The sequence below is a fragment of the Pseudomonas sp. PA-7-1E genome (assembly GCF_021605325.1).
Lineage (GTDB): Bacteria > Pseudomonadota > Gammaproteobacteria > Pseudomonadales > Pseudomonadaceae > Aquipseudomonas > Aquipseudomonas fluorescens_BV.
The window spans coordinates 1-57,158 of the sequence record NZ_WKFA01000029.1 but is presented as its reverse complement, the minus strand read 5'-3'; the positions used below and the strand labels follow the sequence as shown (position 1 = coordinate 57,158).

Here is a 57,158-nt window from a genome sequence, read left to right as displayed (position 1 = left end):
TCGGCAACGAAGGCCGGTGACGTGTGCTTGGGCTCGCCGATGGACAGTGCGATCGGGCGTTTGTCCGGGTTCGGCGTCACGCTGCCGAGCAGGGCGCGCAGCTTCTCGAAGGGGTAGGGCTGCAACTGGTTAAGGGCGTTGTTCATATAAGCCTCTATCACGGTGAGCGCGGATCTGTGGGAGCTGGCCTGCCTGCGATCTGCGGTCGATCGGACGGGCCGAGGTGTCTGCATCGCAGGCAAGCCGGCTCCCACATGACTCGTGTTCACAAAGTTAAGAATTCAAATAGTCAGTCTGGTCAGCTCGACACCGGGTTCCTGGGTCACGCTCAACTGCTCCACGATTGCCGCCTGTAAACGCAGGCACAGCTCCGGGTCGGACAGTGGCTGGTTGTCGGCATCGGTGATAAAGAACACGTCTTCCACCCGCTCGCCCAGGGTCGCAATCTTGGCATTTTGCAATGACAGGTCGAACTCCAGGAAAATCCCGCCGATACGCGCCAGCAGGCCTGGGCGATCCGGTGCGCTGAGCTCCAGCACCGTCACCGGGCGCTGTGCGTCGTTGGAAATGGTCACCTGAGGCGCAAAGGCAAAATGCTTGAGCTGGCGCGGCACCCGGCGCTGGATGATGGTGGGGTAGTCGTCGGGGTTGCGCAGGGCTTCGGTGAGGCCCTCGCGGATCTTTTTCACGCGCGCCGGGTTGTCGCCAATCGAGTCGCCGTCGGCGTCGAGCACGATGTAGGTGTCGAGGGTGAACTGGCTGCTGGAGGTGATGACCCGGGCGTCATGGATGTTCAGGTTGAGCTGGTCCATGGCCGCCACGGTCACGGCGAAGAAGTCGTGCTGGTCGGGCGCGTAGATGAAGATCTGCGTGCCGCCTTCGAATTCGCGCTGGGTGGTTTCCTTGATCAAGACCAACGGGCCGCCATCGGCGGGTTGCTGCAGGATTGCGTCACTGTGCCAGGCCACGTCGCCGGCGGTGTGGCGCAGGAAGTAATCATCACCCAGTTGCGACCAGAGTTGCTCGACGTCGTCCGGGTCGTTACCGCCGCGCACCAGGATATCCAGGGCTGCGCTTTGGGTGCGGCGGATCTGCTCTTCGCGGTCCACCGGGTTCTCCAGGCCACGGCGCAGGGCGCGCTTGGTTTCGGTGTACAGCTGGCGCAACAGGCTGGCACGCCAGGAGTTCCACAGCGTGGGGTTAGTGGCGTTGATATCGGAGACGGTCAGCACATAGAGGTAGTCGAGACGGGTCTCATCGCCGACGATGCCGGCAAAGTCGTGAATCACCTGTGGGTCGGACAAGTCCTTGCGCTGGGCCGTGGTCGACATCACCAGGTGGTTCTGCACCAGCCAGACAATCAGGCGGCTGTCCCACAACGGCAACTGGTGGCGCTGGCAGAAGGCTTCGGCATCGACCGCGCCGATCTCCGAGTGGTCGCCATGCCGGCCCTTGCCGATGTCGTGGTACAAGCCGGCCAGGTAAATCAACTCGGGCTTGGGCAGCTTGGCCATCAGCTTACTGGCCAGCGGGAATTTCTCTGACACCTGCGTGTACTGCAACTTACGCAGGTGCTTGATCAGGTTCAGGGTGTGGGCATCGACGGTATAGATATGGAACAGGTCGTGCTGCATCTGCCCGACGATAAAGCCGAACTCCGGCAGGTAGCGCCCCAGAATGCCGTAGCGGTTCATGCGCCGCAGGTTGCGATGGATGCCGATGCGGCACTTGAACAGCTCGATAAACAGGCTGGTATTGCGAATGTCGTTGCGAAAATCGTCGTCGATCAGGTGACGGTTTTCCCGCAGCAAGCGGATGGTATCGGCGCGCACGCCTTTGATCTCCGGCTGCTGGGCCATCAACACGAAGATTTCCAGCATGGCGAACGGGGTGCGGCGGAACACGTTGTCGTTGCGTGCTTCGATATAGCCGTCGTGCAACTGGAAACGCGCATTGATCGGCTGCGGTGGCGCTTCGTCTTCGGGGGCCAGGATCACTTCTTCGAAGTGCTGGATGATCAAGTCGCTGAGCTGGGCAATGCTCATGACTACCCGGTAGTACTGCTGCATGAAGCTTTCGATGCTGGTCTTCGCATCTTCGCCTTCAAAGCCCAGAAGGGTAGCGATAGAGCGCTGGTGATCGAAGAGCAGGCGGTCTTCGGAACGACCGGCCAGCATGTGCAGGGCGTAGCGCACCTTCCACAGGAATTCCTGGGACGAGGCCAGCAGGGAATTTTCGCTCTCCACCAGAAAGCCTTCGCCGGCCAGGGCGCGCAGGTTCAGCGTGCCGTATTGACGGCGCGCCACCCACAAGATTGTCTGGATATCCCGCAGCCCACCGGGTGAGCCTTTGACGTTGGGTTCCAGGTTGTATTCGGTGTCGTTGTACTTGTGGTGCCGGGCTTTTTGCTCGGCGCGCTTGGCCAGGAAAAAGTCTTTGCTTGGCCACATGTGTGCGGTACTGGTGACTTCGAGCATGCGCTGGCGCAGGCGCTCGGGGCCGCAGATGGTGCGGCTTTCCATCAGGTTGGTGACCACCGTCAGGTCGGCACGGGCTTCTTCGGCGCATTCGTCCACCGAGCGTACGCTCTGGCCGACTTCCAGGCCGATGTCCCACAGCAACGTCAGAAAGCGCTCGATGGAATCGCGAAAGGTCTCATGATCGGCCTGGTCCAGCAGGATCAGCAGGTCGATGTCGGAGTAGGGATGCAGTTCGCCGCGACCGTAGCCGCCGACCGCCACCAGGGCGATATCGGCGTCGAAACTCCAATTGAACTGCTCCCAGGCCTTTTGCAGGATGTTATCGACGAACCAGGCGCGGTCTTCGATCAGGCGGCGAATATCCCGGCCGCTGCGAAAGCGCGCATCGAGCACCTCGCGGGCTTGGCGGATGGCCTTCTTGAAGGCGGCGATGGGGCTTGCCTTCAGTGCCAGCTCGGCCTGGAATTGGCCGCGGTCGAAGAGTTCGGGATCCACCTGGGGCATCGTTCGGCTTTCCTTTCTATCTATCAGTCAGTCACAACACGTTGCGGGAAAACCTGGGCGACCTTCAGGCCGAAACGCGTGGGATGGTGTCGTCAGCGCGCAGGGTGAAGATCTCGTAGCCGGTGTCGGTGACCAGCAGGGTGTGTTCCCACTGGGCCGAGAGCTTGCGGTCCTTGGTGATGGCGGTCCAGCCGTCGCCCAGCACCTTGGTGTCGGCCTTGCCCTGGTTGATCATCGGTTCGATGGTGAAGGTCATGCCGGCCTTGAGTTCCATACCGGTACCGGCACGGCCGTAGTGCAGAATCTGCGGCTCTTCGTGGAACACCTTGCCGATACCGTGGCCGCAGAACTCGCGCACCACCGAGAAGCCGTTCTTTTCCGCGTGCTTCTGGATCACTTCACCGATGTCGCCCAGGCGGCAGCCGGGCTTGACGATCTCGATGGCCTTGTACATGCATTCCTGGGTGACCTGGGACAGACGCTCGGCCCATACCGGCACATTACCGACGTGGAACATGCGGCTGGTGTCGCCGTGGTAACCATCCTTGATCACCGTGACGTCGATGTTCAGGGTGTCGCCGTCTTTCAGTGGCTTGTCACCGGGAATGCCGTGGCAGACCACGTGGTTGATCGAGGTGCAGATCGACTTGGGGAAGCCTTTGTAATTCAGCGGGGCAGGGATGGCTTTTTGCACGTCGACTATATAGTCGTGGCAAATGCGGTCCAGCGTTTCGGTGGTGACGCCGGGCTTGACGTGTTCGGCGATCATTTCCAGCACGTCGGCAGCCAGTTTGCCGGCAACGCGCATGCCTGCGATGTCTTCGGCGGTTTTCAAGGTAACGGTCATACAGGCTCTCTCTAGCGCGACGCGCTGAAATCAATACGGTTCACGGGGAGCGCGACAAAGGGGTACAGCATTCGCGCAAGTCCCAAAAAACGCGATTCTAACAGACGATGCTGGCAAATCATGCGCGTCTGGTGATCGCTTCTCTCTATGAGGTAGAGGCATGTTGGCTGTATTCAAGGGGTTACGCAAAGACGACGACCGGCAAGTGTGATTGCGGGTTTCGTTTTTGCCGATGCTGTGGTATAAAATGCGCCGCTTTCCGGGGATACCCCGCAAAGCTTAAATCCACACACGTGTCGACACGATGACCTGGGTGCCGGAGGCCTTGATGCCGCTGGTTGGTCATTGGGATACGTGGAGGCCAAACCCGACTTATTAAGGAACTATCATGTCCCAAGTCAACATGCGCGATATGCTGAAGGCCGGTGTGCACTTCGGTCACCAGACCCGTTACTGGAACCCGAAAATGGGTAAGTACATTTTCGGCGCGCGTAACAAGATTCACATTATCAACCTTGAAAAAACCCTGCCAATGTTCAACGAAGCGCTGACTTTCGTAGAGCGTCTGGCCCAGGGCAAAAACAAGATCCTGTTCGTTGGCACCAAGCGTTCCGCTGGCAAGATCGTTGCTGAAGAAGCAGCACGTTGCGGTTCGCCGTACGTGGATCACCGCTGGTTGGGCGGCATGCTGACCAACTTCAAAACCATCCGTGCTTCCATCAAGCGTCTGCGTGACCTTGAAGTACAAGCCGAAGACGGTACTTTCGCCAAGCTGACCAAGAAAGAAGCGCTGATGCGCTCCCGTGACCTGGAAAAGCTCGATCGTTCCCTGGGTGGTATCAAGGACATGGGCGGTCTGCCTGACGCACTGTTCGTTATCGACGTTGATCACGAGCGCATCGCGATCACCGAAGCCAACAAGCTGGGCATCCCGGTTATCGGCGTAGTCGATACCAACAGCAGCCCGGAAGGCGTTGACTACATCATCCCAGGCAACGATGACGCAATCCGCGCTATCCAGCTGTACATGGGTTCGATGGCTGACGCTGTAATCCGTGGTCGCAACCACGTTGCTGGTGGTACCGAGCAGTTCGTTGAAGAAGCTCCGGTAGCTGCCGCTGAGTAATTGACGCCCTGGCGTTGACTCAGTAAGCAAAAAGGGGGCTTGGCCCCCTTTTTGCCACCTCGAAAACCATTTGTCGGCAGCGCAGCTACATTATTTGTAACGTGCAGCGGCCTACAACGGAAATTCGGGAAGAATTGATCGCCCGTTTAATCGGGTGGAATGGTTGAAAACCTATCCAAGAGGATTTTGAAATGGCAGAGATTACTGCAGCGTTGGTTAAAGAACTGCGTGAGCGTACCGGCGAAGGCATGATGGATTGCAAAAAGGCCTTGACCAAGGCCGGCGGCGACATCGAAAAAGCCATTGATGACATGCGTGCTTCCGGCGCCATCAAGGCTGCCAAGAAAGCAGGTAACGTGGCTGCTGAAGGCGCTATCGCTCTGAAAGAAGACGGCAAATCCGCCGTTCTGCTGGAAGTGAACTCCCAGACCGACTTCCTGGCTCTGCAGGATGACTTCAAGGCATTCGTTGCTGCCAGCGTCGAAAAAGCTTTCGCTGACAAGCTGACCACTGTTGAGCCTCTGATCGAAGCTCAAGAAGCAGCTCGCCTGGTACTGGTCGGCAAGGTTGGCGAAAACGTCAACATCCGTCGCCTGGTTCGCGTTGAAGGTGATGTAGTTGGTGGCTACCTGCACGGCAACAAAATCGGTGTTGCAGTTGTTCTGAAAGGCGGCGACGTTGAGCTGGCCAAAGACATCGCGATGCACGTTGCTGCAAGCAACCCTGAGTTCCTGCTGCCTTCGGAAGTTTCGGCCGAAGCGATCGAGCGTGAAAAAGCTGTGTTCCTGCAGCTGAACGAAGAAAAAATCAAAGGCAAGCCAGAAAACATTGTTGAGAACATGGTCAAAGGCCGTATCAGCAAGTTCCTGGCCGAAGCAAGCCTGGTTGAGCAGGCGTTCGTCAAGAACCCTGAAATCAAGGTTGGCGAACTGGCTAAGAAAGCCGGTGCTGAAATCGTTTCCTTCACTTACTTCAAAGTAGGCGAAGGCATCGAGAAGCCGGTCGACAACTTCGCTGAAGAAGTTGCTGCCCAGCTGGCTGCCGCCAAGCAATAAGACAGTTCCAAACTGTCGCCGAAAGAGGCTGCCCGCTCACGCGCGCAGCCTCTTTTCAAATGGGAAGGCCAATTTTATTTGGTTTCCTCTCGGAACTGGCTTACAAAGCCGTGTTCCGATGGCGCTGTGACAGCGTCCAGCTAGAGTGAACGCAAGCCGTAAACGGCTCGCCAAGAATTTTTAAAAAATACGCCGCAGGAGAGATTCGCAATGGCTCAGCAGGGCAGTGGTTATCAGGCTCGCTATAAACGCATTCTACTCAAGCTCAGCGGCGAGGCCCTGATGGGCTCGGAAGAGTTCGGGATCGACCCCAAGGTGCTTGACCGCATGGCGCTGGAAGTCGGCCAGTTGGTCGGTATCGGCGTGCAGGTCGGCCTGGTGATTGGTGGTGGCAACCTGTTCCGCGGTGCGGCACTGAGTGCGGCCGGTATGGACCGGGTTACCGGCGACCACATGGGCATGCTGGCCACTGTGATGAACGCCCTCGCCATGCGCGACGCCCTGGAGCGCGCCAACATCTCGGCCATCGTGATGTCGGCAATTTCCATGGTTGGCGTGACCGATCACTATGATCGCCGCAAAGCCATGCGCCACCTGAACTCCAAGGAAGTGGTGATCTTTGCTGCTGGCACAGGTAACCCGTTCTTCACTACCGACTCGGCCGCATGCCTGCGTGCTATCGAAATCGATGCTGACGTGGTGTTGAAGGCGACCAAGGTGGATGGCGTATACACTGCAGACCCATTCAAAGACCCGCATGCCGAGAAGTTCGATCATCTGACCTACGATGAAGTACTGGATCGCAAGCTGGGTGTCATGGACCTGACCGCTATCTGCCTGTGCCGCGACCACAAGATGCCGCTGCGCGTATTTAACATGAACAAGCCCGGCGCCCTGCTGAATATCGTACACGGCGGCGCAGAAGGGACTCTGATCGAGGAAGGCCAACAATGATCAACGAAATCAAGAAAGACGCCCAGGCGCGTATGCAGAAATCCCTGGAATCCTTGAGCCACGCCTTTGGCCAGATCCGTACTGGCAAGGCGCACCCAAGCATCCTGGGCAGCGTGATGGTGCCTTACTACGGTTCCGACACCCCGCTGAGCGGCGTGGCCAACGTGACCGTGAAGGATTCGCGTACCCTGCAAGTTGTTGCCTTCGAGCGCAACATGCTCGCCGCCGTCGACAAGGCTATCCAGAGTGCCGGCCTGAACCTCAACCCGACCAACCTGGGCGAGTTGCTGCTGATCTCCATGCCAGCCCTGACCGAAGAAACCCGCAAGGGCTTCACCAAGCAGGCGCGCAGTGCTGCTGAAGATGCGCGCGTTGCCGTGCGTAACATCCGCCGCGATGCACTGGGCGACCTGAAGAAACTGGTCAAGGACAAGGAAATCAGCGAAGACGAAGAGCGCCGTGCCGTCGCTGATATCGACAAGCTGACCAAGGACGCCGAAGCCCAGATCACCAAGGCGACCGAAGAAAAAGAAAAGGACCTGATGGCCGTATAAGGGGTCAGGACGCCTTCATGGAAAAGACCAAGCAGACTGTGCCCTCCGTGGTGCCGCGCCATGTCGCGATCATCATGGATGGGAATAATCGCTGGGCGAAAAAACGCTTTATGCCGGGTGTTGCCGGGCATAAAGCGGGTGTTGACGCGGTAAGGGCGGTGATTGAGGTGTGCGCCGAGGCAAAGGTTGAAGTATTGACCTTGTTCGCGTTCTCAAGTGAGAACTGGCAGCGACCCGCCGATGAAGTCAGTGCCTTGATGGACCTGTTCTTCAAGGCTCTGCGTCGTGAGGCCAAGCGCCTCAACGACAACAACATCAGTCTGCGTATCATCGGTGATCGCTCGCGTTTCCATCCGGAGCTGCAAGCTGCCATGCGCGAAGCCGAGGCCATCACTGCCGGTAGTAACCGTTTTGTGTTGCAGATCGCAGCCAACTACGGTGGTCAGTGGGATATTGCCCAGGCTGCGCAGCGGCTGGCCCGCGAAGTGCAGGCCGGCCATCTGCGCCCGGACGACATCACGCCCCAACTGTTGCAAACCTGCCTGGTGACCGGCGACCTGCCGTTGCCGGACTTGTGCATTCGCACCGGTGGCGAGCATCGCATCAGCAATTTCCTGCTGTGGCAGCTGGCCTACACCGAGCTGTACTTCTCCGACCTGTTCTGGCCGGACTTCAAACACGAAGCCATGCGTAATGCACTGGCTGATTTCGCTTCCCGTCAGCGTCGCTTCGGTAAAACGAGCGAGCAGATCGAAGCTGGAGCCCGGGTTTAAATGCTTAAACAACGAATCATCACGGCGCTGATCCTGCTGCCGATTGCCTTGTGCGGTTTTTTCCTGCTCGACGGTTCCGGCTTTGCGCTGTTCATCGGCCTGGTTGTGACCCTTGGTGCGTGGGAGTGGGCGCGCCTGGCAGGCTTTGTCAACCAGTTGCCGCGTATGGCCTATGCCGCCTTGGTCGCGCTGTTGTTGTTCTTCATGTACATCCTGCCGGACATCGCGCCCTGGGTGCTGGGGGCTGCAGTGTTGTGGTGGGCGTTGGCGACTTTCCTGGTGCTCACCTATCCGCGCACCAGTAGCCAGTGGTCCAGCGTGGCCTGCAAGCTGGTGATTGGCCTGGCGATCCTCTTGCCGGCCTGGCAAGGGCTGGTGGAGATAAAGCGTTACCCGCTGGGCAACGAATTGATCCTGGCTGTGATGGTGTTGGTATGGGGCGCCGACATTGGTGCCTACTTCTCGGGGAGAGCCTTTGGCAAACGCAAGCTGGCCCCGGCCGTAAGCCCCGGCAAGAGCTGGGAAGGCGTATACGGCGGCCTGGCCTTGACGCTGCTGATCACCCTGGTGGTCGGTGTGGTGCGTGACTGGTCGGTAAAGGAAGTGCTTCTGGCCTTGCTGGGGACGGCTATTGTCGTCTTCATCTCGGTGGTGGGCGACCTTACCGAGAGCATGTTCAAACGCCAGGCGGGCATCAAGGACAGCAGTAACCTGCTGCCAGGCCATGGCGGTGTGCTTGACCGTATCGACAGCCTCACCGCTGCGCTGCCTATTTTTGCCGTGCTGTTGTGGATGATCGCTTCGTGAGCCGCCTGCAGCAGGTTACGGTGCTGGGCGCGACCGGCTCGGTCGGGCTCAGTACCCTGGATGTCATAGCGCGTCACCCCGATCGCTATCAAGTTTTCGCCCTGACCGGCTTCACGCGTTTGCGCGAGTTGCTGGCCTTGTGCGTGCGTCACTTGCCGCGCTTTGCCGTGGTGCCTGAGGCGGCTGCGGCTCGTAATCTGCAGGATGATCTGCGGGCTGCCGGGCTGGCCACTCAGGTATTGGTTGGCGAGGCAGGCTTATGCCAGGTCTCGGCCGACGCGGACGTGGATACGGTGGTGGCGGCGATTGTCGGTGCGGCAGGTTTGCGCCCGACCTTGGCGGCAGTCGATGCTGGCAAGAAAATCCTGCTGGCCAACAAAGAAGCTTTGGTCATGTCCGGCGCACTCTTTATGCAAGCGGTGCGTAAGAGCGGAGCGGTGCTGCTGCCTCTGGACAGCGAGCACAACGCCATCTTCCAGTGCATGCCCGGTGATTTTGCCCGCGGCTTGAGCCAGGTCGGCGTGCGCCGAATTCTGCTGACGGCATCGGGTGGCCCATTCCGCCAGACTCCGTCGGCCGAGCTGGACCATGTGTCTCCCGATCAGGCATGCGCTCACCCGAACTGGTCCATGGGGCGCAAAATCTCCGTGGATTCGGCGAGCATGATGAACAAGGGCCTGGAGTTGATCGAGGCATGCTGGCTGTTCGATGCGCGGCCTGACCAGGTTGAGGTGGTCATTCACCCACAAAGTGTGATCCATTCCCTGGTCGATTACGTGGATGGTTCGGTGTTGGCGCAATTGGGTAACCCGGACATGCGCACGCCGATCGCCAACGCCTTGGCGTGGCCTGAGCGGATTGATTCCGGCGTAGCACCGTTGGACTTGTTTGCAATCGCGCGCCTGGACTTCGAAGCCCCGGACGAGCAGCGTTTCCCTTGTTTGCGCCTGGCGCGGCAAGCGGCCGAGGCGGGTAACAGTGCCCCGGCGATGCTTAACGCGGCCAACGAAGTTGCCGTGGCGGCGTTTCTTGAGCGGCGCATCCGCTTTCCGCAGATCGCGAGTATCATCGAGGACGTCCTGGCGCTTGAGCCGGTAGTGGCAGTGAATGACCTGGAGGCGGTGTTCGAGGCCGACACCAAGGCCCGAGCCCTGGCCGGGCAATGGTTGGATCGCAATGCGGGTTAGGCCGCGGGCAGGTTTGAGTCTTCAGGCATTGGATTGAAATGCGGAGAAATTAGATGAGTGCGCTCTACATGATTGTCGGCACCCTGGTTGCTCTGGGTGTGTTGGTGACCTTCCACGAATTCGGCCACTTCTGGGTGGCGCGTCGTTGCGGCGTCAAGGTATTGCGCTTTTCCGTCGGTTTCGGCATGCCGTTGTTGCGCTGGCATGATCGCCGCGGCACTGAGTTTGTCATTGCTGCTATCCCGTTGGGCGGCTACGTCAAGATGCTCGATGAGCGCGAAGGCGAAGTGCCTGCAGACCAGCTGGACCAATCCTTCAATCGCAAGACCGTTCGTCAGCGTATTGCGATTGTGGCGGCGGGACCGATCGCCAACTTCCTGTTGGCGATGGTGTTTTTCTGGGTCTTGGCCATGCTGGGCAGCCAGCAGGTGCGCCCGGTCATTGGCGCGGTCGAAGCCGACAGCATCGCGGCCAAGGCGGGCTTGACGGCAGGGCAGGAAATTGTATCGATTGATGGCGAACCCACCACAGGGTGGGGCGCGGTCAATTTGCAGTTGGTGCGTCGCCTGGGTGAAAGCGGCACCGTCAATGTGGTAGTGCGTGACCAGGGCTCCAGCGCCGAAACCCCGCGGGCATTGGCGCTGGACCATTGGCTCAAGGGCGCCGATGAGCCCGATCCGATCAAATCCCTCGGGATCCGCCCTTGGCGTCCGGCCTTGCCGCCGGTGCTGGCCGAGCTGGATCCAAAGGGGCCGGCCCAGGCTGCTGGCCTGAAAACCGGTGATCGCCTGTTGGCACTTGATGGCCAGGCGCTGGATGACTGGCAGCAGGTGGTCGACCTGGTGCGTGTGCGCCCTGATACCAAAATTGTGCTGAAAGTTGAGCGCGAGGGTGCTCAAATCGACGTCCCCGTGACCCTGGCGGTGCGAGGCGAAGCCAAGGCGGCCGGGGGCTACCTGGGGGCAGGGGTCAAAGGTGTCGAATGGCCGCCATCGATGGTGCGAGAGGTCAGCTACGGGCCTTTGGCAGCGATTGCAGAGGGCGCGAAACGCACCTGGACCATGAGCGTGCTGACCCTCGAATCCCTCAAGAAAATGTTGTTCGGTGAGCTCTCGGTAAAAAACTTGAGTGGACCGATAACCATTGCTAAAGTGGCGGGCGCTTCTGCCCAGTCGGGTGTCGCGGATTTCCTGAATTTCCTGGCTTATCTGAGTATTAGCCTTGGGGTTCTGAATTTGCTGCCCATTCCAGTATTGGATGGGGGGCATCTGCTGTTTTATCTGGTCGAGTGGGTGCGTGGTCGCCCCTTGTCGGATCGGGTGCAGGGTTGGGGGATACAGATTGGTATCAGTTTGGTGGTCGGGGTGATGTTGTTAGCCCTGGTCAACGATCTGGGACGTCTGTAACGCTTCGCTGAATTGCGAATCTGCCGCATTTTGCGGCAGTTTGTTTATTGCCAGTTGGAATAAGAAAGGACTTCATGAAACGTCTGCTGCTAACTGCGGTTCTCACCGTATTGATGATCGCCGAAGTTCACGCCGAGTCCTTCACCATCTCCGATATTCGCGTCAATGGCCTCCAGCGGGTCTCCGCGGGTAGCGTCTTTGGTGCCTTGCCGTTGAACGTCGGGGAACAGGCGGATGATCGTCGCCTGGTGGAATCCACTCGTGCGCTGTTCAAAACCGGGTTCTTTCAAGATATCCAACTGGGTCGCGAAGGCAACGTCCTGGTCATCACGGTCGTCGAGCGACCTTCCGTCGCCAGTATCGCGATCGAAGGTAACAAGGCCATCTCCACTGAAGACCTGATGAAGGGCCTGAAGCAATCGGGCCTGGCCGAGGGCGAGATCTTCCAGCGCGCAACCCTTGAGGGTGTGCGTAACGAGTTGCAACGTCAGTACGTTGCCCAGGGCCGCTACTCCGCGACCGTGGAAACCGAAGTGATCCCCCAGCCTCGTAACCGTGTGGGCCTGAAGGTCAACATCAACGAAGGCACCGTGGCCGCCATCCAGCACATCAACGTCGTGGGCAACACCAAGTTCCCTGATGAAGACCTGGTCGACCTGTTCGAACTCAAGACCACCAACTGGTTGTCGTTCTTCAAGAACGATGACAAGTACGCCCGTGAAAAACTCTCCGGTGACCTGGAACGCCTGCGCTCCTACTACCTGGACCGTGGCTACATCAACATGGACATCGCTTCGACCCAGGTGTCCATCACCCCGGACAAGAAGCACGTCTATATCACCGTCAACGTCAACGAAGGCGAGAAGTACAAGGTTCGTGACGTCAAGCTCAGCGGCGACCTGAAAGTGCCTGAAGACCAGGTCAAGTCCCTGCTGCTCGTGCAGAAGGACCAGGTGTTCTCGCGCAAGCTGATGACCACCACCTCAGAACTGATCACCCGCCGCCTGGGTAACGAAGGCTATACCTTCGCCAACGTCAACGGCGTGCCGACCCCGAATGATGAAGACCACACCGTGGACATCACCTTCGTCGTCGATCCTGGCAAGCGTGCCTACGTCAACCGTATCAACTTCCGTGGCAACACCAAGTCCGCGGACGAAGTGCTGCGTCGTGAAATGCGTCAGATGGAAGGTGGCTGGGCTTCGACCTACCTGATCGACCAGTCCAAGACCCGTCTTGAGCGCCTGGGCTTCTTCAAGGAAGTCAACGTCGAAACCCCGGCCGTACCGGGTGTGGATGACCAGGTTGATGTGAACTACGCCGTTGAAGAACAAGCCTCGGGTTCGATCACCGCCAGCGTCGGTTTTGCCCAGAGTGCCGGTTTGATCCTGGGTGGTTCCATCACGCAGAACAACTTCCTGGGTACCGGTAACCGTGTGTCCATCGGCCTGACCCGCAGCGAATACCAGAGCCGATACAACTTCGGCTATACCGACCCCTACTGGACTGCAGACGGTGTGAGCCTGGGCTACAACGCCTTCTACCGCACCACCGACTACAAAGACCTCGATGTTGACGTTGCAAGCTATGCGATCGACAGCCTGGGTGCCGGTGTAAACGTGGGTTACCCGATCAGCGAGACTTCGCGCCTGACCTTCGGCCTTACCGCCCAGCAGGATGAGATCAAGACCGGTATTTATACCGTGGACGAAATCTTCGACTTCACCCGTCGTGAAGGCGACAAGTTCCTGAACTTCAAGGCGTCTGCCGGCTGGTCCGAGTCGACCCTGAACAAAGGCGTACTGGCAACCCGCGGCCACTCCCAGAGCCTGACCGCGGAAGTCACTACGCCGGGCAGCGACCTGTCGTTCTTCAAGCTCGACTACCGCGGCCAGTTGTTCCAGCCGTTGAGCGATAACTACACCATGCGCCTGCACACAGAGTTGGGCTATGGCGACGGTTATGGTTCGACCGATGGCTTGCCGTTCTACGAGAACTACTATGCAGGTGGTTTCAACTCGGTACGTGGCTTCAAGGACAGCACTCTGGGTCCGCGTGGTACGCCGAGCCGCGGTTTTGACCGGACCGGTAACCAGGGCACTGTCGCTGACTCGGACAACGACCCGCTGCCATTCGGTGGTAACGTGCTGATCCAGGGTGGTGCGGAGATTCTGTTCCCGCTGCCGTTCGTCAAGGACCAGCGTTCCCTGCGTACTTCGGTCTTCTGGGACGTGGGTAACGTGTTCGACTCCAAGTGCGAACAGATCAAAAACCCAAGTGGCTTGAAGTCCAATACTCAATGCAACGACGTGAGCCTCAGCAACCTGGCGAGCTCCGTGGGCGTGGGTGTGACCTGGGTGACTGCGCTGGGCCCGTTGAGCTTTGCTCTGGCCATGCCGATCAAGAAACCGGATAACGCTGAAACCCAGATTTTCCAATTCTCCCTCGGCCAGACGTTCTAAGCGTCTGACCTAAGATAACGACAACGGATTCTGTAGGAGTACATCGTGCGTAAGTTGACTCAATTGGTCTTGCTGGCCACTGTGCTGGTCACCACCCCGGCCTTCGCCGAAATGAAAATCGCGGTCCTGAACTATCAGATGGCCCTGCTGGAGTCCGATGCGGCCAAGCGATACGCCGTGGATGCCGAGAAGAAATTCGGTCCGCAGCTGACCAAGCTCAAGACGCTGGAAAGCAGCGCCAAGGGCATCCAGGACCGCCTGGTAGCCGGTGGCGACAAGATGCAGCAAGGCGAGCGCGAGCGTCTGGAGCTTGAATTCAAGCAAAAGGCCCGTGACTACCAGTTCCAATCCAAGGAGCTGAACGAAGCCAAGGCTGTGGCCGACCGCGAAATGCTCAAGCAGCTCAAGCCGAAATTGGACAGCGCTGTGGAAGAAGTCATCAAGAAGGGTGCCTTTGACCTGGTGTTCGAGCGTGGCGCCGTGATCGACGTCAAGCCTCAATACGACATCACCCGCCAGGTGATCGAGCGCATGAACCAGCTGAAGTAAACCATGACAGCGACTATCAAGCTCGGCGAGTTGGCCGAGTTCCTGGGAGCCACCTTGCGTGGCTCCAAGGAGAAAGAAATCACTGGGCTAGCCACCTTGCAGGAGGCTGGCCCAGCTCAGTTGAGCTTCCTCGCAAATCCTCAATACCGTAAATACCTGGTCGACTGCCAGGCCGCAGCCGTGTTGCTGAAGGCCGCCGACGCCGAAGGGTTTACCGGGGATGCGCTGGTGGTGGCCGATCCGTACCTGTCGTACGCCAAGGCGTCGCACCTGTTCGATCCCAAGCCGAAGGCGGCCGGCGGTATTCACCCGTCTGCCGTGATCGCCGATGATGCCCAGGTTGATCCTGCCGCCAGCATCGGTGCATTCGCCGTGATCGAAAGCGGGGCGCGTATTGGTGCTGGTGTCACCGTGGGTGCCCACTGCTTTATCGGTGCACGCTGTGAAATTGGTGCCAATGGTTGGCTGGCCCCCCGCGTGACCCTCTACCACGATGTGCGTATTGGTCAGCGTGTGGTCATTCAGTCCGGTGCTGTTATCGGCGGCGAAGGTTTTGGCTTTGCCAACTCCAAAGGTGTCTGGCACAAGATCGCCCAGGTCGGTGGCGTATTGATCGGCGATGATGTGGAGATCGGCGTGAACACCGCCGTGGATCGCGGGGCCCTGGCCGATACTGTGATCGGTAACGGTGTAAAGCTCGATAACCAGATCCAGATCGCCCACAACGTACAGATTGGCGATCACACCGCCATGGCCGCCTGCGTAGGTATTTCCGGCAGCACCAAGATCGGCAAGCATTGCATGCTCGCCGGTGGTGTAGGGCTGGTGGGACATATCGATATTTGCGACAACGTCTTCATCACCGGTATGACCATGGTGACCCACTCGATCACAGAGCCAGGGGCCTACTCGTCCGGTACCGCGATGCAACCTGCGGCCGAATGGCGCAAGAGTGCTGCGCGTTTGAGGAAGATCGACGACATGGCACGACGTATCAAACAGCTTGAAAAGCGTGTCGGGGACGTGACCCCTGGCGGTAATGCTTCATCAGAAGGCTGATACCATTTCCATATCAAGTGTGCGCGGCCGCTAGACGGCCTCCTTGATTTGCTAGCGGGGCGTGCGCCTGGTGCGCCCGCCCCCAATCTTTATTACAGGCTTCCCCCCGAAATGATGGACATCAACGAGATTCGCGAATACCTGCCTCACCGTTACCCGTTCCTGCTGGTGGACCGCGTAGTGGACCTCAACGTCGAGGAAAAGCGCATTCGTGCCTACAAGAATGTCAGCATCAACGAACCATTCTTCAATGGTCACTTTCCTGCGCATCCAATCATGCCAGGTGTTTTGATCATCGAAGCCATGGCCCAGGCTGCCGGTATCCTTGGTTTCAAAATGCTCGACCTCAAGCCTGCTGACGGCACGCTTTACTATTTCGTGGGTTCGGACAAGCTGCGTTTTCGCAACCCGGTCACCCCGGGTGACCAGTTGATCCTGGAAGCCAAGTTCATCAGTTGCAAACGCCAGATCTGGAAGTTCGAATGCCAGGCCTCGGTAGATGGCAAGCCGGTGTGCTCTGCCGAGATCATCTGTGCGGAACGCAAACTATGAGTTTGATTGACCCTCGCGCAATCATCGATCCGTCGGCCGTACTGGCCGCCGACGTTGAGGTCGGCCCTTGGTCGATCGTCGGCGCAGGTGTGGAAATCGGCGAGGGGACTGTCATCGGGCCGCACGTGATCCTCAAGGGTCCGACCCGTATTGGCAAACACAATCGCATCTACCAGTTTTCCTCGGTAGGCGAAGACACCCCGGACATGAAGTACAAGGGTGAAGAAACACGCCTGGTAATCGGTGACCACAATATTATCCGTGAAGGCGTCACCATTCACCGTGGCACCGTGCAGGATCGCGCCGAAACCACCTTGGGTGATCACAACCTGGTCATGGCCTATGCGCACATCGGCCATGACAGCGTGATCGGCAATCATTGCATCCTGGTCAACAACACTGCGTTGGCAGGCCATGTGCACGTTGATGACTGGGCGATCCTTTCCGGCTTCACCCTGGTACATCAATACTGCCATATCGGCGCCCACAGCTTTTCCGGTATGGGCACCGCCATCGGCAAGGATGTCCCGGCATTCGTGACGGTGTTCGGCAATCCTGCCGAAGCCCGCAGCATGAATTTTGAAGGCATGCGTCGTCGTGGTTTCAGCGAAGAAGCCATCCACGCCCTGCGCCGTGCCTACAAGACGGTTTACCGCCAAGGGTTGACCGTGGAGCAGGCCCTGGCCGAGTTGGCCGAGCCTGCCACGCAGTTCCCGGAAGTCGCTGTATTCCGTGATTCTATCCAGACCTCGACTCGCGGCATCACCCGCTGATCATGGCCACTCTGCGTATTGCGCTCGTGGCCGGTGAAGCTTCCGGCGATATCCTGGGTGCTGGCTTGATGCGCGCGCTCAAGGCCCAGCATCCGGCGGTGGAATTTATCGGGGTCGGCGGCCCGTTGATGCAGGCCGAAGGCCTGACCTCCTATTTCCCCATGGAGCGCCTGTCGGTCATGGGACTGGTGGAAGTCTTGGGGCGCCTGCGTGAGCTGCTGGCTCGTCGCAAGCTGCTGATCAAGACGCTGATCGAAGAAAAACCTGACGTCTTTATCGGCATCGATGCGCCGGACTTCACGCTCAATATCGAACTCAAGTTGCGCCAGGCCGGGATCAAGACCGTGCACTACGTCAGCCCATCCGTGTGGGCGTGGCGCCAGAAGCGTGTGTTGAAAATCCGCGAAGGCTGCGACCTGATGTTGACCTTGCTTCCATTCGAAGCCCGGTTCTACGAGGAGAAGGGCGTGCCGGTGCGGTTTGTCGGCCACACCCTGGCTGACGCCATTCCCTTGCAGGCTGATCGTGCGGCTGCGCGCGCCGAGCTGGGCTTGCCCGATGGCCCGTTGGTAGCGTTGATGCCAGGCAGTCGTGGCGGTGAGGTGGGGCGTTTGGGGGCGTTGTTTTTTGATGCTGCCGAACGTCTTCAGGCGCAAAAGCCGGGAATCCGCTTTGTGCTGCCTTGCGCCAGTCCACAACGTCGTGCACAGATCGAAACCCTGCTGGAAGGCCGCAACCTGCCGTTGACCCTGCTCGATGGCCAGTCCCACCTGGCCCTGGCAGCCTGCGATGCGGTGTTGATCGCCTCGGGCACTGCCACACTTGAGGCCCTGCTGTACAAGCGGCCGATGGTCGTGGCCTATCGCCTGGCGCCACTGACCTTCTGGATCCTCAAGCGCATGGTCAAGAGCCCTTACATTTCCTTGCCCAACCTGCTGGCCCAGCGCCTGCTGGTGCCGGAGTTGTTGCAGGACGATGCAACGCCCGAAGCGCTTGCGCAAACCCTACTACCCTTGATTGACGGCGGCGAAGAGCAGACCCGTGGTTTCGACGATATTCACCGCACGTTACGCCGTGATGCCTCGAACCAGGCGGCCGACGCCGTGTTGACCCTGATCGGCCATAAACAGGAAGCCTTATGACCATGCAAATGGGCCTGGATTTCAGTCTCGTCGCCCAAGCCCACGAACTGGTGGCGGGTGTTGACGAAGTCGGGCGCGGCCCGCTGTGTGGCGCAGTGGTCACGGCGGCGGTGATCCTTGATCCGAACCGCCCGATCCTGGGGCTCAACGATTCGAAGAAGCTCACCGAAGCCCGTCGCGAAAAGCTCTATGACGAGATCTGTGAGAAAGCCCTGAGCTGGCATATCGCCCGGGCTGAAGTCGAAGAAATCGACGAGCTGAATATCCTGCACGCCACCATGCTGGCGATGCAGCGCGCTGTGGAAGGGCTGCACATCACCCCGAAAATGGCGATGATCGACGGTAACCGCTGCCCCAAACTGACAATGCCGTCCGAAGCGGTGGTCAAGGGCGATAGCAAGGTTCCCGCCATTGCCGCCGCCTCGATCCTGGCCAAGGTCAGCCGCGACCGTGAAATGGCCGCGTTCGAATTGATCTATCCCGGCTACGGCATTGGAGGCCATAAAGGCTACCCGACCCCCGTTCATCTGGAAGCTCTGGCTCGGCTCGGCCCCACCCCGATCCATCGCCGCTCGTTTGCCCCGGTGCGCCAGGCTTATGAGGCCCGTGAAAGTCTGATCGAGGTATAGCAGCAAGGCTGATGTTTTTACCCAGGCCCGGTACAATCCGGGCCTTGTTGTTTTCATGTATCAAGACAGGATCACTATGCCGGCTTCATTCGTTCATCTACGCCTGCACACTGAGTACTCCCTGGTCGACGGCCTGGTACGGATCAAACCGCTGGTCAAAACCCTGGTGGGCATGAACATGCCTGCGGTTGCGGTTACCGACCAGAACAACATGTGTTCCCTGGTCAAGTTCTACAAGAACGCCATGGGCGCCGGCATCAAGCCGATCTGCGGCGCCGATCTGTGGCTGTCCAACAAAGACCCGGATAGCCCCCTGAGCCGCATCAGCCTGCTGGCGATGAACGGCGTGGGTTATCGCAACCTCACCGAACTGATCTCCCGTGGCTTTATCGATGGTCAGCGCAACGGCTCGATCATCATCGAGCGCGAGTGGGTGGCCGAAGCCAGCGAAGGACTGATCATGCTCTCGGCGGCCAAAGAGGGCGAAATCGGCATCGCGCTGCTGGGCGGCAACCCTCAGGAAGCCGAAGTGCTGGCGCGTGAGTGGATGCAGGTGTTCCCAGGCCGGTTCTACCTGGAAGTCCAGCGCACCAACCGCCCCAACGATGAAGAGCATCTGCACGCTGCCGTAGCCCTGGCCGATAAGCTGGGTGCGCCGCTGGTGGCGACCAATGATGTGCGCTTTATCAAGAAAGAAGATTTCGAAGCCCACGAGACCCGCGTGTGCATCGGCGAAGGCCGTGCCTTGGATGACCCGCGCCGCTCGAAGAACTACAGCGAAGAGCAGTACCTCAAAAGCGCCGAGGAAATGGCGGAGCTGTTCAGCGACTTGCCCGAGGCCCTGGAAAACTCCGTCGAGATCGCCAAGCGCTGCAACATCGAAGTGAAGCTGGGCAAACACTTCCTGCCCAACTTCCCGATTCCCGATGGCATGACCATCGACGAATACTTTCGCAAAGTGTCGTTCGATGGCCTGGAGGAACGCCTCAGCGTCCTGCTGCCCAAGGACACCACCGAGGACTACGAAGCCAAGCGCCAGGTGTATGTCGATCGGTTGAATTTCGAGCTGGATATCATTATCCAGATGGGGTTCCCCGGTTACTTCCTGATCGTAATGGACTTTATCCAGTGGGCCAAAAACAACGGTGTGCCGGTAGGCCCTGGCCGGGGGTCAGGTGCTGGCTCGCTGGTGGCCTACGTACAGAAGATCACCGACCTTGACCCGCTTGAATATGACCTGCTGTTCGAACGGTTCCTGAACCCGGAACGGGTTTCCATGCCCGACTTCGACGTCGACTTCTGCATGGATGGCCGTGACCGCGTGATTGAGTACGTGGCCGAAAAATACGGTCGCAACGCGGTAAGTCAGATCATCACCTTCGGCTCCATGGCCGCCAAAGCGGTAATCCGCGACGTGGCGCGGGTGCAGGGCAAATCCTACGGTTTGGCGGACCGCCTGTCGAAGATGATCCCGTTCGAAGTCGGCATGACCCTGGAAAAAGCCTACGAGCAGGAAGAAATCCTGCGCGACTTCATCAAGGTCGATGAAGAAGCCGCCGAAATCTGGGACATGGCGCGCAAGCTCGAAGGCGTGGTGCGTAACGTCGGTAAACACGCCGGTGGTGTGGTTATTGCGCCGACCAAGCTCACCGACTTTTCGCCGATCTATTGCGATGAAGAAGGCGACGGCCTGGTCACCCAGTTCGACAAGGACGACGTGGAGGCCGCCGGCCTGGTGAAGTTCGACTTCCTCGGCCTGCGGACCCTGACGATCATCGACTGGGCACTCAAGACCATCAACCGCGACCGTGCCAAGGTCGGCGAAGAGCCGCTGGATATCGCGTTTATCCCGCTGGACGACAAGCCGACGTACAGCCTGCTGCAAAAAGCCGAAACCACCGCAGTGTTCCAGCTTGAATCCCGGGGCATGAAGGAGCTGATCAAAAAGCTCAAGCCCGACTGCCTGGAAGACTTGATCGCACTGGTGGCCCTGTTCCGTCCGGGCCCGCTGCAATCGGGCATGGTGGATGACTTCATCAACCGTAAACACGGCCGGGCCGAGCTGGCTTACCCGCATTCCGACTATCAGTATGAAGGCCTCAAGCCCGTACTGGCGCCGACCTACGGCATCATCCTGTACCAGGAACAGGTGATGCAGATCGCCCAGGTGATGGCCGGCTACACCCTCGGCGGTGCGGACATGCTGCGTCGCGCCATGGGTAAGAAAAAGCCCGAGGAAATGGCCAAGCAGCGCGGAGGTTTCATTGAAGGTTGCGCCACCAACAATATTGATGCCGACCTGGCCGGTAACATCTTCGACCTGGTAGAAAAGTTCGCCGGTTATGGCTTCAACAAATCCCACTCCGCCGCCTATGGCCTGGTGTCGTACCAGACCGCCTGGCTGAAAGCCCACTACCCGGCACCGTTCATGGCGGCGGTACTTTCGGCGGATATGCACAACACCGACAAGGTCGTGACCTTGATCGAGGAAGTGCGCACCATGAAGCTGCGCCTCGACGCGCCGGACGTGAACGCTTCGGAGTTCAAGTTCACGGTGAACGACGAAGGCCGCATCATCTATGGTCTTGGCGCGATCAAAGGCGTGGGCGAAGGCCCGGTCGAGGCCATTACCGAAGCGCGTCAGGACGGGCCGTTCAAGGACCTGTTCGACTTTTGCGCACGCGTTGACCTCAAGCGCATCAACAAGCGTACCCTCGATGGCCTGATCCGCAGCGGCGCACTCGACCGTCTTGGCCCGTATTTTCATGATGAGCCGAAGGCTTACCAGGCCAATATCGACCGCAACCGTGCGGTGCTGCTGACCGCCATGGAAGAGGCGATCAAGGCCGCCGAACAGACCGCCCGTACCCATGACAGCGGCCACGCCGACCTGTTTGGCGGGCTGTTCGTCGAAGAAGATGCGGATGTCTACGCGAATCACCGCAAGGCCAAGGAGCTGACTCTGAAGGAGCGCCTCAAGGGTGAAAAAGACACCTTGGGCCTGTACCTCACTGGCCACCCGATTGACGAGTACGAAGGCGAAATCCGCCGTTTTGCCCGCCAGCGCATCATCGACCTGAAACCGGCGCGGGATACCCAGACCGTCGCCGGTATGATCATCGCCCTGCGGGTGATGAAAAATAAGAAGGGCGACAAGATGGGCTTCATCACCCTCGATGACCGCTCGGGCCGCATCGAAGCGTCATTGTTTGCCGACGCGTTTCACTCCGCCCAATCGCTGTTGCAGACCGACGCCATGGTGGTGGTGGAAGGGGAGGTCAGCAATGATGACTTCTCCGGTGGCCTGCGCCTGCGCATCAAGCGCGTGATGAGCATGGAAGACGCCCGCACCAACCTGGCCGAAAGCCTGCGCCTGAAGGTCAAGACCGAAGCGCTTAAAGGTGATCAGCTACGCTGGTTGGGTGACCTGCTAAAACGCCATCGTGGCGCATGCCCGGTGACCATGGAGTACACCGGCAGCGATGCCAAGGCCATGTTGCAGTTTGGTGAGACGTGGCGAATTGATCCCGCTGATGGCTTGATTCAAGCTTTGCGTGACCAGTTCGGGCGAGACAACGTCTTCCTCCAATACCGTTGACGGTCATATAGATCTGATCTCGACTAAACATTTAATCTCGACCTAAACGCGCCTCTCCCTTAAGGTAGGGCGCGAATAGACAACCGGCTGGCCAGGCACCCCTTGGCCGTCGACCCAAGACGGACGCTTATGAACCCGAATTTTCTTGATTTCGAACAGCCGATCGCTGACCTGCAAGCCAAGATCGAAGAGCTGCGCCTGGTCGGCAATGACAATTCGCTGAACATCGGTGATGAAATCGCTCGCCTGCAAGACAAGAGCAGCACGCTCACCGAAGACATCTTCGGCAAGCTGACCAGCTGGCAGATCGCGCGCCTGGCTCGCCATCCGCGCCGTCCCTACACCCTGGACTACATCGAACACATCTTCACCGAGTTCGACGAGTTGCACGGCGACCGTCACTTCTCCGACGACGCAGCCATCGTGGGCGGCATCGCTCGCCTGGACGACCAGCCGGTGATGGTGATCGGTCACCAGAAGGGCCGTGAAGTGCGCGAGAAAGTACGCCGCAACTTCGGTATGCCGCGCCCGGAAGGCTATCGCAAGGCGTGCCGCCTGATGGAAATGGCCGAGCGCTTCAAGATGCCGATCCTGACCTTCATCGACACGCCGGGTGCCTACCCGGGTATCGACGCCGAAGAGCGCAACCAGAGCGAAGCGATTGCCTGGAACCTGCGCGTCATGGCGCGCCTGAAAACCCCGATCATCGCCACTGTGATTGGTGAAGGTGGTTCCGGCGGTGCCCTGGCCATTGGTGTCTGCGACCAACTGAACATGTTGCAGTACTCGACCTACGCGGTGATCTCGCCGGAAGGTTGTGCCTCGATCCTGTGGAAAACCGCCGAAAAGGCGCCGGACGCTGCCGAAGCCATGGGTATCACCGCCGATCGCCTCAAAGGCCTGGGTATCGTGGACAAGGTCATCGCCGAGCCACTGGGCGGCGCCCACCGTGACCCGGCTGCCGCTGCTGCGACCATCCGTGCCGAGTTGGGGTTGCAACTGGCGATGCTCAAGAAGCTGGATAACGAAGCGCTGCTGGCTCGTCGTTATGAGCGCCTGATGAGCTACGGCCTCTAAGCCGACGCTGTACCCAATGCGGGAGCCGGCTTGTGTGGGAGCTGGCTTGCCGGCGATAGCATCACCTTGGTATCACTGATACCTCGAGGTGCCTGCATCGCGGGCAAGCCCGGCTCCCACATTTGTTTTGTGTATGCTGACGGACGTATTCAAGCTTTGCGGCGGTGACGTGTGATGAAACCAACCCTGCCGGCCACACTCCTGCACACCCTGGCCGACTGGCGCAACGCGCCGGCCTGGCATATCGCATTCTCCGGCGGTCTCGACTCCACCGTTCTGCTGCACCTCCTGGCCTCATTGGCCAAAATCGAAAATCTGCCTCCTGTCAGCGCCGTCCATGTCCACCATGGCCTGCAAGCTGCTGCCGATGCTTGGCCCTCTCATTGCCAATCGGTCTGCGACAGCCTGGGCGTACCTTTGCGCGTCATGCGCGTGCAGGTCGGTCAGGGTGCGAGCCTTGAACGTGCGGCCCGCGAGGCGCGCTACCAAGCGTTCATGCAGGTCCTAGGGGTGGGGGAGGTGCTTTTCACTGGCCAGCATCGCGACGATCAAGCCGAAACCCTGCTGTTTCGCCTGCTGCGTGGCGCCGGTGTAAGAGGGCTGGCGGCTATGCCTGAGCATCGCCCCTTGGCGCAGGGGTGCTTGGTGCGGCCGTTGCTGGCATTTTCCCGTAGCGACCTGGAAGCCTACGCCCATCAGCATCAGTTGCAGTGGATCGACGACCCCTCCAACGTTGATCCACGGTTTTCCCGCAATTACCTGCGTCACCACGTACTTCCCACGCTGACGAAACGCTGGCCACAGGCGATCACCCACTTGGCTCGCACGGCTGAACACATGACCGAGGCTCAAGGGCTGCTCGACGAATTGGCGATGATGGACCTGCAGCGCGCCGATCAGCCTTCTGCGCTTCCCTGGTTGCCTCTGCCGTCCCTGGCGCTTGAACCATTGCGCGAGCTATCCGATGCCCGCCAGCGTAACGCCCTGCGGCATTGGCTCACGCCACTGACCCGTTTACCCGACAGCGACCACTGGGCCGGTTGGCATGCCCTGCGCGATGCCAAGAGCGACGCACAGCCTCTGTGGCGCCTGGCCGACGGCCAAATGCAGCGTAGCGGTGAACGCATCTGGTGGTTGCCCTCAACATGGTCGGAGTTTTCCGACGCATCGGTGAGCTGGCCCGATCCGCAAGATCCACTAGAGTTAACGGGCAATGGTCAACTGAGGTTTATCGGCAAGACCCCCGAAGGCCCGCTGGAGGTGCGTTATCGCCAGGGTGGCGAAATCATCGACGTAGCGGGCCGAGGCCGGCGGGATCTCAAGCGTCTGCTGAATGAAAGCGGCATGCCGGGCTTCGCCCGTGGCAGATTGCCGCTGGTCTATCGGGGCGAGCAATTGCTGGCTGTGCCAAGCGTTGCGGGGGCATGGTCCAGGTCGGTGGGTGAGGTGCAATTGGATTGGTTGCCACAGACCTGCGATCAAGGTTTGAGCTGATAGCGCCTTTCCGGTAGACTACGCTCCCTTCTTGATACAACTTCTGTGGATTCGCCTGAATCGCAGTCGTTGCCGATTACCAAGCAGTCTTTGCTGGGCGATTCCAAAAAATGTGTAGCGATCAACGTACCGGTGCTTCATTGCTGGTCTGTCACAACGCGGCGGTTTTTTTGAAAGGTGCACTGTGATTAATGCAGGTGATCGGGGGCTTCGGCCTTCCTTCGCTTTCCCCGGCGGCTCGGACCGCTTTAACGCAGACTTCTAGGGTTTTTCATGACGCGCTACATATTCGTCACGGGCGGTGTTGTTTCTTCATTGGGGAAAGGCATTGCCTCCGCTTCATTGGCGGCCATCCTGGAGGCGCGGGGACTTAAGGTCACCATGCTCAAGCTGGACCCGTACATCAACGTTGACCCGGGCACCATGAGCCCGTTCCAGCACGGTGAAGTGTTCGTCACCCACGACGGCGCCGAGACCGACCTGGACCTGGGCCACTACGAGCGGTTCATCCGCACGACCATGACCCAGAACAACAACTTCACCACCGGCCGTGTCTACGAGCACGTGCTGCGCAAAGAGCGCCGTGGTGACTACCTGGGTGCAACCATCCAGGTGATCCCGCACATCACCGACGAAATCAAGCGCCGCATCATCAAGGGTGCAGGCGATGCCGACGTGGCGATGGTCGAGATCGGTGGCACCGTGGGTGACATCGAGTCCCAACCGTTCCTCGAAGCCATCCGCCAGTTGCGTTTCGAAGTCGGCGCCAAGCGCGCGATGCTGATGCACCTGACACTGGTGCCGTACATCGCCACTGCCGGCGAAACCAAAACCAAGCCTACCCAGCATTCGGTCAAGGAACTGCGTTCCATCGGCCTGCAGCCGGATGTGCTGGTATGCCGCTCCGATCATCCGATCGACATTTCCTCGCGCCGCAAGATCGCGCAGTTCACCAACGTTGAAGAACGTGCGGTGATTGCCCTGGAAGACGCCGACACCATCTACAAGATCCCGGGCATCCTGCATTCCCAGGGGCTGGATGATTTTGTGGTCGAGCGTTTCGGCCTGCAGTGCGGCGGCGCCGACCTGTCCGAGTGGGAAGCGGTTGTCGACGCCAAGCTCAACCCTGAGCATGAAGTCACCATCGCCATGGTCGGCAAGTACATGGAACTGCTGGACGCGTACAAGTCGCTGATCGAAGCCATGAGCCACGCCGGTATCAGCAACCGTACCAAGGTCAACCTGCGCTACATCGACTCCGAAGACATCGAGAACCAGGGCACCGCGCTGCTCGAAGGTGTTGACGCTATCCTCGTTCCCGGCGGTTTCGGCCTGCGTGGCGTGGAAGGCAAGATCACCGCAGTGCAGTACGCCCGTGAAAACAAGGTGCCGTACCTGGGTATCTGCCTGGGCATGCAAGTGGCTGTTATCGAGTTCGCCCGTAACGTGCTGGGCTGGAAAGACGCCAACTCCACCGAGTTCGATCACACCAGCGGCCATCCGGTCGTGGGCCTGATCACCGAGTGGGAAGACGCCACCGGCGCCGTTGAAACCCGTACCGAAACCTCCGACCTGGGCGGCACCATGCGCCTGGGTGCACAGGATTGCCTGCTGGAAGCCGGCTCGCTGGTACACGACTGCTACGGCAAGGACGTGATCGTTGAGCGTCACCGCCACCGTTACGAAGTGAACAACAACCTGCTGCCGCAGATCAAAGAAGCTGGCCTGAAAATCTCCGGCCGCTCCGGTGATGGCAAGCTGGTTGAAGTGGTCGAGGCACCGGATCATCCGTGGTTCGTGGCTTGCCAGTTCCACCCGGAGTTCACCTCGACACCGCGTGACGGTCACCCGTTGTTCAGTGGTTTCGTCAAAGCAGCACTGACGCAACATCAGAAGAAGGCGTAAACCTGATGGCCCAGAAGATCATTCGCGTAGGCGACATCGAGATTGCCAACGACAAGCCCATGGTGCTGTTCGGCGGCATGAACGTGCTGGAAAGCCGCGACATGGCGATGCAGGTGTGTGAGGAGTACGTGCGGGTCACCCAGAAACTGGGTATCCCTTACGTCTTCAAGGCCAGCTTCGACAAGGCCAACCGTTCGTCCGTGACCTCCTATCGCGGCCCGGGCCTTGAAGAAGGCATGCGGATCTTCCAGGACATCAAGCAAGCCTTCGGCGTGCCGATCATCACCGACGTCCACGAGCCTGAGCAGGCTGCCGTGGTCGCCGAGGTGTGCGACATCATCCAGTTGCCGGCTTTCCTGTCGCGCCAGACCGACCTCGTGGTCGCCATGGCCAAGACCGGCGCGGTGATCAACATCAAGAAAGCCCAATTCCTCGCTCCTCAGGAGATGAAACACATCCTGAGCAAATGCGTGGAAGCGGGTAACGACCAGTTGATCCTTTGCGAGCGGGGTTCGAGCTTCGGCTATAACAACCTCGTGGTGGACATGCTCGGTTTCGGCATCATGAAACAGTTCGAATACCCAGTGTTCTTCGACGTGACCCACGCGCTGCAAATGCCCGGTGGTCGCTCGGACTCCGCTGGCGGGCGCCGTGCCCAGGTGACGGACCTGGCCAAGGCGGGCATGAGCCAGTCCCTGGCGGGCCTGTTCCTTGAAGCTCACCCGGACCCGGACAACGCCAAATGTGATGGCCCATGCGCGCTGCGCCTGGACAAGCTGGAGCCATTCCTGGCCCAACTCAAGCAGTTGGACGAGCTGGTCAAGAGTTTTCCGACGGTAGAGACCGCGTAACTGGCATTTCTCCGGTAGAATTTCCCACGCTTTACGCTCAGGCCCCCGGGCCTGAGCCTTGTCGTCTGCAAGCCTGCCCCGTTGTTCCACCCTTGCGGTCGGTCAAAAGATTTCCTTCAGCTGCGTCGTTTTCGTCAACTTTGGAGTGTTTACAACAATGGCAAAAATCGTCGACATCAAAGGTCGTGAAGTTCTCGACTCCCGTGGCAACCCCACCGTCGAAGCCGACGTGCTTCTCGATAACGGCATCATCGGCAGCGCCTGCGCGCCGTCCGGTGCTTCCACCGGTTCGCGCGAAGCGCTGGAACTGCGTGATGGCGACAAGAGCCGTTACCTGGGCAAGGGTGTACTCAAGGCTGTAGCCAACATCAACGGTCCGATTCGTGACCTGTTGCTGGGCAAGGACCCGCTGGACCAGAAAGCCCTGGACCACGCGATGATCAAGCTCGACGGCACTGAAAACAAAGGCAGCCTCGGCGCCAACGCCATCCTCGCGGTATCCCTGGCCGCCGCCAAGGCAGCAGCCCAGGACCAGGACCTGCCGTTGTACGCACACATTGCCAACCTGAATGGCACTCCGGGCGTCTACTCGATGCCGGTGCCGATGATGAACATCATCAACGGTGGCGAGCACGCGGATAACAACGTCGACATCCAGGAATTCATGGTGCAGCCAGTGGGCGCCAAGTCCTTCTCCGAAGGCCTGCGCATGGGCACCGAGATTTTCCATCACCTCAAGGCTGTACTGAAGGCCCGTGGCCTGAGCACTGCCGTGGGTGACGAAGGTGGTTTCGCGCCGAACCTGGCCTCCAACGAAGATGCACTGAAAGTCATCTCCGAAGCAGTGGCCAACGCTGGCTACACGCTGGGCACCGACGTGACCCTGGCCCTGGACTGCGCCGCCAGCGAATTCTATGAAGACGGTAAGTACAACCTGTCCGGCGAAGGCCAGGTGTTCGACTCCGAAGGCTTCGCTGAATACCTCAAAGGCTTGACCCAGCGCTACCCGATCATCTCGATCGAAGACGGCCTGGACGAGTCCGACTGGGATGGCTGGAAAATCCTCACCGACAAGATCGGCGAAAAAATCCAGCTGGTGGGTGACGACCTGTTCGTGACCAACACCAAGATCCTGAAAGAAGGCATCGACAAGAAGATCGCCAACTCGATCCTGATCAAGTTCAACCAGATCGGCACCCTGACCGAAACCCTTGAAGCCATCCAGATGGCCAAGGCCGCGGGCTACACCGCCGTGATCTCCCATCGCTCCGGCGAAACCGAAGACTCCACCATTGCCGACCTGGCCGTGGGTACTTCGGCGGGCCAGATCAAGACCGGTTCCCTGTGCCGTTCCGATCGCGTCTCCAAGTACAACCAATTGCTGCGCATCGAAGAGCAATTGGCAGGTAAAGCCAAGTACAACGGTCGCGCCGAGTTTCGCGGCTGAACAGTAAATGGTAAAAAGTCGGCGGATTGCGTCGGAAATCTCACGAAAATGTGAATTTCGGCGCTAATCTGCTGACTGACAAGCGCAAGCCTGGGTTTTCCAGGCTTTGTGCTATCAGTTGCTGCAAAAGGTTTGCATGACTGTCTTTATTCAATGGATACCCGGATTTCGATGCGCAGTCCCAATTGGTTGTTCCTCGTCTTGCTCTTGTTGCTGGCTGGCCTGCAGTACCGCCTATGGGTCGGTAATGGCAGCTTTGCGCAGGTGGAAGAGTTGACCCAGCAAATTGCCGACCAGCGTGCCGAAAACGAACGCCTGCTGGAGCGCAACCGTGTCCTCGACGCTGAAGTGCTTGAGCTGAAAAAAGGCACGGAGACCGTTGAAGAGCGGGCTCGTCATGAGTTGGGCATGGTCAAGGAGGGCGAGACCCTCTACCAGTTGGCCCAATGAGCCACGATTTACCGGCCTTCTGGGCCGTGATTCCTGCCGCGGGCGTCGGTGCCCGTATGGCTGCGGACCGTCCCAAGCAGTACCTGCAATTGGGCGGGCGCACTATTCTCGAACACAGCCTCGGCTGTTTTCTCGACCATCCATGCCTCAAGGGCCTGGTGGTCAGTCTTGCAATTGACGATCCTTATTGGCCCACCTTGGCATGCGCCAATGACCCGCGTATCCAGCGTGCCGACGGGGGCTCGGAACGTTCCGGCTCGGTACTCAATGCGCTGCTGCAACTCAACGCCCTGGGCGCAAGTGATGACGACTGGGTGTTGGTGCATGACGCTGCGCGGCCTAACCTGAGCCGTGATGACCTCGACAAATTGTTGGCGGAACTGGCTGACGATCCGGTAGGCGGCCTGCTGGCGGTACCGGCACGCGACACCCTCAAGCGTGTCGACAAGCATGGCCGTGTGGTGGACACCATTGATCGCCGCCTGATCTGGCAGGCTTACACGCCGCAGATGTTCCGCCTGGGCGCCTTGCATCGCGCCTTGGCCGACAGCCTGGTGGCCGATGCGGTGATCACCGATGAAGCGTCGGCCATGGAATGGTCTGGGCAGGCACCGCGCCTGATCGAAGGGCGTTCGGACAATATCAAGGTGACTCGGCCGGAAGACCTGGAGTGGTTGAAGTTGCGCTGGGCTAACCGGCGGTAACCCGTCAGACCGAATCTGCTTCATCGCAGGCAAGCCAGCTCCCACATTTGATCGCTGCCACATCAAACAACACGTCCAACTGTGGGAGCCGGGCTTGCCCGCGATGAGGCCGGTGCAGACCACCTCAATTCAATGCTTGTACTCCGGCCTCTGCGCCAATCCCACCTTCAAGAAATCCACCAGCTTCCTCACCTTCGGCGACAAATGCCGCTGCTGCGGATACAGCGCCCACACGGCGGTATTCGGCGGTTGATGAGCCTGCAGCAGCGACACCAACGCCCCGCTGTGCAGATGCTCCAGCACGTAGTAATCCGGCAACTGGCACAAGCCCATGCCTTGCAACGCGGCATCCAACACCGCTTGCCCACTGTTGCAGCGCCAATTGCCTTGCACACGCTGGGAAAATTCCCGCCCATCCTGGGCCATTTGCCAGATATCCGAGCTGCCAATCAGACAGTTATGCCGGCTCAACTCCGACAAGCTGTGTGGCCGACCGTACCGTTCGAGGTAGGAGGGGGAGGCGCACAGGTACATGCGCCGAGGCGCCAGACGGCTGGCGACCATGCGCGAGTCTTGCAGGCGTCCCAGGCGGATGGCCAGGTCGAGGCCTTCATGGACCAGGTCCAGCGAGCGGTTGGTCAACTCGATGTCCACGCGCAGTTGCGGATAGTGCGCCATGAACCGCGTCACCAGCGGCACGATAAAACGTTCGCCATAGGCCACGGCGCAGGTCATGCGCAACATGCCCTTGGGTTCGCTGGTCAGGTCGCCCACCGCCCGCAACGCTTCCTCGCGACCGTCCTGCAGGCGTTGGCAGTGCTGCAGGAAGGTCTGACCGGCTTCGGTCAAGGTCACCTTGCGCGTACTGCGGTACAGCAATCGGGTTTGCAGGCGTTCTTCAAGACGCGCCACTTGCCGGCTGACATGGGATGAAGACACCCCCAGCCGTTCGGCCGCCGCCGTGAACTGGCTGCATTCGGCCACCGCGACAAACTCGTCAATGCCTTCCCAGCGGTTCTCCAGCATGGTGATTGTCCCTGTACAGCAATAATGTTTTGCTTTGGTCCGGATTATTCATCAATGGGTGATGATTTACACTCACTGTCTCAGTTTTTAACCCGATGGAGAAACCCGGATGATCAAGTCCCGTGCCGCCGTAGCCTTCGAAGCCAAGAAGCCCCTTGAGATTGTTGAAGTGGATGTCGCCATGCCCAAGGCTGGCGAGGTGCTGCTGCGGGTAGTTGCGTCCGGCGTGTGCCACACCGACGCCTACACCTTGTCGGGCGCCGACCCGGAAGGCATTTTTCCGTCGATCCTCGGCCATGAAGGCGGTGCAGTGGTGGAAGCCATTGGCGAGGGCGTGACTTCGGTCGCTGTGGGCGATCACGTGATCCCGCTGTACACCCCGGAATGCGGCAAGTGCAAGTTCTGCCTGAGTGGCAAGACCAACCTGTGCCAGGCCATCCGCGCCACGCAGGGCAAGGGCTTGATGCCGGATGGCACCACGCGTTTCTCCTACAAGGGCCAGCCGATTTTCCACTACATGGGCACCTCGACGTTCTCCGAGTACACCGTGCTGCCGGAAATCTCCGTGGCCAAGATTCCTAAAGAAGCGCCGTTGGAAAAAGTCTGCCTGCTCGGTTGCGGTGTCACTACCGGTATCGGTGCGGTGATCAACACTGCCAAGGTCAAACCGGGCGACACCGTGGCCGTCTTCGGTCTGGGCGGCATTGGTCTGTCGGCGATTATCGGTGCAGTCAAGGCCAAGGCCGGGCGCATCATCGCCATCGATATCAACCCAGCCAAGTTCGAAATCGCCAAGCAACTGGGTGCTACCGACTGCATCAACCCGAAAGACTACGACCGCCCAATCCAGGATGTGATCGTGGATTTGACCGACGGCGGCGTGGACTTTTCCTTCGAGTGCATCGGCAACGTACAACTGATGCGTGCGGCTCTTGAGTGCTGCCACAAAGGCTGGGGCGAGTCGGTGATCATCGGTGTGGCCGGTGCTGGCCAGGAAATTGCCACTCGCCCATTCCAACTGGTCACCGGGCGCGTCTGGCGTGGGTCGGCGTTTGGTGGCGTGCGCGGTCGTACCGAATTGCCAAGCTACGTGGAAATGGCCCAGACCGGTGAAATCCCGCTGGACACCTTCATCACCCACACCATGGGCCTGGAAGATATCAACAAAGCGTTTGACCTGATGCATGAAGGCAAGAGCATTCGTACCGTCATTCACTTCTGAGGTCGGCCATGAGTCTGGAAAACCTGTCATGCCAGAAGAGCTTCGGCGGCTGGCATAAACGCTACAAGCATCATTCGGATGTGCTCGGTTGCGACATGACCTTCGCGGTCTATCTGCCGCCGCAAGCAGAGCAGGGCGGTAAATTACCGGTGCTGTATTGGCTGTCCGGTCTGACCTGTACCGATGAGAACTTCATGCAGAAAGCCGGCGCCCAGCGCATGGCCGCCGAGTTGGGCTTGATCATCGTTGCACCGGACACCAGCCCCCGTGGCCCCGGTGTGCCGGACGATCCGGACAACGCCTGGGATTTTGGCCTCGGCGCCGGCTTCTACCTCAATGCCACCCAGGAACCCTGGGCCAAGCACTATCGGATGCATGACTACGTGGTACAGGAGTTACCGGCCTTGGTGGAAGCGCATTTCCCTGCGTCGGATAAGCGCGGCATCAGCGGCCACTCCATGGGCGGTCACGGTGCGCTGGTCTGCGCGCTGCGCAACCCTGGACGTTACCTGTCGGTGTCGGCGTTTTCGCCGATCAACAACCCGATGGACTGCCCATGGGGTCAGAAAGCCTTTTCCCGTTATTTGGGTGAAGAGCGCTCTAAGTGGCGTGAATGGGATGCGTGCGTGCTGATCAGCGAAGCCTCGGAAAAGCTGCCGCTGTTGGTGGACCAGGGCGATCGCGACGATTTCCTCGCCGTTCAGCTCAAGCCCGAAGCCCTGCTGCAGGCGGCCAAGGCAGCCAACCATCCGCTGGAACTGCGCCTGCAGCCTGGCTACGACCACAACTACTTTTTCATCGCCAGCTTCATTGAAGACCATTTGCGTCATCATGGGCGTGCTTTGCTCGGTTAATCTGAGGCAAAAGTAGGTAGAATCACGCCCTGAATTAAATCGGGGCGTTTTTTTATGCGTATTGGCCACGGCTACGATGTGCACCGTTTCGCTGAAGGCGATTTCATCACCCTGGGCGGCGTGCGCATTGCACACCACCATGGGTTGCTGGCTCATTCCGACGGCGACGTGGTCCTGCACGCCTTGAGCGATGCCTTGCTCGGCGCGGCTGCATTAGGCGATATCGGCAAGCACTTTCCGGACACCGACCCCACCTTCAAGGGGGCGGACAGTCGTGTGTTGCTGCGCCATGTGGTCGGCCTGATCCATGCCAAGGGCTGGAAGGTCGGCAACGTCGATAACACCATCGTCGCCCAGGCGCCGAAAATGGCCCCCCATATTGAAGCGATGCGCGCAGTGATCGCCGCAGACCTGCAAATTGAATTGGATCAAGTCAACGTGAAAGCCACCACCACCGAAAAGCTCGGGTTTACCGGTCGTGAAGAGGGCATTGCGGTGCACTCCGTCGCCTTGTTGCTGCGCGCATGAACGACCTGCAACTGCTGGGCCCGCGGGCCTATGGCGAGGCCCTGGGCAGCGCGGTACTGAAGGCCACGGCCGAAGACTTCCAGGTTGATGAGGTGCTGGACATCCCGCTGACCGGCGATGGCGAGCACCTGTGGCTGTGGGTGGAAAAGCGCGGCTTGAACACTGAGGAAGCCGCACGGCGTATCGCCAAAGCCGCTGGGGTGCCATTGCGCACCGTCAGCTATGCCGGGCTCAAGGATCGTCAGGCCCTGACCCGCCAGTGGTTCAGCGTGCAATTGCCCGGCAAGGCCGACCCGGACATGAGCGGCGCAGAAAACGACACCCTCAAGATCCTGAAAACCGCCCGTCACAAGCGCAAGTTGCAGCGTGGGGCCCATTCGGCCAATGGTTTCACCTTGCGCCTGACCCAATTGGCCGGCGACACCGCTGCCATCGACGCACGTCTGCAGTTGATTGCCCGGCACGGCATCCCCAATTATTTCGGCACCCAGCGTTTTGGCCACAACGGCGGCAATGTGGTGGATGCTCGCGAGTGGGCTGCCCGCAAGGCCCTGCCCGAGCAGCGCAACGTGCGCTCGCGCTTGCTGTCCACGGCTCGCAGTTACCTGTTCAACCAAGTGTTGGCGGCTCGCGTCGCCGACGGTTCATGGCAGCGTGCCCAAGTTGGCGATCTGCTGGCGTTTACCGACAGTCGCAGTTTTTTTCCGGCCGGGGAAGCTGAATGCAGTGACCCGCGCCTGGCGATCCTGGACCTGCATCCCACCGGCCCGCAGTGGGGCGAAGGCGACTCGCCGGCGAAAGGTCTTACGTACGAGCTGGAACAATCTGTCGCCGCTGGCGAAGCAGACCTACGTGATTGGCTGGTGAAGGCGGGAATGAGCCAGGAACGTCGCATTCTGCGACTGCCCATTGGCGGGTTGACGTGGCATTATCCCGGGCCTGACATTCTGCAATTGGAATTCGTCCTGCCGGCCGGATGCTTCGCCACTGTCTTGGTGCGCGAGCTTGTTGATCTGGTGCCGGTGGGGCAGACGGACAGCCCATGCGTATTCTGATATCAAACGATGACGGTGCCACCGCACCCGGTCTTGCCGCGCTCCATGCTGCGCTGCAGGATTACGCCGAGTGCGTGGTGGTTGCCCCCGACCAGGACAAGAGCGGCGCCAGCAGTTCGCTGACGCTCGACCGTCCGCTGCATCCGCGGGTCCTGGCCAATGGCTTTATCAGCGTTAACGGCACCCCCACCGACTGCGTGCACCTGGCGATCAACAGTCTGCTGGAGCACCAGCCAGACCTGGTGGTCTCGGGGATCAACCTGGGCGCCAACCTGGGTGATGACGTGCTGTATTCCGGCACCGTGGCGGCCGCCCTTGAAGGGCGCTTCCTGGGCCGCACCGGCTTTGCCTTTTCCTTTGCTTCGCGGCAACTGGATAACCTGGCGACGGCGGCCTACTACGCGCGCAAGTTGGTGGAGGCCCATGCTTCCCTGGACCTGCCGCCGCGTACGGTGCTCAACGTCAATATCCCCAACTTGCCCCTCGACCATATTCGCGGTATCCAACTCACGCGCCTGGGCCATCGCGCCCGTGCGGCGGCGCCCTTGAAGGTGGTCGACCCTCGCGGCAAGGAAGGGTATTGGATCGCCGCCGCCGGCGACGCCGAAGATGGCGGCGAAGGCACGGACTTTCATGCGGTGATGCAAGGCTATGTCTCCGTTACTCCTCTGCTGTTTGATCGCACCTTCAGTGATGCCTTCAGTGGCCTTGATGGCTGGCTGGAGGGACTGCGTTGATGGCTCGTGAACAAGACGATCTGTTGCGCCGTGGGATTGGGATGACCTCCCAGCGCACCCGGGAGCGGTTGATCCAGCGTCTGTATGAAGAAGGCTTGTCCAACGCGCAGGTGCTGGAAGTGATCCGGCGCACGCCGCGGCACCTGTTTGTCGATGAGGCGCTGGCACATCGCGCCTATGAAGACACAGCGTTGCCCATCGGCCACAACCAGACCATCTCCCAGCCCTACATGGTCGCGCGCATGAGCGAGCTGCTGCTGGCGGCGGGGCCATTGGACAAGGTGCTGGAGATCGGTACCGGCTCCGGTTACCAGACGGCCGTGCTGTCGCAATTGGTAGAGCGGGTGTTTTCGGTCGAGCGCATCAAGGTGCTGCAGGACCGGGCCAAAGAGCGTCTGGTGGAGCTGAACCTGCGCAACGTGGTATTCCGCTGGGGCGATGGCTGGGAGGGCTGGCCGGCACTGGCGCCCTACAACGGAATTATCGTCACCGCCGTGGCCACCGATGTGCCGCAAGCCTTGTTGGATCAATTGGCGCCTGGCGGGCGTTTGGTCATCCCGGTGGGCTCCGGCGAAGTGCAACAGTTGATGCTTATTATCCGCGAAGACGAAGGCTTTTCCCGGCATGTACTCGGTGCTGTGCGTTTCGTCCCCTTGCTCAACGGCCCGCTGGCCTGATCATTTATTCGCGCGCAGTGAATTCTGTAGGCGGGGATGTGTCTTACGGCGGGGTCTATTGAATCAACACACCTGGCAGCCACGATTAAACATGATGAATTTTTCCTTTCAGTCAGGTGCCAGTAAAAAGCCAATGCCCAGTTATACTTGCGTCATATTTCAAGCCTGATCCAGGCGTTAACGTTCAGCCACCACAAAGGGAGCGGCGGGTGAGTCTCACAGGTCCTGCGCAGCGAATGAGTAAAACAAGCTTTCAGCGACTGGTGCTTGGCCTTGTCTTGAGTTCCTTATTGGCAGCCTGCTCGAGCACGCCATCCGGCGGTGCGCGGGTCGTTGACCGTACCAACGCAACCCCCCAGAGACCTACGGTCACCACCGGCCAATACGTGGTGCGCAAAGGCGACACCCTGTTCTCGATTGCCTTTCGTTATGGCTGGGACTACAAGGCGCTGGCCGCCCGTAACAACATTCCTGTGCCGTATACGATCCATCCGGGGCAGACCATTCGTTTCGATGGTCGCTCAGGTTCTGCACCTACGGCAGTTGTGACAAAGTCGGGTTCTTCGCCATCGTCCTCGAGCAAGACCACCATCATCACTCGGCCTGCAGGCAGCGCCACGCCTACGGTTGCGAGCAAGCCGCCACCCGCGCCGTTGCCACCTGCCGGGCCTGCGCCGACCGGTTGGGGATGGCCTTCAAACGGAGTGTTGATTGGAAAATTCTCTTCAAACGGTAGTTTGAATAAAGGCATTGATATCGCCGGGGATTTGGGACAGCCTGTTTTAGCTGCGTCTGATGGGACGGTGGTGTACGCCGGGAGTGGTTTGCGGGGCTACGGCGAGCTGGTCATCATCAAACACAGCGATACCTACGTCAGTGCCTACGGTCATAACCGCAGGTTGTTGGTTCGGGAGGGGCAGCAGGTCAAGGTCGGACAGACGATTGCCGAAATGGGGTCAACGGGCACAGACCGGGTGAAACTGCACTTTGAGATTCGCCGCCAAGGGAAGCCTGTAGATCCGCTGCAATTCCTGCCCCGTCGTTGATGTGTTGCACAGCCTGTTCCCTCACGTAGAAGGAACAGGCTCCAGCGTTGCCAAGGATAGAGGCGTCGCTTGAGCTTGAGGTCGAACTCACCAAAGGACTATAACAATGGCTCTCAGTAAAGAAGTGCCGGAGTTTGACATCGACGATGAGGTTCTCCTTATGGAGACCGGCATCGATTTGGAAACGATGTCAGATAATGAAGGGGTATCACCACCTTCAGTTCGCACCAAATCCAAAAATGCTGCTGCGTTGAAGCAGCACAAGTACGTTGATTACACCCGGGCGCTCGATGCGACCCAGCTGTACCTCAATGAAATCGGCTTTTCCCCTCTGTTGACCCCCGAAGAAGAAGTCCATTTTGCGCGTCTGTCGCAGAAGGGCGATCCGGCTGGGCGTAAGCGCATGATTGAAAGCAACCTGCGCCTGGTGGTGAAGATCGCCCGACGCTACGTCAATCGTGGGCTTTCCCTGTTGGACCTGATCGAGGAGGGCAACCTGGGCTTGATCCGGGCTGTGGAGAAGTTCGACCCTGAGCGGGGCTTCCGTTTCTCCACCTATGCCACCTGGTGGATTCGCCAGACCATCGAACGGGCGATCATGAATCAGACCCGCACGATCCGGTTGCCGATCCATGTGGTCAAGGAGCTCAACGTCTACCTGCGGGCGGCGCGTGAGCTGACGCAAAAACTCGATCATGAACCTTCGCCTGAAGAGATTGCCAACCTCCTGGAAAAACCGGTAGGGGAGGTCAAGCGCATGCTGGGCCTTAACGAGCGTGTCTCTTCGGTCGATGTCTCGCTGGGGCCGGATTCGGATAAGACCCTGCTGGACACCCTGACCGATGATCGTCCGACAGACCCTTGCGAGCTGCTGCAAGACGATGATCTTTCCCAAAGTATTGACCAGTGGCTCTCAGAGCTCACGGACAAGCAGCGTGAAGTGGTGATTCGCCGCTTCGGCCTGCGCGGCCATGAGAGCAGCACCCTGGAGGATGTAGGCTTGGAGATTGGCCTGACCCGTGAGCGGGTGCGGCAGATCCAGGTAGAGGGCCTCAAGCGCTTGCGCGAGATCCTGGAGAAGAATGGCTTGTCGAGTGAGTCGTTGTTCCAATAAACGACACAAGACAAAAATGTGGGAGCCGGCTTGTGTGGGAGCTGGCTTGCCTGCGATAGCGTCAACTCGGTATAGCTAGTGCACCGAGTCGATAGCATCGCAGGCAAGCCAGCTCCCACATACAGCTGCGCTCCCACATTTTTTTGTGTCCGTCATTACGCTGTGCTGATCGTTCCACGCTTTGCGTGGGCATCCAGGGGTGACGCAGAGCGTCACAAAAGGCATTACCACGCGGAGCGTGGGAACGAGCAGCCACGGTGTAGCGCACCAAAATCCAGGCATAAAAAAACCCCGCTTTTAAGGGCGGGGTTTTTTCGACTAAGTCAGTACAAGTTAGATAACTTGAACTTCTTCAGCTTGCATGCCTTTCTGACCGCGGGTAGCGATGAAAGAAACCTGTTGGCCTTCTTTCAGGCTTTTGAAGCCGTCGGATTGGATAGCTTTGAAGTGAACGAACAGGTCGTCACCGGATTGTGGAGTGATGAAGCCGAAGCCTTTTTCATCGTTGAACCACTTAACGGTACCAGTTTGGCGATTAGACATGGTGTAACTCCTTGGACAAAGTTAACTGCGACTCAGGAAAAGCCCTGGCCGAGACTGAGTGCAAAGAGCAGGAAAAATTCTTGGAGATGGTTGGATCGAAATTCAACATATCGTGTAGAGATTCTCAGTGACACAAGCAGCACAGTGGCGCCACCTTAACCCTTTTTCCGGAACGTGCCAATGGTATTTCCGAAGGTTTCTCTATTTTCGTGACTGGCGGTGGTATTTACAGACATCCCTCACGGCAATCCCGCCCCCGGCCGTGTTGGCTGAGGCTTATAGCGCGCAGGGCTTTGATCAAGAAAACCCTTGTGGCCTTTGAACCCCAAGGCTGGCCCCGGTAAGATGGCCCACAGATTTTTTTCGCCTCGCTATTCAGGACACCGCCATGAGCATCAAATCGGACAAGTGGATTCGCCGCATGGCGCAGGAACACGGCATGATCGAGCCGTTCGTCGAACGCCAGATTCGTGGCGAAGGCGACGAGCGCGTGATTTCGTACGGCGTTTCCAGCTATGGCTACGACGTGCGTTGCGCCGATGAATTCAAGGTGTTCACCAACATCAATTCGGCGATCGTCGATCCGAAAAACTTCGACCAAAAGAGCTTCGTCGACGTCAAGAGCGACGTGTGCATCATCCCGCCCAACTCCTTCGCCCTGGCGCGCACCGTGGAGTTCTTCCGTATCCCTCGCGACGTGCTGACCATCTGCCTGGGTAAAAGCACCTATGCCCGCTGCGGCATTATCGTCAATGTCACGCCGCTTGAGCCTGAGTGGGAAGGCCACGTCACCCTGGAATTCTCCAACACCACCACCTTGCCGGCGAAAATCTACGCCAACGAAGGCGTGGCACAGATGCTGTTCCTGCAGTCCGATGAGGCCTGTGAAGTGTCCTACAAGGACCGTGCGGGCAAGTATCAGGGCCAACGCGGCGTCACTCTCCCACGCGCTTGATCGAAAGCGCCTACGGGTAAAGGGAATTTGTCTGCAGAAAGTGACTCTATCTAGGTGTACTGCTTCGGCGCGTGTGAAACGCGCCGGGCCATACTTGAGGAGTACCCTATGAAGATCGACCCGCGAATCAGCGCAGAACTCGCCCGGCTTGAACCCAACCAGATTGGTGTTCTGGCCTGGTCCTTGATGGCCAACCCCGCGCACGCGGGGGGCATCCCTGGTCAACCCGAACCTGATTACCCGCAGCCTACCGAGCCGGGTGAGCCGACCTTACCGGACGAGCCGCCACCCGCGCCCGTTGCCTGAAACCTGAGCAGGCTTGTCTCGATTCATTGAATCGGCCAGACCTGGTGATCGCCAATCACAAAGATTCGCTGGTCCTGGGCCTGCTCCACGGCATAACCCCCTGTAAACGCGCCGAAGGCTGGCAGCAGGCTAACCTGAGTGCCGATCTGGAAGCACGGCAGGCGTAGCCGCTGGCGCCCTTTGCCGCGCAGGTGGTACACCGGATGCACATGCCCCGCCAGTACATGATGGCTGGCGTGGGCGTCTGGCTCATGTTGCAAGGCGAAAGGGCCCATCAGCAGGGGCTCGGGGATCACCTCGATGCCCAGATCCAACGGTGGGTCGCCGGCGCTTTTGTCGTGATTGCCGCGAATCAAGGTCAAGGCCAATGTGCGATTGCGCTCACGCCAGGCCCTGATTGCGTTCAGGGTGCCGCTGGCGTGAGAGCCGGGACCGTGGAGGAAATCACCGAGAAAGATCAACTGCGCGCACGGTAGGGCCGATACGAGCCTGTCCAGGCGTTCCAGGTTGGCCGTAGTCGTGCCCTGTGGCACCGGTTGTCCCAGGCTGCGATAGGCCGAAGCCTTGCCAAAATGCGCATCGGCAATCAGCAGGCATCGGCGTGCGGGCCAATACACGGCCTTGTCCGGCAATAGCCAGAGTTCTTCGCCTTCAACCGTCAGTGGGTAATGCATCAGCCTTGCCCTTTATCGGCGACTTTTTCCAGGTCCTTGACCATCCGCGCGATGCGCTCCGAGAGTTTTTCCGAGCTCATGCTTTCGCGCATCCGTTCTACCAGCAGCGGAAAGGCCAGGGGCGTGGGCCGCTGGATCCTGTGCAGGTCCAGCTTCAGCGTCGACAGATGATTCAGCGTCTGTTCCAGCCGGCGAATATCCAGCTCGTCCCGCAGAACTTCTTCTCCTGCCTGGGCCAGCAGCAGATTTTGTGGGTCATATTGCTTGAACACTTCAAAGAACAAACCACTGGAAGCCTGCACCTGTCGCGTGCTTTTTGGCGCGCCGGGGTACCCGGCAAATACCAGCCCGGCGATTCGCGCAATCTCGCGAAAGCGGCGCAGGGCCAGTTCGCCGGCATTGAGGCTGGCAATTACGTCAGCCAGCAGGCCTTGGGGGCTCAGCAACCTTGTATTCAACAACTGGGGCCACTGCACCTCGGTGGCGCTCAACAGCTCCAGGCCATAATCATTCACCGCAATCGAAAAGGTCAGCGGCTGCTGCTGGCTGACCCGCCATGCCAGCAAACTGGCTAGGCCCAGGTGTACCTGGCGGCCAGCGAATGGGTACAGAAACAGGTGCCAGCCCTCTCGCGACCGCAGGGTTTCAGCCAGCAAATGCTCGCGGGTCGGCAGCCCGGACCAGCGCAATTGGGTATGCAGCAACGGTTGCACCGCCTTCATCTCTGGGCCGTCGAAGTGCCCATGCGCGGCGGCATCAAAACGCTCGACCACCGCCTGCGCCAGTTCGTTGGAAAGGGGCATGCGCCCGCCATTCCAGCGTGGCACGGCGGCTTTTTTCGCGTTGCTGCGGCGTACGTAAGCGGTCATGTTTTCCACGCGCACCAATTCCAGCAACCGCCCGGCGAACAAAAATCCATCCCCCGGCTTGAGCCTTGCAATAAACCCTTCCTCGACACTGCCCAGGTTCTTGCCGCCGCCGCCTTTGCTCCAGAACTTGAGCTGGATGCTGGCGTCACTGACGATGGTGCCCACGCTCATGCGGTGGCGCCGTGCCAGGCGGGCATCCGGAACGCGCCAGATGCCGTGCTCATCGGGCTCCACCCGGCGGTAATCCGGATAAGCGGTGAGTGACAGGCCACCATGGCGCACAAACCCCAGGGCCCAGGCCCAGTCCGCTTCGGTGAGGTCGCGATAGGCCCAGGCGCCGCGCACTTCGTCCAACAGTGCCGCCGGGGTAAACCCGCCGCCCAAGGCCATGCTGACCAGGTGTTGTACCAGCACATCCAGCGGCTTGTACGGTGATTCCCGCGCTTCGATGCGTCGTTGGGCGATCGCATCCTGGGCGGCTGCGGCTTCCACCAGCTCCAGGCTGTGGGTGGGCACCAGCGTTACCCGTGAGGGCCGCCCTGGCGCGTGGCCGGAGCGCCCGGCGCGTTGCATCAGCCGCGCTACGCCCTTGGCGGAGCCGATTTGCAGCACCCGTTCCACCGGCAGGAAGTCAACGCCCAGGTCGAGGCTGGAAGTGCACACCACTGCCTTGAGCTGTCCATCTTTCAACGCTCGCTCCACCCAGTCCCGGGTCTCTCGCGATAACGAACCGTGGTGCAGGGCAATCAAGCCGGCCCAGTCCGGACGAGCGCCCAGAATCGCCTGGTACCAGATCTCGGATTGCGCGCGGGTGTTGGTAAATACCAGGCAACTGCTGCTGGCCTCTACCTCGGCGACCACTTGCGGCAACATCTTCAAGCCGATATGCCCGGCCCAGGGAAAGCGCTCGGTGACGGGCGGCAGCAAGGTGTCGACCTTCAGCGCCTTGGCCGTTTGCCCCTGTACATTGATGCCGCCGCCCTGTGGGACCAGTACCTCCAAAGCGTGGGCCTGATTACCCAGCGTCGCGGAAATACCCCACACCATCAACTCAGGATGCCAGCGCCGCAAGCGTGCCAGTGCCAGTTGCAACTGCACGCCGCGCTTATTGCCGATCAGTTCGTGCCATTCATCCACGATGACCATGCGCAGGTGCGCCAGGCTGGTTTCACTGTCGGCACGGGCCAGCATCAGGGTCAGGCTTTCCGGAGTGGTGACCAGAGCGGTGGGTTGGCGACGGGTCTGGTGCGCGCGTTCACTGCCGCTGGTGTCACCGGTGCGCAGACCTACACTCCAGGGAATCTGCAGGGCCTCCAGCGGGGCTTGCAGGGCACGTGCGGAGTCGGCGGCCAGGGCGCGCATCGGCGTGATCCACAGGACGGTCAGCGGCTCGGCAGGCGGTTTGCGTTTGCCTGTGACGGGCGGGCGGGTAATGGCGAAACGATTGAGGGCGGCAAACCACAGGGCATAGGTTTTACCCGCCCCGGTGCTGGCATGCAGTAACCCTGATTGGCCGGCCTTGACCGCGGCCCATACCTCTTTCTGAAAGGCGAATGGCTTCCAGCCTTGGGTGGCAAACCATTGCTTGGCGAAATCGTGGGTTTTTGCCATTCGGCAGCGGACGCTCTGGAGGGGTTAGTTCAAAGACCCCTGAGGCAGCGCCGACGTTCAACTGCCTAATGCCATTCAGTCAAGCAGAAGCGCTGCCCTGTGGCGAGGGAGCTTGCTCCCGCTGGACTGCGTAACAGTCCCAGTCTTTTTGAGCAAAGAGCGGGGGCCGCTTCGCGCCCCAGCGGGAGCAAGCTCCCTCGCCACAGCAAGCTCGCTCCTACTTCAAATTGCCACTCAGAAACTGTTGCAGGCGTTCGCTTTTCGGATTGCCCAGCACATCCTCCGGCAAGCCCTGCTCCTCCACCAGACCCTGATGCAGGAACAGCACCTGGCTTGAAACCTTGCGCGCAAAGCTCATCTCGTGGGTCACCATAATCATGGTGCGGCCTTCCTCGGCCAGGCCCTGGATCACCTTCAAAACTTCGCCCACCAACTCCGGGTCCAGCGCAGACGTGGGTTCATCGAACAGCATCACCTCCGGCTCCATGGCCAGGGCGCGGGCGATGGCGACACGCTGCTGCTGGCCGCCGGAGAGGAACGCCGGGTATTGATCAGCCACGCGCGCCGGCAGCCCGACTTTGTCCAGGTAGCGGCGGGCACGGTCTTCGGCGTCCTTTTTACTGCAACCCAGCACGCGGCGCGGGGCCATGGTGATGTTTTCCAGCACGCTCATGTGGCTCCACAAATTGAAGTGCTGGAACACCATCGCCAGCCGCGTGCGCAAGCGTTGCAACTCGGCGTCGTCGGCTACGCGCATGCCATGGCGGTCGCTGACCATGCGAATCGCCTGGCCGTCCAGGGTCATGGCGCCATCGTTGGGGGTTTCCAAAAAGTTGATACAGCGCAGGAAGGTACTCTTGCCTGAGCCACTGGCGCCGATCAGGCTGATCACATCCCCGGTCTTGGCCTTGAGCGACACACCTTTGAGCACTTGATTGTCGCCATAGCTTTTGTGCAGGCCTTCAACGGTCAGTTTGTACATGTGGCATGCATCCTCAAGGCGAAAGTAGATAACCGCTGCGGTAGGCCTGTGTGCCGGCAACATGGCAGATCACCATGCCGGCCGTGGCCATGCGGCGTAGCGAACGGGCGTAAAGCAGCCCGGCGTGCTGGCAGTGCACAGGCGTCACGCGGTCGGTAATGGGGTCGATGATTTCAGCGACCAATTGCCCCGCCTCCAGGTATTCCCCCGGCAGGGCGCTGAACACGAGCAAGCCACCCACCGTAGTCGTCACTGGCTCCACCGCCGCCAACGGCGTAGCCGGGTAGGCCAGGGCAGGCAAGGGGGCTGCATCGCCGCGAATGGCGCCGAAGTGGATCAAATAATCAATGATGGCCTGGCAGTCCAGCGCGGCGAGGCCGTGGTTGACATCGCCCTGGCCACGCAGCTCGACGGTCACCGACAAGCTGCCCATGGGGATCGGGTAGCGTTCGCCGAAGCGTTGCTGCAACTGCCACCACAGCAGGGTGAAACACTCGTCAAAAGACTGCCCACCGGAATCGGTGGCCAACAGGTTGGCCTCCGAGCCCAGGTAGCGCGCCAACGGTTCTACCTGTGGCCAGGCTTCGGGCGTGGTGTACAGGTGCGCCACGGCTTCGAAGTCGCAATGCAGGTCCAGCACCACGTCGGCATCACAGGCCAGGCGTTGCAGCACCAGGCGTTGGGAGTGCAACTGGGTCTGGGCGGTGTGCGCGGCCAGGGCGTGGAACAGTGCGCTGCGGATCAATTGGGCATTGCGCTGCGGATCATCGCCCAGCAGGTCTTCGACCTGGTTACCGACGTCTTCGCTGAGGTCGACAAACAGGCGATTGAAGTTCTGCCCGCTTTCCAGTTCGTAGCGGCCCAAGGGGATATCCATCAATACCTGTTCCAGGCCCACCGGGTTGGCGACGGGCACCAGCACGATTTCGCTGCGCAAGCGCCCGGTCGCTTCAAGTTCTGCCAGGCGCGCCTTTAAATGCCAGGCCACCAGCATGCCTGGCAATTCATCGGCATGCAGGGAGGACTGGATGTACACCTTGCCTTCGGGCTGCTGCGGGCCGAAGTGAAAACTGTGGATCTGCCGCGCCGTGCCGGGCACCGGCGCGATCAGATCATGTAGCTGGTGGCGCATGCAAACTCCTTAGTGGCTCGGCCCGAGAAAGGCCAGCCAACGGCGTTCCGCCAGGCGAAACAGGCCGACCAGGGCAAAGGTCACCGTCAGATAGATCAGTGCGGCAATGCCGAATGACTGGAAGGTCATGAAGGTGGCGGAGTTGGCATCCCGCGCCACTTTGAGGATATCCGGGATCGTCGCGGTAAAGGCCACGGTGGTCGAGTGCAGCATCAGGATCACTTCGTTGCTGTAGTAGGGCAACGAGCGTCGCAACGCGGAAGGCATGATCACGTAGGCGTACAGCTTCCAGCCGCTTAGGCCATAAGCCTTGGCCGCCTCGACTTCGCCGTGGGCCATGCTGCGGATTGCCCCGGCGAAAATCTCCGTGGTGTAGGCGCAAGTGTTGAGGGCGAAGGCGAGCAGGGTGCAGTTCATCGCGTCGCGAAAGAACGCATCCAGCACCGGTTGTGCTCGTACGGCGGCAAGGCTGTAGATGCCGGTGTAGCAGATCAGCAATTGGATATAGAGCGGCGTACCACGAAACAGGTAGGTGTAGAACTGCACGGGCCAACGCACCAGGCGCTTGCGCGAAACGCGGGCGATAGACAGTGGAATCGATACCAGAAAACCAATGACCAGTGAGGCGCTGAGCAGCCACAAGGTCATGGCCAGACCGGTGATGTGCTGGCCGTCGCTGTAAAGAAAGGGGCGCCAGTATTCTTGCAATAGCTCAATCATCGCACTGCCTCCCGGGCGCCTGCGGAGTAGCGACGTTCAAGTCGGCGCAAAACAAAGTTGGAGGCGCTGGTGATCAACAGGTAGATCAGCGCGGCCAGCACCAGGAAATAAAACAGTTTATAGGTGCTCTTGCCAGCGTCCTGGGCGGCTTTTACCAAGTCTGCGAGGCCGATGATCGACACCAGTGCGGTGGCCTTGAGCATCACCATCCAGTTATTGCCGATGCCCGGCAGCGCAAAGCGCATCATCTGCGGGAAGGTCACGTAGCGAAACCGCTGCCCGCGCTTGAGCCCGTAAGCGGTGGCGGCTTCGAGTTGGCCGCGGGGCACGGCGAGGATCGCACCGCGAAAGGTTTCGGTGAAATACGCACCGTAGATAAAGCCCAGGGTGATCACCCCGGCGCTGAACGGGTCGATCTCGATGTATTCCCATTCCATAAAGTCGGTAAAGCCACTGAGCCAGGTTTGCAGGCTGTAGAAAATCAACAGCATCAGTACCAGGTCCGGCACACCGCGAATCAGAGTGGTATAGAGCTGGGCGGGGATACGCACAATGGCCAGGCTGGACAGTTTGGCGCTGGCGCCGAGCAGGCCCAGCAATACGCTGACGGCCAGGGACAGCACCGACAACTTGATGGTCATCCAGGTGCCTTGCAGCAACAGCGGGCCGAAACCCTTCAGGCTGAATGCGCTCAGCCCGAGGGTTTGCAACAGATCTTCGAACATAAATCAGGACCTATGGCGATAAAAAAGCGCCCCACCCGAAGTAGGGCGCCCCAGGCATTATTTGCCGCTGTACAGGTTCAGATCGCCAAAGTGTTTCTTCTGGATAGTGGCGTAGGTGCCATCATCGTGTAACGCTTTGATACCTTTATCCAAAAGCGCCTTGAGTTCAGTGTTACCTTTTTTGATACCGATAGCGGTTTTCGACGGCAGCAGTGGGTCGTCGATAGCTGCGCTCACTTCATAGCCAGCACCGGCTGGCGACTTGAGAAAGCCCAGTTCGGCTTGGAGCATGTCCTGCACGGAAGCGTCAAGGCGCCCGGAGGTCAGATCGGCGTACACCTGGTCCTGGTTAGCGTAAGCCTTGGTGGTCACCCCGGCTTTATCCAGTACGGCCTTGGCGTAGGCTTCCTGGATGGTGCCTTGCTCGTAACCCACGGATTTGCCTTTGAGAGATTCTGGCGTCGAATAGCCAGCGCCTTTCTTGAACACCAGCGAAGTCGGGCCGGAGAACAGCTCAGAGGAGAAGTCGATCGCCTTCTCGCGCACTGGGGTCACGGTCATCGACGAGATCACGCCATCGAATTTATTGGCTTTCAGGCCCGGGATCATTCCGTCGAAGTCACTTTCGACCCACTTGCACTTGACCTTCAGCTCCGCGCAGATCGCATTGCCCAGGTCGATATCGAAGCCCACCAGGCTGCCGTCGGCGGCCTTGGATTCGAACGGTGCGTAGGAAGGGTCGACACCAAAACGCAATTCCTTGTATTCCTTGGCTGTAGCAACACCAGCAGCCATGCACAGAGCCAGTGCAGAAAGGGTCAGCAATGCTTTTTTCATTATGTAATCCCTGGAAACCAAGATAAGCGCTTGTGGCGCGATTAGGACTGTTACTGAACGGTGTCAGACCCATCACAAGTAGCAATTTCTGCACCATAGTTCCGGATGGGCTTTTTAAACGGTGGGATAAGGCAGTTCCAAGTGTAGGCGGCGCTCAAAAATGGGCATGAAATTTCCAGTGCACCATTCTGGAGCTGTCACTTATCAAGAAGGTGGGAGCTGGCTTGCCTGCGATAGCGGTGGGTCAGTCGTTCTATGGGTAACTGACTCACCGCTATCGCAGGTAAGCCAGCTCCTACAAGGGGCCGGATCAGGCCAACAGGTCTTGTAGCGTGGCCAGGTTGTCCGCTTCATCCACCGCCTTGTCCTGGCGCCAGCGCAGCATTCGCGGAAACCGCACCGCAATCCCGCTCTTGTGCCGCTTGGACAGAGCAATCCCTTCAAAACCCAGCTCAAACACCATGCTCGGCGTCACGCTGCTGACCGGGCCGAACTTCTCCACTGTGGTTTTGCGCACAATGGCGTCGACCTTGCGCATTTCCTCGTCGGTCAGCCCGGAATACGCCTTGGCGAACGGCACCAGAGTGCGCTCGCTGCCTGGCGGGCCGTCCCATACCGCGAAGGTGTAGTCGCTGTAGAGGCTGGCGCGCCGGCCATGGCCGCGCTGGGCGTAGATCAACACGGCGTCGACGCTGAAGGGATCGACCTTCCACTTCCACCACAGGCCCATGTCCTTGGTGCGGCCCACGCCGTAGAGGCCGTTGCGATCCTTGAGCATCATGCCTTCCACGCCCAGGCTGCGAGAGGCTTCGCGCTGCTCGGCCAAGGCTGCCCAGGTCTTGCCTTCCAGCAAGGGCGAGGGCAATAACACCGGTTGGTTGCACGCAGCGATGACCTGTTCCAATTGGGTACGGCGTTCGGCTTGGGTGTGGTTGCGCCAGTCGTCGCCCTGATACTCCAGCAAGTCGTAGGCGAGCACGGCCACTGGCGCATCCTCAAGGACTTTTTTACTCAGGGTCTTGCGGCCAATGCGCTGTTGCAGCAGCGCGAAGGGTTGCACCGAGTCTTTCCACACCACGATTTCGCCATCGATCACCGTACCGTCGGGCAGGCCACTGACCAGGCTGTGGAGTTCAGGGAAACGTTCAGTCAGCAACTCTTCCCCGCGAGACCAGACCCACAGGCGGCCCTCGCGCTTGACCAGTTGTGCGCGAATGCCATCAAACTTCCATTCCACCTGCCAATCGGCGGGTGAACCGAGCAGGGTGTCGAATTGCTCCACCGGTTGCGCCAGCCCGTGAGCCAGAAAAAACGGATAGGGTTGCCCGCCACGTTGCGCGTGCTCGTCAGACGATTCGGCGGCGATCAGCTTGAGATAGCCCTCGGCTGTGGGACGGTTCGACAAATCGGTGTAGCCCACTAGCCGCTGCGCCACGCGTTTGCTGTCGAGATCGGCCATGGCGGCGAGGGCGCGGGTCACCAGAAGTTTGGATACCCCGACCCGGAAGCTGCCGGTGATCAATTTGATGCACACCATCAGGCTCGGTTGGTCCAGTTGCGCCCACAGCGCCGGCAGCCGGTCTGCAAGGTCCAAGGGTGGCAGACCGCGCAGGGGCAGCAGTTTTTCTTCCAGCCACACGGCCAGGCCGTCTTCGGATGTGTAGGTGGATTCTGGCAGGAGCAGGGAGATGGTCTCGGCCAAGTCACCTACGGACTGGTAGCTCTCTTCGAACAGCCAGGGTTCGATACCTGCCGCTTCGGTGGCCATGTCCCGTAGCAGGCGCGTCGGCGCCAGCTGTCGTGGTCTCCCGCCGCTAAGAAAGTACACCGCCCAGGCCGCATCGGCTGGCGGCGCCTGCAGGAAGTAGGCTTGCAGGGCCGCAAGCTTGGCATTGCTGGAAGTGGTGGCGTCGAGGTTGGCGTACAGCTCGGCGAAGGCTTTCATGCAGTAGCCTCTTCTTCGTCATCGCCGTATTCGGTGCTGAAGCCTTGGGCATCCAAGCCCTTTTCCCGCAGGTGGCGTACCAACACACCGACCGAACCATGGGTGACCATCACCCGTTGTGCCCCGGTTTGTTCGATGGCCCACAACAAGCCGGGCCAATCGGCGTGGTCCGAGAGCACGAAGCCACGGTCCACACCGCGTCGCCGTCTGGTACCACGCAAGCGCATCCAGCCGCTGGCGAAGGCGTCGCTGTAGTCGCCAAAGCGGCGCATCCAGGTACTGCCTCCGGCGGAGGGCGGTGCGATGATCAGGGCTTGGCGCAGCAGTGGGTCGGTCTTTTTGAAGTCGCCGGCATACAGCGTCTCGGGGATGTAGATGCCCGCTTCGCGGTACACCCGGTTCAACGGTTCGACCGCGCCGTGGCTGAGGATCGGGCCGATGCTGGCGTCCAGCCCATGGAGGATGCGTTGGGCCTTGCCGAAGGAGTAGCAGAACAACACGCTGGCTTTGCCGCTGGCGATATTGGCCTGCCACCAGTCATTGATCCCGGCAAAAATCTGCGCCTGGGGCTGCCAGCGGTAAATCGGCAGGCCGAAGGTGGATTCGGTGATAAAGGTGTGGCAACGCACCGGTTCGAAGGGCGCGCAGGTACCATCGGGTTCGACCTTGTAGTCGCCGGACGCCACCCAGACTTCGCCCTGGTATTCCAGGCGTACCTGGGCCGAGCCCAGTACATGCCCGGCGGGATGGAAACTCAAAGTCACGCCGTGATGCACCAACCGTTCACCGTAGGCCAGGGTTTGCAGGTTAATGTCCTGGCCCAGGCGCCAGCGCAGGATACCTTCGCCGGGGGCGGCGGCCAGGTAGTGTTGATTCCCGGTGCGGGCGTGGTCGCCGTGGGCGTGGGTGATGACCGCACGTTCCACTGGGCGCCAGGGGTCGATATAAAAATCACCGGCAGGGCAGTAGAGGCCTTCGGGGCGGGCGATGACAAGATCCATGGGGTTGCCGGGGCGGTGGGCTTGTTACTTATGAGGTGGGGCTGGGTGCAGAAGTTCTATCTGAATGCAGGTGGTGCAAAGGTGGGCTTGCCTTCAATGCCGGCCTGAAAGCCGACACCTATCTACCTGACACCCGACCATCCAACTGTGGGAGCTGGCTTGCCTGCGATGGCGGCCTGACAGCCGAAGCTGTTATCTGTGTACATATCCATTTCTGCGGTAACGGCCACTTAGGGTTCCGCTTTTACAGCGGGTCACTTTTGGAAAAGAGCCCGGAATGCCGGCCCAGCCAAAAGTAACCAAAAAGGCTCTTGCCCCACCACTCGGCACCTCGCTTGGGCTCGGTGTGCCCGTAATCCGCCAGTGATTTGGGGGGCCGCCGCCACGCGCCATCCATGGCGCGGGGCGGCTAAACCGGCATCCCTGCCGGTTTACCCCCCAAATCACTGTCGAATTCCGGCCAGCGTGGTTTGACGGGGCGCCTAAGATCAAGATCAAAAGCAGATCAAGAGCAAGATCAAGAGCGGCTCGCTTCGCATCGTGGTTACCGTCGGCTGCTATCGCAGGCAAGCCACAATGCCAGTCAGTCAAGCGGTCATCGCCGACTGTAGGAGCGAGCTTGCTCGCGAAAATCGTCAACGATAACGCGTGCTTGCTGAATGAAAGCGGCGCCTGTGAGTTTTTCGCGAGCAAGCTCGCTCCTACAAAAAGCCCTTAACTGACTGGCATTGAGGCAAGCCAGCTCCCACAGCGTTATCCAGTTTCGTCAGGGAAGCCCGGTTACTTACCAGGCGTCAGGGTCAACCTTGTCTTGCCGTACACCTTTTCAAAGTTCTGCGGCTGCATCGGAAAGCTCAGGTATTGCGCCTTCAGCGACGGGTCGATGCCATTGGCATAGTTCGGGCTGGCCGGGTTGCCGGATTGGCCGATGCCGCCCTGGCCCATCATCGGTTCCACTTGGCCGAAGTCGATGATCATGCGCAGCGCCGACACCTGGGTCGCGTTGAAATCCTGGCCCCAGCTATACGGCGCCGGGTTCAAGGTGTTGTGGTCGCCACCGCTGGCAAAGGGGCCGCGGATGACCTGGCCGCTGGTATTTTTCCAGGTGGTGCTGTGCAACTTGCCCCACTGCCAGGCCTTGTGGTCGGCGCCCAGTTGGCTGTCGCCAGTAGTGATGGCGGCGGCCAGGGTGCGAGCCAGGATCGCGGGTTTGTCTTCTATTTGCGGTGTACGCGTGTCATCCCAGAATGGGCTGTCTTCACGGCCCAGCAGGTGGTCGGCGATGGCCGAGTAGGACAGGCTGGCGTTGCTGGCGAAGGCTTTCCAACTGGCGCTGTTTTCCGGGCCGAGTTTGTCCAGGAAGATCTGCCGGGCGCTTTCCTGCAGGAACAGTTCGTAGATTGCCGCGTCAGCCGAGGTGGTTGCCAGCCGACCATCGAAAGTCATCAGGCGCTCCAGTGCTTCGCGGGCCTTGGCACGTTCCGCTGTCGGCAGGGCCTCGATGGCCTGCTTGAGCGGCTGGGCCATGCCGGGTGCCTGGAACATGTTCTTGAGCTTGGCGGCGAAGAGGGTGGTCTGGTCGTATTGCATGGCGATCAGGCTGCGGCTGTCATGCTTGCCGGCGTTGGCCAGTTGCGCCAGGCGCTCGCTGCGCTCCGGTGCATCCCAGGCGTTGGACAGTTGCATGCCGTAGCCACGTGGCGCGGTACGCTGGTTGGCGGTGCCGATCCAGCCTTGGGCCGGGTCCTGGTCGTACGGGTGCAACATCGCGTCGGCGTAGCCGTCCCAGTCAAAGCGCGTGTCCCAGCCCGGCGATGGCAACAGGCCTTCGCCTTCGCGGCGGTTGGGGAAACGGCCGGTGACCTGCCAGCCGATGTTGCTGGCGTCGGCGAAGATCATGTTCAGGCCGATGGCGCGAATCTCGCGGGTAGCATCCGAGGCCTTGCCGGCGTTTTGTGCGCGGGACAGGTCGAAGAACGCATCCAGGCTCTTGTCGTCCTTGAAGTCGGCGGTTTGCAAGGCCAGGCCAAGACCGCTGGTGAGCGCCTGGCTGCTGTTGAGCAGAGCGCCGTGGCGGGTTTCGTACACCACTTCGCGAATCGAGCGCTGGCCCTTGATGAAGAAGGTTTCGTTGCGCACGCCGGCCGGCAGCCATTTGCCGTTGTTCTCGTAGTACAGCGCACTGCCCTGGCGTTTGACCTTCTCCAGGAACAGGTCCTGGGTGTCGCCCTTGACCGCGCTCATGCTCCACGCCACTTTGCCGTTGAAACCCGCCAGCAGGGTCGGCAGGCCGGCAATCGAAGCACCGACGGCCTGGTATTTGGGCGCACGAATCTGCACGTAGTTCCACGGCGACGGTGCTTGTGGCTGAGCGGCGATATCGTTGGCCAACAGGCTTTTGCCGCTGCGGCTGCGTTGTGGGCCAATGGCCCAGTTGCTTGAGGTGGTGACGCCCAGGGCATTGAGGTCGCGCAATTGCTGGCCCACCGTCTCCAGCCCGGCGAGGCCGGTGATCTGGTTCAGGTTGACGCCTTTGAGCTTGTCGGCTTCGGCCAGCGGGACGGGTTCGTCCGGTGCGCTTGGGGTGAGCCAGGCGAGTTTGTCGACGCCGACCTTTTGCGCCAGCACCAGGGACGAAAGCTCCTCCTGCAGATTGCTCGACTGGCTGAAGTTGAGCAGGCAGAACAGCAGCGCCGAATCTTCCGGCTTCCAGTACTCGGGCTTGTAGCCGCTCTGGGCCAGGTCCGTCGGCAAGTTGTCGCGATAACGGAACAGGTAGGCGTTGACGCCTCGGGCATACACTTCAAAGAAGCGTTTGAGGCGCGGCGATGAGGCGTTGTACAACTCGCCAGCGCTTTTCTTGAGGTTGACCGCCCGCATAAAACGGTCGACGTCCAGCACTTGCGGCCCCGACATTTCCGCCAGACGGCCCTGGGCTAGCAGGCGCAGGGTGACCATCTGGGTGATGCGGTCGCTGGCGTGTACGTAACCGAGGCTGAACAAAGCGTCGTGGAAGGTGTTGCTTTCAATCAGCGGCATGCCTTGGGCATTGCGGCGCACCGACACATTCTGTGCCAGGCCCTTGATTGGCTGCACGCCGGCAACGGGCGGCAGGGTGTCCTGGGTGTTCTGGAGCTGGCAACCGGCCAGGCCCAAGGCACTGACCACTGCCGCGGCAACGCCGAACCGGGGAAGAAAATGTAAGAGGGCTGGCGAGGCCATGGCAAAGCTCCTGCGGGGGGTAGCGTCAGTAAAGGCGCTACGTTAGTGAGCGCGGCGAAACGACGCAAGCGGGAGTTTTGGCAATTGCGTGAGAACTTGAAACAGCCACCAATCGAGGTGGCTTAAGGTTTTGTAGGAGCGAGCTTGCTCGCGAGAAACCCATAGGCGCCGCGTTTACTCAGAAAACGCGCGCTATCGTTGACGTTTTTCGCGAGCAAGCTCGCTCCTACTCGTGCGGTTTAAGCACCGTGGCACTTCTTGAATTTCTTCTCGCTGCCGCACGGGCAAGGATCGTTGCGACCGACGTCCTTCAATGCATTGCGCACCGGCTCTTGATGAGCGTGGCCGCAGTTCGGGCCGTGGACATGGCCGTGGTCGTGATCATGATCATGGTGGTCGTGATCGTGGTTGCAGTCAGGACCATGGACATGGGGTTGCTGTGTCATCGATGTTGCTCCGGAATAAAATCGCCGGGGATTATCTCGCCATTGTGTGCCACCTGCACGTCATTACCGATGAATAATCCGGTTTTCAGTTCGCCTTCTAAACGATAAGGCACGGGCCGGTCGGGATTTTTCAGCATCTGCACCACCTCACGCACCTGTGGCCAGAGGTTGGTGCGCACCGAGACCTTGAAGAATTTATGACCGCGTGGCGGTACGGTCAGCCACTCGTTGGACTCGCCTTCGGTCAACACCAGATTGCCCAGGCTGACCTTGTAGACCAGGCCGCGCACGGTCAGGTCGGCGTCGTCGCGGTTGTCCACGCGAAAGTACAGCTTGAATTTCTGTTCCAGCAGCTTGGCCCGCACCACTTCGACCTTGACCAGGGAAACGTGAGGGGGCGGCGCGTCGTCTTCGAACCAGGACGCGCAGCCGGTCAGGCCCAGGGTCAACGCCAGCATCAAGCTATACATTCGAAGCATGGCGCTATCCCCGTCGAGTGATTAGAAGTAGCTGGAACAGCACTTCTTGAATTTCTGCCCGCTGCCACACAAACAGGCATCGTTACGTCCGGCCTTCACTTCTACCGTAGGATCGATGAAGTACCAGCGCCCTTCATTCTGTACGAAAGAAGACTGCTCGCGGTGACTATGTTCACCGGCAGCGTCATGCCAGCGCGCGGTAAAGGTGACAAAGGCGTGCTCAGGCTGGCCGCCGAATACCTCGGAGCTTTCCACCTCCAGGCCCAGCCAGGTGCTCTGGGCACTCCAGGCGGCAATGGCGTCGCGGTCCAGGCCGGCCTGTTGCGCAGGCAGCGTAGTGGCGACCAGGTAATCGACCAGGCCCAGCACATAGGCGCTGTAGCGCGAGCGCATCAACGCGCTGGCGCAGGGGGCCGGGTGGCCGGCGTGATAATGGCCGCAGCAGGCATCCAGCAGATTGCCGCTGCCGCACGGGCAAATGGATGTACTCATCGGGTTACCACCAATACTTTCCGAAGTTTTCCGGGTTGGCCCAGAAGCGGGCGTTGAGCCAGTCCGGCACCTGTTTATAGTCAAGCAGATCATAGGTAAACAGCGTCAGCACCTGATCATCGCGTTGGAAGCGTTCGCCGGCTTGCAGGGCCAGGGAGAAAAAGTCGGTGTCCTTCCAGTCGCAGGCACCCAGGTCGACCAGCACGGCAATGCGGCTGGCGTTGAGGTTACGGATGCCTCCGAGCAGGGTCAGGCCCTGGGGTTTGGACAGGTGCTCCAGGCAGTCGACCACCAGCGCGAGGTCAAAGCGCTGCACGGCGAGGTCTTCCGGCAACGGCCCTGGCGCGGCATAGAACACCTCGGTATCCGCGTGCGCAGCCCGGAAGGCATCCAGCGCCGGAAATTGGCTGGCGCCCACTAACAACAGGCGTTTTGGCCTGTGAAGGTCCAGCAGGGCCGCCAAGGCTTGTTGGGGCGTACGGGCAGAAATTCCAGCGGTCATTGCAGATCCTCGCATCAAGACCGTAGAGACTAGCGCGGCTGGGCGCGTGGGCCTAGAGCGCGGCGGTCGATACCCACCGAGGTGGAATTGAAGTTTTTTGATCCTTCACTGGCAAATCGCCGGTAGAAGTCGTTACTGTGCGCTCAAAGAAAAATTTGAAAACACTCAGGAGCCCCATGATGCGTAAGGTTTTTCTGTTGGCCCTGTTGGTCAGCCCCGTTGCCCTGGCCCAGAGTGTCAGTGTCGAAACCAACTCGTTGATGCGCTTGCCCAGCAGTACCAGCGTGTTGCAGCTCGAGCGCCTGGACGTGGCGGACTACGGCACCTTGCTGATTCCGGCCACCATCAGCCAGGTCACGGTGGATGAGCTGCACTTGGGGCGCGACGCACGCATCACCATTGTGCCTGGCAATACCGCCTTGCAAATGCAGGTACGCGAGGCGCAGTTGGAGCACGGTAGCCAGATCACTTCACGGGGCGCCCCCGGCACCCACGAAAAACCCGCCAAGGCTGGGCGTGATCTGACCTTGCGCATTAACTCGCTGACTGCCGAAGCGCTGTCGGTGGATGCCCGTGGTGGCGCTGGAGCCCAAGGATATGCGGGCCTGGACGGTGCCAACGGCGTGGACCCGGGTTGCACCTGGGGTTCAGCCGGGCGCGGCTTTAATGGCGATAACGGCGGCGATGGCCGGCCAGGGGCAGCGGGCGCCCAGGTACGCCTGGAGTTGCCACAGGAATTCCCGGCTGAACAGATCAAGGTCTGGGTCGATGGCGGGGCTGGAGGCCTGGCGGGTGTTGCAGGTAAACCCGGCAAGGGCGGGCAGTCCAAGGGCTGCCTGGTGTACCGCGCGGACGGCGGCGAAAAGGGCCGGCCAGGGTTGGAGGGGCAACCGGGGCCGGCTGGGCCTGCGGGGTCTGTGACTATCCAGCGGCTGTAGGAGCCAGCTTGCTCGCGCAAAACGTCAACGATAACGCGTGCTTCCTGAATAAACGCGGCGGCCGTTAGTTTTTCGCGAGCAAGCTCGCTCCTACACGCGTTAGGGCAAGCCTACAGCCCAAAACATCGGCCGGGC

The 57,158-nt window shown here is 59.9% G+C and carries 53 protein-coding genes (1 of these 53 running past the window's edge); 34 read left to right on the top strand and 19 right to left on the bottom strand.

Annotated elements, in window-relative coordinates; genetic code table 11:
* The 3 genes from dapC to map form a co-directional block, all read right to left on the bottom strand.
* Positions 1-146, bottom strand: the 5' end (the start) of a protein-coding gene (dapC, locus tag GIW79_RS18525; protein WP_236453885.1) for a succinyldiaminopimelate transaminase. Its footprint begins 1,054 nt before the window's first position; 146 of the gene's 1,200 nt are visible here — the first part of the coding sequence; it begins with the start codon at positions 144-146; its stop codon lies beyond the left edge, outside the window.
* A gap of 135 nt (positions 147-281) precedes the next feature.
* Positions 282-2,984: a [protein-PII] uridylyltransferase gene (locus GIW79_RS18520; protein ID WP_054917855.1), complete on the bottom strand. Its 2,703-nt coding sequence runs from the start codon at positions 2,982-2,984 to the stop codon at positions 282-284.
* A 64-nt stretch (positions 2,985-3,048) separates the two neighbouring features.
* On the bottom strand, positions 3,049-3,831 hold the full coding sequence (gene map / locus GIW79_RS18515) for a type I methionyl aminopeptidase (RefSeq protein ID WP_054917857.1): 783 nt from the start codon (positions 3,829-3,831) through the stop codon (positions 3,049-3,051).
* A 388-nt stretch (positions 3,832-4,219) separates the two neighbouring features.
* On the opposite strand from map, the gene rpsB reads away from it, so the two are divergent.
* From rpsB to ispD, 23 genes are all read left to right on the top strand, one after another.
* A complete protein-coding gene (rpsB, locus tag GIW79_RS18510; protein WP_003189158.1) occupies positions 4,220-4,957 on the top strand; it encodes a 30S ribosomal protein S2 in 738 nt (245 codons plus the stop codon).
* A 191-nt stretch (positions 4,958-5,148) separates the two neighbouring features.
* Positions 5,149-6,012: a translation elongation factor Ts gene (gene tsf, locus GIW79_RS18505; RefSeq protein ID WP_005785711.1), complete on the top strand. Its 864-nt coding sequence runs from the start codon at positions 5,149-5,151 to the stop codon at positions 6,010-6,012.
* Between the two features lie 210 nt (positions 6,013-6,222).
* Complete coding sequence (gene pyrH, locus GIW79_RS18500) at positions 6,223-6,966, top strand: UMP kinase (protein ID WP_003189161.1); 744 nt, start codon at positions 6,223-6,225, stop codon at positions 6,964-6,966.
* Positions 6,963-7,520 carry a ribosome recycling factor gene (frr, locus tag GIW79_RS18495; RefSeq protein WP_003189163.1) on the top strand — a complete coding sequence of 186 codons (558 nt, stop codon included), beginning with the start codon at positions 6,963-6,965 and terminating at the stop codon, positions 7,518-7,520. The genes pyrH and frr overlap by 4 nt, the downstream gene beginning before the upstream one ends.
* 17 nt (positions 7,521-7,537) lie before the next feature.
* A complete protein-coding gene (gene uppS, locus GIW79_RS18490) occupies positions 7,538-8,293 on the top strand; it encodes a polyprenyl diphosphate synthase (protein ID WP_054899097.1) in 756 nt (251 codons plus the stop codon).
* The gene (locus GIW79_RS18485) at positions 8,294-9,100 is read left to right on the top strand and encodes a phosphatidate cytidylyltransferase (RefSeq protein WP_034126832.1); all 807 of its coding nucleotides are present in this window, start codon (positions 8,294-8,296) and stop codon (positions 9,098-9,100) included.
* Positions 9,097-10,287, top strand: a complete 1,191-nt coding sequence (gene ispC, locus GIW79_RS18480) for a 1-deoxy-D-xylulose-5-phosphate reductoisomerase (protein WP_181125349.1) — start codon at positions 9,097-9,099, stop codon at positions 10,285-10,287. The genes GIW79_RS18485 and ispC overlap by 4 nt, the downstream gene beginning before the upstream one ends.
* A gap of 53 nt (positions 10,288-10,340) precedes the next feature.
* Positions 10,341-11,693, top strand: a complete 1,353-nt coding sequence (gene rseP, locus GIW79_RS18475) for a sigma E protease regulator RseP (protein WP_236453889.1) — start codon at positions 10,341-10,343, stop codon at positions 11,691-11,693.
* Positions 11,694-11,767: 74 nt separating this feature from the next.
* Complete coding sequence (gene bamA / locus GIW79_RS18470) at positions 11,768-14,155, top strand: outer membrane protein assembly factor BamA (protein ID WP_236453892.1); 2,388 nt, start codon at positions 11,768-11,770, stop codon at positions 14,153-14,155.
* Positions 14,156-14,200: 45 nt separating this feature from the next.
* On the top strand, positions 14,201-14,704 hold the full coding sequence (locus tag GIW79_RS18465; RefSeq protein WP_003189173.1) for an OmpH family outer membrane protein: 504 nt from the start codon (positions 14,201-14,203) through the stop codon (positions 14,702-14,704).
* A 3-nt stretch (positions 14,705-14,707) separates the two neighbouring features.
* On the top strand, positions 14,708-15,763 hold the full coding sequence (lpxD, locus tag GIW79_RS18460) for a UDP-3-O-(3-hydroxymyristoyl)glucosamine N-acyltransferase (RefSeq protein WP_197882190.1): 1,056 nt from the start codon (positions 14,708-14,710) through the stop codon (positions 15,761-15,763).
* Between the two features lie 111 nt (positions 15,764-15,874).
* Positions 15,875-16,315, top strand: coding sequence for a 3-hydroxyacyl-ACP dehydratase FabZ (gene fabZ, locus GIW79_RS18455; protein ID WP_003172281.1), 441 nt, complete (start codon positions 15,875-15,877; stop codon positions 16,313-16,315).
* Positions 16,312-17,088, top strand: coding sequence for an acyl-ACP--UDP-N-acetylglucosamine O-acyltransferase (gene lpxA / locus GIW79_RS18450; protein ID WP_032893181.1), 777 nt, complete (start codon positions 16,312-16,314; stop codon positions 17,086-17,088). Before fabZ ends, lpxA begins: the two co-directional genes overlap by 4 nt.
* A gap of 2 nt (positions 17,089-17,090) precedes the next feature.
* Positions 17,091-18,230 carry a lipid-A-disaccharide synthase gene (gene lpxB / locus GIW79_RS18445; protein WP_034126836.1) on the top strand — a complete coding sequence of 380 codons (1,140 nt, stop codon included), beginning with the start codon at positions 17,091-17,093 and terminating at the stop codon, positions 18,228-18,230.
* Between the two features lie 2 nt (positions 18,231-18,232).
* Positions 18,233-18,859, top strand: a complete 627-nt coding sequence (gene rnhB / locus GIW79_RS18440; RefSeq protein ID WP_161793220.1) for a ribonuclease HII — start codon at positions 18,233-18,235, stop codon at positions 18,857-18,859.
* A 76-nt stretch (positions 18,860-18,935) separates the two neighbouring features.
* Complete coding sequence (dnaE, locus tag GIW79_RS18435) at positions 18,936-22,457, top strand: DNA polymerase III subunit alpha (RefSeq protein ID WP_072446898.1); 3,522 nt, start codon at positions 18,936-18,938, stop codon at positions 22,455-22,457.
* Positions 22,458-22,586: 129 nt separating this feature from the next.
* Complete coding sequence (locus GIW79_RS18430) at positions 22,587-23,534, top strand: acetyl-CoA carboxylase carboxyltransferase subunit alpha (protein ID WP_236453895.1); 948 nt, start codon at positions 22,587-22,589, stop codon at positions 23,532-23,534.
* A gap of 174 nt (positions 23,535-23,708) precedes the next feature.
* A complete protein-coding gene (tilS, locus tag GIW79_RS18425) occupies positions 23,709-25,028 on the top strand; it encodes a tRNA lysidine(34) synthetase TilS (RefSeq protein WP_236453898.1) in 1,320 nt (439 codons plus the stop codon).
* A gap of 273 nt (positions 25,029-25,301) precedes the next feature.
* The gene (locus GIW79_RS18420) at positions 25,302-26,933 is read left to right on the top strand and encodes a CTP synthase (protein ID WP_034126838.1); all 1,632 of its coding nucleotides are present in this window, start codon (positions 25,302-25,304) and stop codon (positions 26,931-26,933) included.
* A 5-nt stretch (positions 26,934-26,938) separates the two neighbouring features.
* Complete coding sequence (gene kdsA, locus GIW79_RS18415) at positions 26,939-27,784, top strand: 3-deoxy-8-phosphooctulonate synthase (protein ID WP_003189190.1); 846 nt, start codon at positions 26,939-26,941, stop codon at positions 27,782-27,784.
* A gap of 157 nt (positions 27,785-27,941) precedes the next feature.
* Positions 27,942-29,231: a phosphopyruvate hydratase gene (eno, locus tag GIW79_RS18410; protein ID WP_034126839.1), complete on the top strand. Its 1,290-nt coding sequence runs from the start codon at positions 27,942-27,944 to the stop codon at positions 29,229-29,231.
* 171 nt (positions 29,232-29,402) lie between these two features.
* Positions 29,403-29,681 carry a cell division protein FtsB gene (ftsB, locus tag GIW79_RS18405; protein WP_003189195.1) on the top strand — a complete coding sequence of 93 codons (279 nt, stop codon included), beginning with the start codon at positions 29,403-29,405 and terminating at the stop codon, positions 29,679-29,681.
* Positions 29,678-30,385 (top strand): 2-C-methyl-D-erythritol 4-phosphate cytidylyltransferase, encoded by a 708-nt coding sequence (gene ispD, locus GIW79_RS18400; protein WP_060764513.1) that lies wholly within the window; start codon positions 29,678-29,680, stop codon positions 30,383-30,385. The genes ftsB and ispD overlap by 4 nt, the downstream gene beginning before the upstream one ends.
* Before the next feature lie 129 nt (positions 30,386-30,514).
* Here the strand turns inward: ispD and GIW79_RS18395 are convergent, their stop codons facing one another.
* Positions 30,515-31,411, bottom strand: a complete 897-nt coding sequence (locus GIW79_RS18395) for a LysR substrate-binding domain-containing protein (protein WP_034126841.1) — start codon at positions 31,409-31,411, stop codon at positions 30,515-30,517.
* A gap of 109 nt (positions 31,412-31,520) precedes the next feature.
* Between GIW79_RS18395 and GIW79_RS18390 the strand changes: the two genes are divergently transcribed.
* The 8 genes from GIW79_RS18390 to rpoS all read left to right on the top strand — a co-directional run bounded on the left by GIW79_RS18390 (position 31,521) and on the right by rpoS (position 38,644).
* Positions 31,521-32,633, top strand: a complete 1,113-nt coding sequence (locus GIW79_RS18390) for an S-(hydroxymethyl)glutathione dehydrogenase/class III alcohol dehydrogenase (RefSeq protein WP_003189203.1) — start codon at positions 31,521-31,523, stop codon at positions 32,631-32,633.
* A gap of 8 nt (positions 32,634-32,641) precedes the next feature.
* Positions 32,642-33,487, top strand: a complete 846-nt coding sequence (gene fghA, locus GIW79_RS18385; RefSeq protein ID WP_236453901.1) for an S-formylglutathione hydrolase — start codon at positions 32,642-32,644, stop codon at positions 33,485-33,487.
* 54 nt (positions 33,488-33,541) lie between these two features.
* Positions 33,542-34,015 (top strand): 2-C-methyl-D-erythritol 2,4-cyclodiphosphate synthase, encoded by a 474-nt coding sequence (gene ispF / locus GIW79_RS18380; protein WP_034126843.1) that lies wholly within the window; start codon positions 33,542-33,544, stop codon positions 34,013-34,015.
* Entirely contained in the window at positions 34,012-35,070 is a 1,059-nt protein-coding gene (gene truD, locus GIW79_RS18375) for a tRNA pseudouridine(13) synthase TruD (RefSeq protein WP_034126844.1), read from the top strand. Before ispF ends, truD begins: the two co-directional genes overlap by 4 nt.
* Positions 35,058-35,807, top strand: coding sequence for a 5'/3'-nucleotidase SurE (surE, locus tag GIW79_RS18370; protein ID WP_003189210.1), 750 nt, complete (start codon positions 35,058-35,060; stop codon positions 35,805-35,807). Before truD ends, surE begins: the two co-directional genes overlap by 13 nt.
* Positions 35,808-35,848: 41 nt before the next feature.
* Positions 35,849-36,484, top strand: a complete 636-nt coding sequence (locus GIW79_RS18365) for a protein-L-isoaspartate(D-aspartate) O-methyltransferase (protein WP_169850588.1) — start codon at positions 35,849-35,851, stop codon at positions 36,482-36,484.
* 209 nt (positions 36,485-36,693) lie between these two features.
* Positions 36,694-37,530, top strand: coding sequence for a peptidoglycan DD-metalloendopeptidase family protein (locus tag GIW79_RS18360; protein WP_034126845.1), 837 nt, complete (start codon positions 36,694-36,696; stop codon positions 37,528-37,530).
* A 106-nt stretch (positions 37,531-37,636) separates the two neighbouring features.
* Complete coding sequence (gene rpoS / locus GIW79_RS18355) at positions 37,637-38,644, top strand: RNA polymerase sigma factor RpoS (protein ID WP_034126846.1); 1,008 nt, start codon at positions 37,637-37,639, stop codon at positions 38,642-38,644.
* A gap of 333 nt (positions 38,645-38,977) precedes the next feature.
* Here the strand turns inward: rpoS and GIW79_RS18350 are convergent, their stop codons facing one another.
* A complete protein-coding gene (locus GIW79_RS18350; protein ID WP_002554837.1) occupies positions 38,978-39,187 on the bottom strand; it encodes a cold-shock protein in 210 nt (69 codons plus the stop codon).
* A 388-nt stretch (positions 39,188-39,575) separates the two neighbouring features.
* On the opposite strand from GIW79_RS18350, the gene dcd reads away from it, so the two are divergent.
* Both dcd and GIW79_RS18340 read left to right on the top strand, forming a co-directional pair.
* The gene (gene dcd, locus GIW79_RS18345; RefSeq protein WP_236453905.1) at positions 39,576-40,142 is read left to right on the top strand and encodes a dCTP deaminase; all 567 of its coding nucleotides are present in this window, start codon (positions 39,576-39,578) and stop codon (positions 40,140-40,142) included.
* 108 nt (positions 40,143-40,250) lie between these two features.
* On the top strand, positions 40,251-40,448 hold the full coding sequence (locus tag GIW79_RS18340; RefSeq protein WP_005785769.1) for a hypothetical protein: 198 nt from the start codon (positions 40,251-40,253) through the stop codon (positions 40,446-40,448).
* A gap of 23 nt (positions 40,449-40,471) precedes the next feature.
* Here the strand turns inward: GIW79_RS18340 and pdeM are convergent, their stop codons facing one another.
* The 14 genes from pdeM to GIW79_RS18270 form a co-directional block, all read right to left on the bottom strand.
* A complete protein-coding gene (gene pdeM / locus GIW79_RS18335) occupies positions 40,472-41,122 on the bottom strand; it encodes a ligase-associated DNA damage response endonuclease PdeM (RefSeq protein WP_054897989.1) in 651 nt (216 codons plus the stop codon).
* A complete protein-coding gene (locus tag GIW79_RS18330) occupies positions 41,122-43,602 on the bottom strand; it encodes a ligase-associated DNA damage response DEXH box helicase (protein ID WP_198791115.1) in 2,481 nt (826 codons plus the stop codon). Before GIW79_RS18330 ends, pdeM begins: the two co-directional genes overlap by 1 nt.
* Positions 43,603-43,819: 217 nt before the next feature.
* Complete coding sequence (locus tag GIW79_RS18325; protein ID WP_034126849.1) at positions 43,820-44,584, bottom strand: ABC transporter ATP-binding protein; 765 nt, start codon at positions 44,582-44,584, stop codon at positions 43,820-43,822.
* Between the two features lie 13 nt (positions 44,585-44,597).
* On the bottom strand, positions 44,598-45,716 hold the full coding sequence (locus GIW79_RS18320) for a succinylglutamate desuccinylase/aspartoacylase family protein (RefSeq protein ID WP_054897987.1): 1,119 nt from the start codon (positions 45,714-45,716) through the stop codon (positions 44,598-44,600).
* Positions 45,717-45,725: 9 nt separating this feature from the next.
* The gene (locus GIW79_RS18315) at positions 45,726-46,436 is read right to left on the bottom strand and encodes an ABC transporter permease (RefSeq protein WP_003189226.1); all 711 of its coding nucleotides are present in this window, start codon (positions 46,434-46,436) and stop codon (positions 45,726-45,728) included.
* Positions 46,433-47,161: an ABC transporter permease gene (locus GIW79_RS18310; protein WP_236453908.1), complete on the bottom strand. Its 729-nt coding sequence runs from the start codon at positions 47,159-47,161 to the stop codon at positions 46,433-46,435. The genes GIW79_RS18315 and GIW79_RS18310 overlap by 4 nt, the downstream gene beginning before the upstream one ends.
* Positions 47,162-47,218: 57 nt before the next feature.
* Positions 47,219-47,998: a transporter substrate-binding domain-containing protein gene (locus tag GIW79_RS18305; protein ID WP_014717255.1), complete on the bottom strand. Its 780-nt coding sequence runs from the start codon at positions 47,996-47,998 to the stop codon at positions 47,219-47,221.
* A gap of 310 nt (positions 47,999-48,308) precedes the next feature.
* Positions 48,309-49,943, bottom strand: coding sequence for an ATP-dependent DNA ligase (locus GIW79_RS18300; protein ID WP_236453911.1), 1,635 nt, complete (start codon positions 49,941-49,943; stop codon positions 48,309-48,311).
* On the bottom strand, positions 49,940-50,944 hold the full coding sequence (locus GIW79_RS18295; protein ID WP_054897985.1) for a ligase-associated DNA damage response exonuclease: 1,005 nt from the start codon (positions 50,942-50,944) through the stop codon (positions 49,940-49,942). The genes GIW79_RS18300 and GIW79_RS18295 overlap by 4 nt, the downstream gene beginning before the upstream one ends.
* A gap of 780 nt (positions 50,945-51,724) precedes the next feature.
* Positions 51,725-54,166 carry a penicillin acylase family protein gene (locus tag GIW79_RS18290; RefSeq protein WP_054897984.1) on the bottom strand — a complete coding sequence of 814 codons (2,442 nt, stop codon included), beginning with the start codon at positions 54,164-54,166 and terminating at the stop codon, positions 51,725-51,727.
* 239 nt (positions 54,167-54,405) lie between these two features.
* A complete protein-coding gene (locus GIW79_RS18285; RefSeq protein WP_057975615.1) occupies positions 54,406-54,612 on the bottom strand; it encodes an SEC-C metal-binding domain-containing protein in 207 nt (68 codons plus the stop codon).
* Positions 54,609-55,091 carry an LEA type 2 family protein gene (locus GIW79_RS18280; protein WP_054897983.1) on the bottom strand — a complete coding sequence of 161 codons (483 nt, stop codon included), beginning with the start codon at positions 55,089-55,091 and terminating at the stop codon, positions 54,609-54,611. Before GIW79_RS18280 ends, GIW79_RS18285 begins: the two co-directional genes overlap by 4 nt.
* 21 nt (positions 55,092-55,112) lie before the next feature.
* Entirely contained in the window at positions 55,113-55,583 is a 471-nt protein-coding gene (locus GIW79_RS18275; protein ID WP_034125936.1) for a YchJ family protein, read from the bottom strand.
* Positions 55,584-55,587: 4 nt separating this feature from the next.
* Complete coding sequence (locus tag GIW79_RS18270; RefSeq protein ID WP_034125937.1) at positions 55,588-56,085, bottom strand: DUF6231 family protein; 498 nt, start codon at positions 56,083-56,085, stop codon at positions 55,588-55,590.
* Positions 56,086-56,264: 179 nt separating this feature from the next.
* Between GIW79_RS18270 and GIW79_RS18265 the strand changes: the two genes are divergently transcribed.
* Entirely contained in the window at positions 56,265-57,023 is a 759-nt protein-coding gene (locus tag GIW79_RS18265; protein WP_034125938.1) for a hypothetical protein, read from the top strand.
* Positions 57,024-57,158 lie beyond the last annotated feature (135 nt).

Excerpts from the sequence above, each read along its gene's own strand:
- GIW79_RS18520 (WP_054917855.1), bottom strand. The coding sequence starts at position 2,984 with ATGCCCCAGGTGGATCCCGAACTCTTCGACCGCGGCCAATTCCAGGCC.
- map (WP_054917857.1), bottom strand. The coding sequence starts at position 3,831 with ATGACCGTTACCTTGAAAACCGCCGAAGACATCGCAGGCATGCGCGTT.
- rpsB (WP_003189158.1), top strand. The coding sequence starts at position 4,220 with ATGTCCCAAGTCAACATGCGCGATATGCTGAAGGCCGGTGTGCACTTC.
- tsf (WP_005785711.1), top strand. The coding sequence starts at position 5,149 with ATGGCAGAGATTACTGCAGCGTTGGTTAAAGAACTGCGTGAGCGTACC.
- pyrH (WP_003189161.1), top strand. The coding sequence starts at position 6,223 with ATGGCTCAGCAGGGCAGTGGTTATCAGGCTCGCTATAAACGCATTCTA.
- frr (WP_003189163.1), top strand. The coding sequence starts at position 6,963 with ATGATCAACGAAATCAAGAAAGACGCCCAGGCGCGTATGCAGAAATCC.
- uppS (WP_054899097.1), top strand. The coding sequence starts at position 7,538 with ATGGAAAAGACCAAGCAGACTGTGCCCTCCGTGGTGCCGCGCCATGTC.
- GIW79_RS18485 (WP_034126832.1), top strand. The coding sequence starts at position 8,294 with ATGCTTAAACAACGAATCATCACGGCGCTGATCCTGCTGCCGATTGCC.
- rseP (WP_236453889.1), top strand. The coding sequence starts at position 10,341 with ATGAGTGCGCTCTACATGATTGTCGGCACCCTGGTTGCTCTGGGTGTG.
- bamA (WP_236453892.1), top strand. The coding sequence starts at position 11,768 with ATGAAACGTCTGCTGCTAACTGCGGTTCTCACCGTATTGATGATCGCC.
- lpxD (WP_197882190.1), top strand. The coding sequence starts at position 14,708 with ATGACAGCGACTATCAAGCTCGGCGAGTTGGCCGAGTTCCTGGGAGCC.
- fabZ (WP_003172281.1), top strand. The coding sequence starts at position 15,875 with ATGATGGACATCAACGAGATTCGCGAATACCTGCCTCACCGTTACCCG.
- lpxA (WP_032893181.1), top strand. The coding sequence starts at position 16,312 with ATGAGTTTGATTGACCCTCGCGCAATCATCGATCCGTCGGCCGTACTG.
- lpxB (WP_034126836.1), top strand. The coding sequence starts at position 17,091 with ATGGCCACTCTGCGTATTGCGCTCGTGGCCGGTGAAGCTTCCGGCGAT.
- rnhB (WP_161793220.1), top strand. The coding sequence starts at position 18,233 with ATGCAAATGGGCCTGGATTTCAGTCTCGTCGCCCAAGCCCACGAACTG.
- dnaE (WP_072446898.1), top strand. The coding sequence starts at position 18,936 with ATGCCGGCTTCATTCGTTCATCTACGCCTGCACACTGAGTACTCCCTG.
- GIW79_RS18430 (WP_236453895.1), top strand. The coding sequence starts at position 22,587 with ATGAACCCGAATTTTCTTGATTTCGAACAGCCGATCGCTGACCTGCAA.
- tilS (WP_236453898.1), top strand. The coding sequence starts at position 23,709 with ATGAAACCAACCCTGCCGGCCACACTCCTGCACACCCTGGCCGACTGG.
- GIW79_RS18420 (WP_034126838.1), top strand. The coding sequence starts at position 25,302 with ATGACGCGCTACATATTCGTCACGGGCGGTGTTGTTTCTTCATTGGGG.
- kdsA (WP_003189190.1), top strand. The coding sequence starts at position 26,939 with ATGGCCCAGAAGATCATTCGCGTAGGCGACATCGAGATTGCCAACGAC.
- eno (WP_034126839.1), top strand. The coding sequence starts at position 27,942 with ATGGCAAAAATCGTCGACATCAAAGGTCGTGAAGTTCTCGACTCCCGT.
- ftsB (WP_003189195.1), top strand. The coding sequence starts at position 29,403 with ATGCGCAGTCCCAATTGGTTGTTCCTCGTCTTGCTCTTGTTGCTGGCT.
- ispD (WP_060764513.1), top strand. The coding sequence starts at position 29,678 with ATGAGCCACGATTTACCGGCCTTCTGGGCCGTGATTCCTGCCGCGGGC.
- GIW79_RS18395 (WP_034126841.1), bottom strand. The coding sequence starts at position 31,411 with ATGCTGGAGAACCGCTGGGAAGGCATTGACGAGTTTGTCGCGGTGGCC.
- GIW79_RS18390 (WP_003189203.1), top strand. The coding sequence starts at position 31,521 with ATGATCAAGTCCCGTGCCGCCGTAGCCTTCGAAGCCAAGAAGCCCCTT.
- fghA (WP_236453901.1), top strand. The coding sequence starts at position 32,642 with ATGAGTCTGGAAAACCTGTCATGCCAGAAGAGCTTCGGCGGCTGGCAT.
- ispF (WP_034126843.1), top strand. The coding sequence starts at position 33,542 with ATGCGTATTGGCCACGGCTACGATGTGCACCGTTTCGCTGAAGGCGAT.
- truD (WP_034126844.1), top strand. The coding sequence starts at position 34,012 with ATGAACGACCTGCAACTGCTGGGCCCGCGGGCCTATGGCGAGGCCCTG.
- surE (WP_003189210.1), top strand. The coding sequence starts at position 35,058 with ATGCGTATTCTGATATCAAACGATGACGGTGCCACCGCACCCGGTCTT.
- GIW79_RS18365 (WP_169850588.1), top strand. The coding sequence starts at position 35,849 with ATGACCTCCCAGCGCACCCGGGAGCGGTTGATCCAGCGTCTGTATGAA.
- rpoS (WP_034126846.1), top strand. The coding sequence starts at position 37,637 with ATGGCTCTCAGTAAAGAAGTGCCGGAGTTTGACATCGACGATGAGGTT.
- GIW79_RS18350 (WP_002554837.1), bottom strand. The coding sequence starts at position 39,187 with ATGTCTAATCGCCAAACTGGTACCGTTAAGTGGTTCAACGATGAAAAA.
- dcd (WP_236453905.1), top strand. The coding sequence starts at position 39,576 with ATGAGCATCAAATCGGACAAGTGGATTCGCCGCATGGCGCAGGAACAC.
- GIW79_RS18340 (WP_005785769.1), top strand. The coding sequence starts at position 40,251 with ATGAAGATCGACCCGCGAATCAGCGCAGAACTCGCCCGGCTTGAACCC.
- pdeM (WP_054897989.1), bottom strand. The coding sequence starts at position 41,122 with ATGCATTACCCACTGACGGTTGAAGGCGAAGAACTCTGGCTATTGCCG.
- GIW79_RS18330 (WP_198791115.1), bottom strand. The coding sequence starts at position 43,602 with ATGGCAAAAACCCACGATTTCGCCAAGCAATGGTTTGCCACCCAAGGC.
- GIW79_RS18325 (WP_034126849.1), bottom strand. The coding sequence starts at position 44,584 with ATGTACAAACTGACCGTTGAAGGCCTGCACAAAAGCTATGGCGACAAT.
- GIW79_RS18320 (WP_054897987.1), bottom strand. The coding sequence starts at position 45,716 with ATGCGCCACCAGCTACATGATCTGATCGCGCCGGTGCCCGGCACGGCG.
- GIW79_RS18315 (WP_003189226.1), bottom strand. The coding sequence starts at position 46,436 with ATGATTGAGCTATTGCAAGAATACTGGCGCCCCTTTCTTTACAGCGAC.
- GIW79_RS18310 (WP_236453908.1), bottom strand. The coding sequence starts at position 47,161 with ATGTTCGAAGATCTGTTGCAAACCCTCGGGCTGAGCGCATTCAGCCTG.
- GIW79_RS18305 (WP_014717255.1), bottom strand. The coding sequence starts at position 47,998 with ATGAAAAAAGCATTGCTGACCCTTTCTGCACTGGCTCTGTGCATGGCT.
- GIW79_RS18300 (WP_236453911.1), bottom strand. The coding sequence starts at position 49,943 with ATGAAAGCCTTCGCCGAGCTGTACGCCAACCTCGACGCCACCACTTCC.
- GIW79_RS18295 (WP_054897985.1), bottom strand. The coding sequence starts at position 50,944 with ATGGATCTTGTCATCGCCCGCCCCGAAGGCCTCTACTGCCCTGCCGGT.
- GIW79_RS18290 (WP_054897984.1), bottom strand. The coding sequence starts at position 54,166 with ATGGCCTCGCCAGCCCTCTTACATTTTCTTCCCCGGTTCGGCGTTGCC.
- GIW79_RS18285 (WP_057975615.1), bottom strand. The coding sequence starts at position 54,612 with ATGACACAGCAACCCCATGTCCATGGTCCTGACTGCAACCACGATCAC.
- GIW79_RS18280 (WP_054897983.1), bottom strand. The coding sequence starts at position 55,091 with ATGCTTCGAATGTATAGCTTGATGCTGGCGTTGACCCTGGGCCTGACC.
- GIW79_RS18275 (WP_034125936.1), bottom strand. The coding sequence starts at position 55,583 with ATGAGTACATCCATTTGCCCGTGCGGCAGCGGCAATCTGCTGGATGCC.
- GIW79_RS18270 (WP_034125937.1), bottom strand. The coding sequence starts at position 56,085 with ATGACCGCTGGAATTTCTGCCCGTACGCCCCAACAAGCCTTGGCGGCC.
- GIW79_RS18265 (WP_034125938.1), top strand. The coding sequence starts at position 56,265 with ATGCGTAAGGTTTTTCTGTTGGCCCTGTTGGTCAGCCCCGTTGCCCTG.